The sequence below is a fragment of the Candidatus Thiodubiliella endoseptemdiera genome, assembly GCF_964212635.1.
Taxonomy (GTDB): Bacteria; Pseudomonadota; Gammaproteobacteria; order PS1; family Pseudothioglobaceae; genus Thiodubiliella; species Thiodubiliella endoseptemdiera.
The window spans coordinates 402,230-459,900 of sequence record NZ_OZ156463.1 but is presented as its reverse complement, the minus strand read 5'-3'; the positions used below and the strand labels follow the sequence as shown (position 1 = coordinate 459,900).

General features: G+C 38.8%; 58 protein-coding genes and 2 tRNA genes (2 of these 60 running past the window's edge). 34 read left to right on the top strand and 26 right to left on the bottom strand.

Going from position 1 to position 57,671, the window contains the following annotated elements:
- The 10 genes in view from purL to AB8525_RS02295 are tightly spaced (at most 58 nt apart) and all read right to left on the bottom strand, a layout consistent with a single transcriptional unit that may run on beyond the window.
- Window positions 1-3,635, bottom strand: partial view of a phosphoribosylformylglycinamidine synthase gene (gene purL / locus AB8525_RS02340; protein ID WP_369178352.1) — the 5' portion only. It extends 154 nt beyond the left edge of the window; the window shows 3,635 of its 3,789 coding nt (coding positions 1-3,635); it begins with the start codon at window positions 3,633-3,635; its stop codon lies off the left edge, out of view.
- A 29-nt stretch (window positions 3,636-3,664) separates the two neighbouring features.
- A complete protein-coding gene (locus AB8525_RS02335) occupies window positions 3,665-5,167 on the bottom strand; it encodes a pentapeptide repeat-containing protein (RefSeq protein ID WP_369178350.1) in 1,503 nt (500 codons plus the stop codon).
- A 58-nt stretch (window positions 5,168-5,225) separates the two neighbouring features.
- Window positions 5,226-5,966: a YebC/PmpR family DNA-binding transcriptional regulator gene (locus tag AB8525_RS02330; RefSeq protein ID WP_369152292.1), complete on the bottom strand. Its 741-nt coding sequence runs from the start codon at window positions 5,964-5,966 to the stop codon at window positions 5,226-5,228.
- 1 nt (window position 5,967) lies between these two features.
- Window positions 5,968-6,912: a quinolinate synthase NadA gene (nadA, locus tag AB8525_RS02325; RefSeq protein ID WP_369152290.1), complete on the bottom strand. Its 945-nt coding sequence runs from the start codon at window positions 6,910-6,912 to the stop codon at window positions 5,968-5,970.
- A 5-nt stretch (window positions 6,913-6,917) separates the two neighbouring features.
- Window positions 6,918-7,460 carry a hypothetical protein gene (locus tag AB8525_RS02320; protein WP_369178348.1) on the bottom strand — a complete coding sequence of 181 codons (543 nt, stop codon included), beginning with the start codon at window positions 7,458-7,460 and terminating at the stop codon, window positions 6,918-6,920.
- A complete protein-coding gene (locus tag AB8525_RS02315) occupies window positions 7,457-8,737 on the bottom strand; it encodes an AAA family ATPase (protein WP_369178346.1) in 1,281 nt (426 codons plus the stop codon). The genes AB8525_RS02320 and AB8525_RS02315 overlap by 4 nt, the downstream gene beginning before the upstream one ends.
- A gap of 41 nt (window positions 8,738-8,778) precedes the next feature.
- Window positions 8,779-10,533: an aspartate--tRNA ligase gene (gene aspS, locus AB8525_RS02310; RefSeq protein ID WP_369153043.1), complete on the bottom strand. Its 1,755-nt coding sequence runs from the start codon at window positions 10,531-10,533 to the stop codon at window positions 8,779-8,781.
- Window positions 10,534-10,558: 25 nt separating this feature from the next.
- Complete coding sequence (locus tag AB8525_RS02305; RefSeq protein WP_369152284.1) at window positions 10,559-11,152, bottom strand: DUF502 domain-containing protein; 594 nt, start codon at window positions 11,150-11,152, stop codon at window positions 10,559-10,561.
- A gap of 39 nt (window positions 11,153-11,191) precedes the next feature.
- A complete protein-coding gene (gene map, locus AB8525_RS02300; RefSeq protein ID WP_369152281.1) occupies window positions 11,192-11,971 on the bottom strand; it encodes a type I methionyl aminopeptidase in 780 nt (259 codons plus the stop codon).
- 13 nt (window positions 11,972-11,984) lie between these two features.
- On the bottom strand, window positions 11,985-12,179 hold the full coding sequence (locus AB8525_RS02295) for a hypothetical protein (protein WP_369178344.1): 195 nt from the start codon (window positions 12,177-12,179) through the stop codon (window positions 11,985-11,987).
- 4 nt (window positions 12,180-12,183) lie between these two features.
- On the opposite strand from AB8525_RS02295, the gene AB8525_RS02290 reads away from it, so the two are divergent.
- From AB8525_RS02290 to AB8525_RS02275, 4 genes are all read left to right on the top strand, one after another.
- Window positions 12,184-12,354 (top strand): hypothetical protein, encoded by a 171-nt coding sequence (locus AB8525_RS02290; RefSeq protein ID WP_369152278.1) that lies wholly within the window; start codon window positions 12,184-12,186, stop codon window positions 12,352-12,354.
- Between the two features lie 77 nt (window positions 12,355-12,431).
- Window positions 12,432-14,072, top strand: coding sequence for a CTP synthase (locus AB8525_RS02285; RefSeq protein ID WP_369178343.1), 1,641 nt, complete (start codon window positions 12,432-12,434; stop codon window positions 14,070-14,072).
- A 15-nt stretch (window positions 14,073-14,087) separates the two neighbouring features.
- A complete protein-coding gene (locus tag AB8525_RS02280; RefSeq protein ID WP_369152275.1) occupies window positions 14,088-14,255 on the top strand; it encodes a hypothetical protein in 168 nt (55 codons plus the stop codon).
- A complete protein-coding gene (locus AB8525_RS02275; protein WP_369178341.1) occupies window positions 14,252-14,632 on the top strand; it encodes a hypothetical protein in 381 nt (126 codons plus the stop codon). The genes AB8525_RS02280 and AB8525_RS02275 overlap by 4 nt, the downstream gene beginning before the upstream one ends.
- Here AB8525_RS02275 and der read toward each other — a convergent pair.
- From der to hisS, 3 genes are read right to left on the bottom strand one after another with little or no spacing between them, the layout of a single operon-like run.
- Window positions 14,616-16,019, bottom strand: a complete 1,404-nt coding sequence (gene der, locus AB8525_RS02270; protein ID WP_369178339.1) for a ribosome biogenesis GTPase Der — start codon at window positions 16,017-16,019, stop codon at window positions 14,616-14,618. The two genes, AB8525_RS02275 and der, sit on opposite strands and share 17 nt — an antisense overlap.
- A 10-nt stretch (window positions 16,020-16,029) precedes the next feature.
- The gene (locus tag AB8525_RS02265) at window positions 16,030-16,641 is read right to left on the bottom strand and encodes a YfgM family protein (protein WP_369152269.1); all 612 of its coding nucleotides are present in this window, start codon (window positions 16,639-16,641) and stop codon (window positions 16,030-16,032) included.
- A 4-nt stretch (window positions 16,642-16,645) separates the two neighbouring features.
- Entirely contained in the window at window positions 16,646-17,908 is a 1,263-nt protein-coding gene (hisS, locus tag AB8525_RS02260) for a histidine--tRNA ligase (RefSeq protein WP_369178337.1), read from the bottom strand.
- 86 nt (window positions 17,909-17,994) lie between these two features.
- Between hisS and AB8525_RS02255 the strand changes: the two genes are divergently transcribed.
- Together AB8525_RS02255 and AB8525_RS02250 are read left to right on the top strand one after the other, a co-directional pair.
- Window positions 17,995-18,144, top strand: coding sequence for a hypothetical protein (locus AB8525_RS02255; RefSeq protein ID WP_369150368.1), 150 nt, complete (start codon window positions 17,995-17,997; stop codon window positions 18,142-18,144).
- Window positions 18,126-18,305 (top strand): LytTR family DNA-binding domain-containing protein, encoded by a 180-nt coding sequence (locus AB8525_RS02250; RefSeq protein ID WP_369178336.1) that lies wholly within the window; start codon window positions 18,126-18,128, stop codon window positions 18,303-18,305. The genes AB8525_RS02255 and AB8525_RS02250 overlap by 19 nt, the downstream gene beginning before the upstream one ends.
- Window positions 18,306-18,307: 2 nt before the next feature.
- Here the strand turns inward: AB8525_RS02250 and AB8525_RS02245 are convergent, their stop codons facing one another.
- Genes AB8525_RS02245 through dnaB form a run of 5 tightly spaced genes read right to left on the bottom strand, consistent with a single transcriptional unit; the run spans window position 18,308 to window position 22,866 of the window.
- Window positions 18,308-19,210: a 5'-nucleotidase gene (locus tag AB8525_RS02245; RefSeq protein ID WP_369152264.1), complete on the bottom strand. Its 903-nt coding sequence runs from the start codon at window positions 19,208-19,210 to the stop codon at window positions 18,308-18,310.
- Window positions 19,189-19,644 carry a DUF1249 domain-containing protein gene (locus AB8525_RS02240; RefSeq protein WP_369178334.1) on the bottom strand — a complete coding sequence of 152 codons (456 nt, stop codon included), beginning with the start codon at window positions 19,642-19,644 and terminating at the stop codon, window positions 19,189-19,191. The genes AB8525_RS02245 and AB8525_RS02240 overlap by 22 nt, the downstream gene beginning before the upstream one ends.
- A complete protein-coding gene (locus AB8525_RS02235; RefSeq protein WP_369178332.1) occupies window positions 19,641-20,342 on the bottom strand; it encodes a metallophosphoesterase in 702 nt (233 codons plus the stop codon). Before AB8525_RS02235 ends, AB8525_RS02240 begins: the two co-directional genes overlap by 4 nt.
- A complete protein-coding gene (alr, locus tag AB8525_RS02230) occupies window positions 20,335-21,390 on the bottom strand; it encodes an alanine racemase (protein WP_369178330.1) in 1,056 nt (351 codons plus the stop codon). The genes AB8525_RS02235 and alr overlap by 8 nt, the downstream gene beginning before the upstream one ends.
- Before the next feature lie 3 nt (window positions 21,391-21,393).
- A complete protein-coding gene (gene dnaB, locus AB8525_RS02225) occupies window positions 21,394-22,866 on the bottom strand; it encodes a replicative DNA helicase (protein ID WP_369178329.1) in 1,473 nt (490 codons plus the stop codon).
- Window positions 22,867-22,908: 42 nt separating this feature from the next.
- Between dnaB and AB8525_RS02220 the strand changes: the two genes are divergently transcribed.
- The gene (locus AB8525_RS02220) at window positions 22,909-23,058 is read left to right on the top strand and encodes a hypothetical protein (RefSeq protein ID WP_369150313.1); all 150 of its coding nucleotides are present in this window, start codon (window positions 22,909-22,911) and stop codon (window positions 23,056-23,058) included.
- A gap of 55 nt (window positions 23,059-23,113) precedes the next feature.
- Here the strand turns inward: AB8525_RS02220 and rplI are convergent, their stop codons facing one another.
- The 4 genes from rplI to AB8525_RS02200 all read right to left on the bottom strand — a co-directional run bounded on the left by rplI (window position 23,114) and on the right by AB8525_RS02200 (window position 24,573).
- Window positions 23,114-23,569 carry a 50S ribosomal protein L9 gene (gene rplI / locus AB8525_RS02215; RefSeq protein ID WP_369178327.1) on the bottom strand — a complete coding sequence of 152 codons (456 nt, stop codon included), beginning with the start codon at window positions 23,567-23,569 and terminating at the stop codon, window positions 23,114-23,116.
- Window positions 23,570-23,578: 9 nt separating this feature from the next.
- Entirely contained in the window at window positions 23,579-23,833 is a 255-nt protein-coding gene (gene rpsR / locus AB8525_RS02210; RefSeq protein ID WP_071565110.1) for a 30S ribosomal protein S18, read from the bottom strand.
- A gap of 9 nt (window positions 23,834-23,842) precedes the next feature.
- Window positions 23,843-24,193, bottom strand: coding sequence for a 30S ribosomal protein S6 (gene rpsF, locus AB8525_RS02205; protein ID WP_369152255.1), 351 nt, complete (start codon window positions 24,191-24,193; stop codon window positions 23,843-23,845).
- A 224-nt stretch (window positions 24,194-24,417) separates the two neighbouring features.
- Entirely contained in the window at window positions 24,418-24,573 is a 156-nt protein-coding gene (locus tag AB8525_RS02200) for a hypothetical protein (protein ID WP_369178326.1), read from the bottom strand.
- Between the two features lie 117 nt (window positions 24,574-24,690).
- Between AB8525_RS02200 and radC the strand changes: the two genes are divergently transcribed.
- The 10 genes from radC (at window position 24,691) to AB8525_RS02150 (ending at window position 30,736) form a co-directional block, all read left to right on the top strand.
- A complete protein-coding gene (gene radC / locus AB8525_RS02195) occupies window positions 24,691-25,368 on the top strand; it encodes a DNA repair protein RadC (protein ID WP_369178324.1) in 678 nt (225 codons plus the stop codon).
- Complete coding sequence (locus AB8525_RS02190) at window positions 25,368-26,009, top strand: transglycosylase domain-containing protein (RefSeq protein WP_369178322.1); 642 nt, start codon at window positions 25,368-25,370, stop codon at window positions 26,007-26,009. The genes radC and AB8525_RS02190 overlap by 1 nt, the downstream gene beginning before the upstream one ends.
- 4 nt (window positions 26,010-26,013) lie before the next feature.
- Window positions 26,014-26,664, top strand: coding sequence for a tRNA (adenosine(37)-N6)-threonylcarbamoyltransferase complex dimerization subunit type 1 TsaB (gene tsaB / locus AB8525_RS02185; protein ID WP_369178320.1), 651 nt, complete (start codon window positions 26,014-26,016; stop codon window positions 26,662-26,664).
- 32 nt (window positions 26,665-26,696) lie between these two features.
- A complete protein-coding gene (locus AB8525_RS02180; RefSeq protein WP_369178318.1) occupies window positions 26,697-27,434 on the top strand; it encodes a heme ABC transporter permease in 738 nt (245 codons plus the stop codon).
- Window positions 27,434-27,592, top strand: a complete 159-nt coding sequence (ccmD, locus tag AB8525_RS02175; protein WP_369152223.1) for a heme exporter protein CcmD — start codon at window positions 27,434-27,436, stop codon at window positions 27,590-27,592. The genes AB8525_RS02180 and ccmD overlap by 1 nt, the downstream gene beginning before the upstream one ends.
- Window positions 27,589-28,011 (top strand): cytochrome c maturation protein CcmE, encoded by a 423-nt coding sequence (ccmE, locus tag AB8525_RS02170; protein WP_369178316.1) that lies wholly within the window; start codon window positions 27,589-27,591, stop codon window positions 28,009-28,011. Before ccmD ends, ccmE begins: the two co-directional genes overlap by 4 nt.
- Complete coding sequence (locus AB8525_RS02165) at window positions 28,004-28,525, top strand: DsbE family thiol:disulfide interchange protein (RefSeq protein ID WP_369178314.1); 522 nt, start codon at window positions 28,004-28,006, stop codon at window positions 28,523-28,525. The genes ccmE and AB8525_RS02165 overlap by 8 nt, the downstream gene beginning before the upstream one ends.
- Before the next feature lie 84 nt (window positions 28,526-28,609).
- Window positions 28,610-28,685, top strand: a tRNA-Val gene (locus AB8525_RS02160).
- 6 nt (window positions 28,686-28,691) lie between these two features.
- Window positions 28,692-28,768, top strand: a tRNA-Asp gene (locus tag AB8525_RS02155).
- A gap of 114 nt (window positions 28,769-28,882) precedes the next feature.
- Window positions 28,883-30,736 carry a SurA N-terminal domain-containing protein gene (locus AB8525_RS02150; protein WP_369178312.1) on the top strand — a complete coding sequence of 618 codons (1,854 nt, stop codon included), beginning with the start codon at window positions 28,883-28,885 and terminating at the stop codon, window positions 30,734-30,736.
- Window positions 30,737-30,790: 54 nt separating this feature from the next.
- Here the strand turns inward: AB8525_RS02150 and AB8525_RS02145 are convergent, their stop codons facing one another.
- A complete protein-coding gene (locus tag AB8525_RS02145) occupies window positions 30,791-31,573 on the bottom strand; it encodes an enoyl-ACP reductase (protein WP_369152217.1) in 783 nt (260 codons plus the stop codon).
- Between the two features lie 61 nt (window positions 31,574-31,634).
- On the opposite strand from AB8525_RS02145, the gene AB8525_RS02140 reads away from it, so the two are divergent.
- The 13 genes from AB8525_RS02140 (at window position 31,635) to AB8525_RS02080 (ending at window position 43,936) form a co-directional block, all read left to right on the top strand.
- Complete coding sequence (locus AB8525_RS02140) at window positions 31,635-33,095, top strand: hypothetical protein (protein WP_369178310.1); 1,461 nt, start codon at window positions 31,635-31,637, stop codon at window positions 33,093-33,095.
- Entirely contained in the window at window positions 33,092-33,553 is a 462-nt protein-coding gene (lspA, locus tag AB8525_RS02135) for a signal peptidase II (protein WP_369178309.1), read from the top strand. Before AB8525_RS02140 ends, lspA begins: the two co-directional genes overlap by 4 nt.
- Window positions 33,550-34,536 carry an NAD(P)/FAD-dependent oxidoreductase gene (locus tag AB8525_RS02130; protein WP_369178307.1) on the top strand — a complete coding sequence of 329 codons (987 nt, stop codon included), beginning with the start codon at window positions 33,550-33,552 and terminating at the stop codon, window positions 34,534-34,536. The genes lspA and AB8525_RS02130 overlap by 4 nt, the downstream gene beginning before the upstream one ends.
- The gene (gene recJ, locus AB8525_RS02125) at window positions 34,526-36,220 is read left to right on the top strand and encodes a single-stranded-DNA-specific exonuclease RecJ (RefSeq protein WP_369178305.1); all 1,695 of its coding nucleotides are present in this window, start codon (window positions 34,526-34,528) and stop codon (window positions 36,218-36,220) included. The genes AB8525_RS02130 and recJ overlap by 11 nt, the downstream gene beginning before the upstream one ends.
- Window positions 36,221-36,345: 125 nt before the next feature.
- Window positions 36,346-36,495: a hypothetical protein gene (locus tag AB8525_RS02120; protein WP_369150050.1), complete on the top strand. Its 150-nt coding sequence runs from the start codon at window positions 36,346-36,348 to the stop codon at window positions 36,493-36,495.
- 161 nt (window positions 36,496-36,656) lie between these two features.
- The gene (thrS, locus tag AB8525_RS02115) at window positions 36,657-38,549 is read left to right on the top strand and encodes a threonine--tRNA ligase (RefSeq protein WP_369178303.1); all 1,893 of its coding nucleotides are present in this window, start codon (window positions 36,657-36,659) and stop codon (window positions 38,547-38,549) included.
- Complete coding sequence (infC, locus tag AB8525_RS02110) at window positions 38,546-39,076, top strand: translation initiation factor IF-3 (RefSeq protein ID WP_369153041.1); 531 nt, start codon at window positions 38,546-38,548, stop codon at window positions 39,074-39,076. Before thrS ends, infC begins: the two co-directional genes overlap by 4 nt.
- A 76-nt stretch (window positions 39,077-39,152) precedes the next feature.
- Window positions 39,153-39,350: a 50S ribosomal protein L35 gene (gene rpmI, locus AB8525_RS02105; protein WP_071563888.1), complete on the top strand. Its 198-nt coding sequence runs from the start codon at window positions 39,153-39,155 to the stop codon at window positions 39,348-39,350.
- Window positions 39,351-39,406: 56 nt separating this feature from the next.
- Window positions 39,407-39,766: a 50S ribosomal protein L20 gene (gene rplT / locus AB8525_RS02100; protein ID WP_369152207.1), complete on the top strand. Its 360-nt coding sequence runs from the start codon at window positions 39,407-39,409 to the stop codon at window positions 39,764-39,766.
- Between the two features lie 26 nt (window positions 39,767-39,792).
- Entirely contained in the window at window positions 39,793-40,269 is a 477-nt protein-coding gene (locus AB8525_RS02095) for a hypothetical protein (RefSeq protein WP_369152204.1), read from the top strand.
- Window positions 40,270-40,279: 10 nt separating this feature from the next.
- On the top strand, window positions 40,280-41,293 hold the full coding sequence (pheS, locus tag AB8525_RS02090; RefSeq protein ID WP_369178992.1) for a phenylalanine--tRNA ligase subunit alpha: 1,014 nt from the start codon (window positions 40,280-40,282) through the stop codon (window positions 41,291-41,293).
- 1 nt (window position 41,294) lies between these two features.
- Window positions 41,295-43,658 (top strand): phenylalanine--tRNA ligase subunit beta, encoded by a 2,364-nt coding sequence (gene pheT, locus AB8525_RS02085; RefSeq protein ID WP_369178301.1) that lies wholly within the window; start codon window positions 41,295-41,297, stop codon window positions 43,656-43,658.
- A complete protein-coding gene (locus AB8525_RS02080) occupies window positions 43,658-43,936 on the top strand; it encodes an integration host factor subunit alpha (protein WP_369152199.1) in 279 nt (92 codons plus the stop codon). The genes pheT and AB8525_RS02080 overlap by 1 nt, the downstream gene beginning before the upstream one ends.
- A gap of 2 nt (window positions 43,937-43,938) precedes the next feature.
- On the opposite strand, the gene AB8525_RS02075 is transcribed toward AB8525_RS02080, so the two are convergent.
- The gene (locus tag AB8525_RS02075; protein ID WP_369152196.1) at window positions 43,939-44,409 is read right to left on the bottom strand and encodes a hypothetical protein; all 471 of its coding nucleotides are present in this window, start codon (window positions 44,407-44,409) and stop codon (window positions 43,939-43,941) included.
- 222 nt (window positions 44,410-44,631) lie between these two features.
- Window positions 44,632-44,784, bottom strand: a complete 153-nt coding sequence (locus AB8525_RS02070; RefSeq protein WP_369178299.1) for a hypothetical protein — start codon at window positions 44,782-44,784, stop codon at window positions 44,632-44,634.
- A gap of 87 nt (window positions 44,785-44,871) precedes the next feature.
- Between AB8525_RS02070 and AB8525_RS02065 the strand changes: the two genes are divergently transcribed.
- The 3 genes from AB8525_RS02065 to AB8525_RS02055 are packed head-to-tail and all read left to right on the top strand — an operon-like array spanning window position 44,872 to window position 53,071.
- Entirely contained in the window at window positions 44,872-45,609 is a 738-nt protein-coding gene (locus AB8525_RS02065) for a ThiF family adenylyltransferase (RefSeq protein ID WP_369152192.1), read from the top strand.
- Window positions 45,610-45,667: 58 nt separating this feature from the next.
- Window positions 45,668-46,429, top strand: a complete 762-nt coding sequence (locus AB8525_RS02060) for a hypothetical protein (protein ID WP_369152191.1) — start codon at window positions 45,668-45,670, stop codon at window positions 46,427-46,429.
- 18 nt (window positions 46,430-46,447) lie between these two features.
- Entirely contained in the window at window positions 46,448-53,071 is a 6,624-nt protein-coding gene (locus AB8525_RS02055) for a beta strand repeat-containing protein (RefSeq protein ID WP_369178297.1), read from the top strand.
- A gap of 159 nt (window positions 53,072-53,230) precedes the next feature.
- On the opposite strand, the gene AB8525_RS02050 is transcribed toward AB8525_RS02055, so the two are convergent.
- On the bottom strand, window positions 53,231-54,460 hold the full coding sequence (locus AB8525_RS02050) for an IS256 family transposase (protein WP_369178295.1): 1,230 nt from the start codon (window positions 54,458-54,460) through the stop codon (window positions 53,231-53,233).
- 133 nt (window positions 54,461-54,593) lie between these two features.
- Here AB8525_RS02050 and AB8525_RS02045 point away from each other — a divergent pair, with 133 nt between their 5' ends.
- Window positions 54,594-57,671, top strand: partial view of a tandem-95 repeat protein gene (locus AB8525_RS02045; RefSeq protein WP_369178293.1) — the 5' portion only. 1,587 nt of this gene lie beyond the right edge of the window; only the first 3,078 of its 4,665 coding nucleotides appear in the window; it begins with the start codon at window positions 54,594-54,596; the stop codon falls past the right edge of the window.

The following is a 57,671-nucleotide window of genomic DNA, read 5'->3' as shown; positions in this document are numbered from 1 at the left end:
GCTACTGCGTTATCAGAACCGTTTGGGTTGTGGGGGTAGGTTTGGGTTGGGTAGGCATTGTGATCGACATACTGTAAGGCGATATTATTGGTTTGATTGTTTGTAAAAAGGGCGCGACCTTCACCATGAGCAATGGCAATCGGCATTACCGAGCCTGCCATATCTTGTAGGAATAGGGAGTTAGATTTTCCGATTTTAACTGAAGAAAAACGCGCTTCAAATTGTTCGGAAATATTGCGATTGAAACTTGGCCAATTTTGTGAACCTGGGATAATGTCGGTTAGATTTGACATCATTTGGCAGCCGTTGCAAACGCCCAAAGAAAAACTGTCATTGCGATTAAAAAAGGTTTCAAATTCGTTTTTGGCACGAGGATTGTGAAGAATGGAACTTGCCCAGCCACGACCTGCGCCGAGAACATCGCCATAGGAAAAGCCGCCACAAGCGACTAAGCCTTTAAATTCGTTCAATGATAAGCGACCCGATAGAATATCACTCATATGAACATCAACCGCTTCAAAACCCGCTTTATCAAATGCCACTGCCATTTCAATTTGCCCGTTGACGCCTTGCTCTCGCAAAATAGCTACTTTAGGGCGATGGGTGAGAATATTTGGTGCTTGGTTAATATCAAAAGTGAGTTTGGTTTGTAGGCCTGCTGTATCTTCGGAAACTAAATCAAATTCTTGCTTAGCACATTCAGGGTTATCTCTGAGTTTGGCAATTTCGTAGGAAGTTTTACTCCATAGTTGTTGTAAAGTTGTGCGTTTTTCGCTGTAATCACCAATGTTGATAGTATCTGCGGTATTCAGTGTGGCAATCGTGCGTGTGTAGTCTGACAAACCCGCTTTAGATAAGGCGTTTGTTACTGCGTCTTTGTTGGTGTTGCTTACTTGAATAATGCAACCTAATTCTTCGTTAAAGAGTGTGTCGATATCCTCTTCAACAATGTCTAAACCACAATGAGAAGTAAATGCCATTTCTAATAAACTGGTGATTGCACCGCCATCACTGCGATCGTGATAGGCGGCGATTAAACCATCTTTATTGAGTTGATTTATGACAGTAAAAAAGGCTTTAAATATGGCTGAGTCATCCATATTGGGTGTGATAGCACCAATTTGGTTATAAACTTGTGCCAAGCACGATCCACCCATGCGATTTTGATTTTTTCCTAAGTCAATTAACAGCAATTCACTCTCAAAAGAGGTGTCTAATAATGGAGTGATTTGTGCCCTGACATCGGGAGTTTTAGAAAATGCGGTAATAATGAGAGAGAGAGGTGAGGTAACAGATTTATCTTTACCATTTTCCACCCAAGTACTCTTCATACTCATCGAATCTTTGCCGACTGGCACGGTTAAACCGAGTTCTGGACACAAATCCATTCCAACTGCTCGGACTGCTGCAAATAATTTGCTATCTTCACCTTTGTGCCCACTAGCACTCATCCAATTTGCACTCAAACTGATGTGGTGAATATCTTCCACATAACCGCCCAACATATTCGTCAAAGCCTCACCAATCGTCATTCTTGCTGCGGCATTTGCATCACATAACGCCAATGGTGCCCGTTCACCCAATGACATAATTTCGCCCTTATAACCTGTGTAATCTGAAATAGAAATCGCACAATCTGCCACTGGCACTTGCCATGGGCCTACGAATTGATCACGGGCGACCATACCCGTCACACTTCTATCACCGATGGTGATTAAAAAGTTTTTGCTAGCAACGCTTGGCAGCTGCAAAATCCTTGCAATCGCATCGTTAAGTTTAATCGACTTTGTGTCCAGGGGGTTGAGTTTGACAGGTTGGGTGATGGCATTAATTGATGTTTTTGGTGGGTTGCCAAGTAGCACAGCCATTGGCATTTCAATTGGGTTATTTTCAAATAATGAATCGCTAAGAATGAGCTCCTGTTCTTTGGTAGATTCACCTAACACGGCAAATGGTGTGCGTTCTCGCTGACAAATATCACTAAATAATTTAAGGCTTTCATCGGCAATTGCCAAAACATAACGCTCTTGTGATTCGTTGCACCATACTTCTAATGGCGACATTTTTTTGTCATCATTTGGGATATTTCGCAGTTTAAATTTACCTCCCTTACCCGAATCATTGACCAATTCAGGTAAGCCATTTGACAAACCACCCGCACCAATATCATGAATAGAAATAATCGGATTATCCTTTCCCATATTGGCACAACGGTCGATGACTTCTTGTGCACGGCGTTCCATTTCTGGATTAGCTCGTTGCACTGAGGCAAAATCCAAATCCTCACTCTGCTCGCCACTTTTAATGCTAGATGCCGCGCCACCACCCAAGCCAATAAGCATCGCAGGGCCACCAAGCACGATGATTTTGCTACCGACTGGAATGATGCCCTTTTCAATATGCTGCTCTTGAATATGCCCCAAGCCACCTGCCAACATAATTGGCTTATGATAGCCACGCACATCGCCATCAGGCATTGCTTGTTCGTAAGTTCGGAAATAACCCAAGATATTCGGACGACCAAATTCGTTATTAAAACTTGCCGCACCAATCGGACCTTCAATCATAATATTCAAAGCTGATTGAATTTGACTCGGTTTGCCATTGTCAATTTCCCAAGGCTGTGTTGCATCATTAATTTTCAAATTAGAAACACTAAACCCACACAAGCCCACTTTAGGTTTAGAGCCTTTGCCCGTTGCCCCTTCATCACGAATTTCACCACCAGAACCCGTCGCCGCTCCAGGATGTGGGGCAATTGCAGTCGGGTGATTATGGGTTTCAACTTTCATCAAAATTGCCCGATGTTCGATTGAATTCACATATTTGCCATTTTCATCTGCATAAAAACGACCACCTTTATAACCCGCCATTACCGCAGAATTATCCGAATAAACACTCAATAAACCCTCAGGATGCTGGTGGTAAGTATTACGAATCATCGCAAACAAACTTTTCGCTTGTGCTTCGCCATCAATCGTCCAATCAGCATTAAAAATCTTATGCCGGCAATGCTCAGAATTTGCCTGTGCAAACATCATCAGTTCCACATCGGTTGGATTGCGCTGTAATTTTGTAAAGTTATCAACCAAGTAATCCATCTCCCCACTAGAAAGTGCCAAGCCTAATGTGGTATTAGCACGCTCTAACGCAGACTTGCCATTGGCTAAAATATCAACACACTCAAAAGGCTGCGGCTCAAAATCGTCAAACATACTGTGCGCTTCCTCAATAGACAACAACTCAGATTCCGTCATCTTATCCATAATCACCGACAGAACTGCTTTTTTATCCGTTATCTGCTTATCAAAACGATAAATCACACCTCGCTCAATACGCTTCACTTTTTTCAAACCACAAAGATGCAAAATATCACTGGCTTTTGATGACCACGGTGAAATTGTGCCAAGGCGTGGAATGATAACAATCTGCTCACCACTTAATTCAACCGACGCCTCATAACTCAAAAGATTTTTTAGCGTTGTTGTTTCATCCTCTTTTAATTCACTTTCACAATCTGAAAAATGGATAAATTCTGTGCCTGTAATTTGCACGCCTAGGTGCGATAATTTTTTATTAAGTGCATCTTGTTTAAAGGCGCTTAATGCTTGGATATTTTTAAATAGTGTTATCATAATGAGTTAATAGTAATTCTGTTATTTTTTTAGTTGTTTGCAATTCTGCTAAATTTTTTAATCTCGGCAATAATTGCTTGAGTTTCTTCATTGTCTTCTAATACACCAGTTATGCAACCTCCTGGCACACCATACTTGATGTCTTTCCCTTTGTTTTCGTCAATAATTGCTTGCATATTTTTATACAAATCGTCATCCATATAAGGCTTATTATCTTCAATTGTTTTGATTGTATTTTGGGCTATCTCACCTTCTAACAACATAGTTTCTAACTCTGTTTGTTTACCAACTCTCTGCTTGAATGGGGTACTTACATCGTTACTTGCATGTTCAGCATAGGCACCTTGAAAAGCTGCATTCGAAAAATCTGCCCTTTGGCATTGTGTTCTATAAAAATTTACCCCTTGGCATTGTGTTTCCAAAAAAAATGCCTCTTGACATTGTGCTACCAAAAAATCTGCCCCTTGGCATTGTGTTTCCAAAAAAAATGCCTTTTGGCATTGTGCCCCCCGAAAATTTGCCCCTTGGCATTGTGCTTGCCTAAAAATTGCCCCTTGGCATTGTGCTTGCCTAAAAATTGCCCCTTGGCATCGTGCTTCTGTGAAATTTGCCCTTTGGCATTGTGTTCTATAAAAATTTACCCCTTGGCATTGTGCTTGCCTAAAAATTGCCCCTTGGCATTGTGCTTTTGTGAAATTTGCCCCAACCAAATAAGCAAAAGATAAATTAACCTTAGGAAAACCTTCTTCCTTTGCAAAATCTTGTGCATACAAGCCATCTTCTCTAAACAAAAGATCGATAGTGGTTTGTATTTCATTTGATGGGCGTTTCTTATGTTCGTTTTTATATTTATCTTCATTGGTTTTCGAGCGAATATGTGAGCATAGAATTTGTGCAATTTGTTTGCGGTATTTCCCCTCCTCTTTTGCCAATTCATACAGGGCATAGATCGCCCCTGTGCGTGCTGAGGTTTCGCTTGAACCGAGTAAACTCACGCCTGAATTAAAGCGTTCATCTATTCGCTGGTCAATTTGTAGCTTGATTTGTTGTTTTTGATTTTCAGTTTGTTTTGCTTGTTCTCTTAGTCTTCGAAAAAATAAAATCAAACCAATAATTGCAATGAAGCCTGCACCAATATCACTTGGTTTTATTTTTTTGTCTAAATCAAGTATCTTAAGCATCCAACAGTAGAAATCAGGAATGAAAAGATAAATACTATAGACAAGTAACAGCGCAATTATATAAAAAGGAATGTGGTAACTACGATAGTAGCGCTTGATGTGATTTTTGATTGCCTGTTTAAGGTTTTTTAGTTTGATTTCTAGGGCAATATCTTGTAGCCAACTTTCAAGTTTAGAAAATAATTTTTTCATTTGAACATTAACTTTGAGACCTTTGCATAAATAGGGATGATTAGCAAAATGACAGATTTTATTAAATTGGAAATTTTTTAAATCCACTCCTAGCAGGGCTAAGGGTGTTTTTAAAAAGTTTGTAATTTGATGAAAGATGGCGTTTTGATGATTATTCATATTTATGCAAAGGTCTCACTTTATATTTATGCAAAGGTCTCATATTACACAAACTGCTTTAGAGTTGTGCCATTACCTCGTCAGAAATATCAGCATTATGATAGACTTCTTGCGTATCGTCCAAATCCTCTAAACGGTCAATGAGTCGCATAAACTTTTCGGCATCACCGAGATTGAGTTCAATGCGGTTGGCAGGTTCCATCGTTACTTCAGAATGTGTTGCTTCGAGTCCTGCAGCACTGAGTGCATCTTTGACGGTGAAGAAATTTTCGGGCGTGGTAATGACATCAATTGAGCCGTCATCATTGCTAACCACATCTTCAGCACCAGCATCCAGTGCGGCTTCCATAATAGTGTCTTCGTCGCCAGATTCAAAACTGATAAAACCTTGTTTAGTAAATAGGTAAGAGACTGAGCCATCTGTACCGAGATTGCCCCCGTGCTTGGTAAAGGCGTGTCGCACATCAGCAACGGTGCGATTGCGATTGTCGGTTAGGGTATCCACCATCACCGCAGTGCCACCCAAGCCATAACCTTCATAACGCACTTCATCATAATTTTCGCCATCAAGGTCTCCAGAGCCTCGTTTGACCGCATTTTCAATGGTATCGCGTTTCATATTCGCTGCCAAAGCCTTGTCAATAACCATTCTAAGTGATGGATTATTTTCAATCACACCACCACCATGTTTGGCGGCAATTACGATTTCTTTAATGAGTTTGGTGAAAATTTTCCCCCGTTTGGCATCTTGTGCGCCTTTGCGATGTTGAATATTGTGCCATTTGCTATGTCCTGCCATTTTATTTCTCCGTGAAATCTAGTAATTTTTGTATTGAATATTGTGCTTGTTGGGTGATATTTTTGTCAATTTTAATCTCGTTTTCACCTGTTTGCAAAACACTTAATAATTTTTCTAAACTGTTCATTGCCATCCACTCGCAATGCGCACAAGATTCACAGTCTGCTCCTTCCCCCATGGTAGGTGCTTCAATCAGTGTTTTATTTGGTGCTACTTCGTGCATTTTATGAAAAATACCATTGTCCGTTGCCACAATAAAAGTTTGTTCGTCTCTGTTTTTAACGGCATTAATTAACGCAGTGGTTGAGCCAACTACATCAGCCAAATCCACCACCGCTTGCGGGGATTCTGGATGCACTAAGACGCAAGCCTCAGGGTGTTTGACTTTAAGTGCCGCCAAGCCGTCCGCCTTAAATGCTTCATGCACTACGCAAGCACCTTGCCAAAGTAGCATATCCGCATCGGTTTCATTTTGTACATAATGCCCCAAGTGTTTATCAGGTGCCCAAAGGATTTTTTCACCTTGTTCGTGTAAGTGTTTGACGACTTTGAGTGCACTGCCCGAAGTAACTACCCAATCAGCACGCGCTTTGACAGCAGCCGAAGTATTGGCGTAAACCACGATTTTTCTATCAGGATGCTGGTCGCAAAATTTGGAAAATTCCTCAATGGGACACTCTTCATCGAGTGAGCAAGTAGCATTATTATCAAGCACTAAAACAGTTTTTTCAGGGGAGAGGATTTTAGCAGTTTCGCCCATAAATTTAACCCCTGCAACGATAATTGTATCCGCATCGCAGTTTTGCCCAAATCGTGCCATCTCTAAACTGTCAGAAACCAATCCACCTGTTTCTTCTGCTAAGGTTTGCAACTCACCACTCACATAGTAGTGTGCTACTAGAACAGCATTTTTTTGTTTTAAGAGTTGTTTGATTTGTTTAATCATTTTGGTTAACAAGGTAGATTTTTATCTATTTTGTCTATAAATTGTTGTCTGAAAAAAGTAACAGGTTGAGTGTAAATATGCTGATAAAAATCATATTTATCGGCATCTTTTAAACCAAAATGAGAAACTTTGTTTTCTATATCGCTTGCGTAAGTATATTTATTTTTATTTTCTTTGTAAACGACGCAAAATATAAATTTAAGATTTTTAGGTTTTATTGACAAATCATCTAAAATTTTTAACAAGACTTCCGTGCCTTGCTGAAGTTTTTCTTGAAGGTTTTTTTTATATTTGTTGACTTTTATCTTGGTTAAATTTTTGAATTCAACGCAATACACTTTGTTGTTTTTTATAATCAGCGTATCAGGCGATGCCGGATGCTTGTCAGGGTATTCTTCTTTAACAATCTTATCAAAGTTATAAGATTTATAGTGAGTATCAGAACATAAAGGAAGTTTGTTTGGTTGGCTTGTGTCAATACTCATGGTTTTAAAATTTGATAAACAGCGTGAATATTTTGCATTGAATTTGGATTCTAATTCGTTCACAACTTATCGGCATCCATTTCACGAAAAACATCAAAAGGTTGCGAGAGTTTTGTAAAAATTTCTGACAAGGTTTTGTTGTTATTTTCTGATTTAATAACCCCCTCCTTGGCTAAATAAAAGTTTGCTTCTGTTTTATATTTTTCGCTATATCTTTCTAATGCTTCCACCATATACGGGCTATGTGTTGTAACGAGAATATTAGCACCATTTTTAACCAGTAAGGTAACCAGTTCTGAGAATTTTAATTGCCAGTTTGGATGTAAATGCACTTCAGGTTCGTCTAGGATAATTAACGACCTTTCATTGATAAACTCTCCTACTAACAACATTTGTAACATACCAAATGTTTTGATACCGCTCGCCACATTTATCATTCTGTGCTCTTGTCCATTGTCCTTAAAGTAAAAAAAGTCGTTGCTTTGAGGTCTGTATTTAATTGTTCCTTTAATGGTATTTTTGGCTTTTTGATATACATCGTTTGGCTTGTAAAAATAATCATTATTAGCCGAATCTCTGAGTTTCATCTCTAAATCTTTTATATGAAAGGCGATTTTCGCTCTACCAAGGTGTCGATTGTGTGTAGTTCTTGGCTCAAAGGCGGTTTTAGATTCTCTAATTGACTCATGAAAATTTAAAAGCATCGGCGTTTCAATGAGGGTGCTGTCGTTAAAATATAATTCATCTTGTTGATCAAAATGATACAGCGCACCTTCCTCAGATTCTTCGTATTTAACTTTGATAGCCAATATGGCTTCTTCGGATTCTGCAATGTTTACATAAACATCTTTTTTTATATTTTGGTTGGTAATTATTCCTGAAAATTCAGAATTGATTACTTTGGTAAACGCCTTTATTTTGGCTATATTTTCATTTTCATTTTCTGTGATTGTTTTTTCTAGAATTTGAAAAAGAGAATGAGTTCTATCGTTAGATATTTTGTGTTCCTCCAAAAACTCTACTCTACTAGTAATTGCCTTAACACCATGTTGATTAATTTCATTTGCAAAATGCCTAGGGTGAAAAAGTTCTTTAAATTCTGATACATCAAAAAAATGTTGTCTATTGTAAAAATAGATACGCTCAACAGTTTTTAAAATTTTATATTCTTTGCCTTCTTCTAGCTCGTCTTTGTATTTGCTAATTGCCTTAATAATAGAAAACATCAATTTACCAACAGTGCTTTTCCCACTGTCATTTTCACCTGCGATTACTGTTAAACCCGATAACTTAATATCCGCTTCTTTAATAATGCCGATGTTTTTTATTGTTAATTCCATTTTTTCTATTTTAAGCGTTTCACTCTTATATTGAAAATTATTTACCCTTCTTTTTCAGGCAAACTGACCTTGACACTCAACTCTCTTAATACTTTATTCGGCACGCTGGCAGGGGCGCCGGTTAATAAACACGCAGCAGTTTGGGTTTTGGGGAAGGCGATGACATCACGGATGGAATCGCTGCCTGTCATAATCATGACTAAGCGGTCTAAGCCGAATGCCATGCCACCGTGGGGTGGACAGCCGTATTCTAAGGCATCGAGCAGGAAGCCAAATTTATCTTGGGCTTCTTCGTCAGAAATTCCTAAGAGTTTTAACACGGTTTGCTGCATTTTTACTTGATGGATACGGATGGAGCCACCACCAACTTCACTGCCATTAATGACCAAATCGTAAGCACGAGATAGGGCAGTAGCTGCGGTGTTTTCTAAGGTTTCTGCATCAACGCTTGGTGCGGTGAAAGGGTGGTGGATAGCGCTTAAGGAACCATCATCGTTTTCGTCAAACATTGGAAAATCAACCACCCAAATTGGTGCCCATTTGCAGGTATATAAATCCAAATCTTTAGCGATTTTCTCACGCAAGTTACCTAATGCCTCGTTAACGATTTTGATTTTATCGGCACCAAAGAAAATGATATCACCTGTTTTTGCATCGACTTTATTAATGATGTTTTGCGTAACTTCTTCACCAAGAAATTTTAGGATAGGTGAGGTAGGACCTTCTTCATTCATCTTAATATATGCCAAGCCTTTAGCACCATAAATGCTTACGAATTTGGTGTAGTTGTCGATTTGTTTGCGTGAGATATTACTGCCGCCAGTAATTTTCATTGCTGCAACACGCGAGTTTGGGTTTTTGGCGGGTTCAGCAAAAACTTTAAATTCAATGTTTTCAAGCAATTCATCAATGCCGATAATCTCAAGTGGAATACGCATATCAGGGCGGTCAACGCCATATTTATCCATCGCATCGGCGTAAGTGATACTTGGAAATTTACCCCCCAAATCTACATCAATTACTGATTTGAATAATCCACGGGTCATTTCTTCCATCATTGCCATAATTTCGTCTTCATTCATAAATGAAGTTTCAACATCCAATTGAGTGAATTCTGGTTGACGGTCGGCACGCAAATCTTCATCTCTAAAACACCGAACAATTTGGTAATAGCGCTCAAAACCAGACATCATTAACAATTGTTTGAATAATTGTGGGGATTGTGGCAGGGCAAAAAACTCACCTGGATAAGTGCGTGACGGCACGAGATAATCTCTTGCACCTTCAGGCGTGGCTTTGGTTAAAAACGGGGTTTCAATGTCTAAAAAATCATGGCTATCCATAAATTCACGCATATAATGGGTTACTTTTGAACGCAAACGCATCCTTTGCTGCATAACATTAGTGCGTAAATCTAGGAAACGATACTTAAGACGCACTTCTTCTGAAGTATCTACTGCATCAATTTGAAAGGGCACTGGCTTGGAGGTGTTAAGAACCTCAATTTGTTTGGCAACAATCTCAATATCACCAGTGGCAAGTTTTGAATTGATTAAGTCATCGGCTCTGGCAATCACTTCACCAGTAATTTTTAAAACAAACTCATTGCGAATAGTCTCAGCCAAGGCAAAACTCTTGTTATCTGGATTAATAACCACTTGCACAATGCCTCGTTTATCGCGTACATCCAAAAAAATTACACCACCATGGTCACGGCGACGATTTGTCCAGCCACAAATTTCAACGGTTTGACCAATATTTTTTTTGTTTAACTCTCCACAATAATGCGTTCTCATCATTTTCTTTTTCCTTTTTTTTTGTTTAGTTCGGCGTTACTACGCCAGTAGAAATAATTAGTTTAAATGCGTCATCGACACTCATATTTAGTTCAACTGTGTCTTTTTTTGGTAGCATAATAAAAAAGCCAGAAGTTGGATTAGGCGTGGTGGGTACATAAATATTAACAATTTCTTGTCCAATTTTCTCTTCAACCTCACCATGATAATCACCTGTTTGAAAAGCGATAGTCCACATATCTTTGCGGGGATATTCAACCAATAATGCTTTTTTGAAACTCTTACCAGAAGGGCTAAATACCGTATCTGAAAGTTGCTTTAAGGCATTATAAACCCCTCTAAATCCTGGGATTTTGTTCAGTAATTTATCCCATACTTCCAATAACTTACGCCCAATAAAATTACTTACCAATACGCCAGTCACCATAATAATCAGCAACACCCAAACTACGCCAGAGCCTGGTATGCTTTGGCTAAACTCAAGTAGAATTTGTGGTAAATACTGCTCAGGAATGAGATTATCGACCAATTCTAAAAAGAATTTAATGACGACAATGCTTAGACCTAAAGGTATCCAAAATAGTAACCCAGAGATGAAATAATTTCGTAAGCGTTTCATGGAGTTAAGATGGTAATAATAAAGGTGTTATTTTAGCACTTATTTGACTTCTTCTTCATTGCGAATTGTCAGGATTTCGTAACCACTTTTCGTAACTAAAATTGTATGCTCCCATTGCGCAGAAAGTGAACGGTCTTTAGTGGTTACTGTCCAGCCATCAAGTTGCGAAGTTGTTACCTCCCATTTTCCCAAATTCACCATTGGCTCAATTGTAAACGACATTCCTGCCTCTAAAATAGGGCTGACATCCACATTCCCATCATCATAATGCACCACCTGTGGTTCAGTGTGAAACAAACGCCCAATACCATGCCCGCAATAATCACGCACAATAGAACAGTTGTTCTTAATTGCATGCGCACCAATCGCTTTACCAATCTCACCAAGATGAATACCTGGTTTGACTTTTTCAATGCCGATGTATAAGCATTCTTGGGCAATACGGCAAATGCGTTGTGCCTTGACGCTAGATTTACCAATGATAAACATTTTGGAAGTATCACCGTGATAACCATCTTTAATGACGGTGATATCAATATTCACGATATCGCCTTTTTTTAGTTTTTTCTCACTCGGAATACCGTGACAAACGACATTATTAATGCTGGTGCAAATGGATTTTGGAAAGCCGTGATAATTCAGCGGAGCAGGGACAGCGCCTTGCTCATTAACAATAAAATCGTGGCAAATTTTATTTAATTCTTCCGTGCTAACGCCAGATTTAACCAATGGCGTAATCATATCTAATACATTGGCTGCCAAACGCCCTGCAACACGCATTTTTTCTATCTCATCGGAGGATTTAATATCAATTGCCATATAATATATTTTTTTAAAAAAGTAACATATTATCGCTTAATTTAAGCGTATTTTTCAGATTTATTTCCACTTTTGTTTTCGTTAGCGGGTACTCAAAAGTCAAACTAATTGCCTGCAACTGCAAATTTTTCGGATGATTTTTTGGTGTATCGCCATACACTTTATTGATTTGGCAGTTGACGAATAATTTAGATAGAGACCTTTGCATAAATATGAATAATCATCAAAACGCCATCTTTCATCAAATTACAAACTTTTTAAAAACACCCTTAGCCCTGCTAGGAGTGGATTTAAAAAATTTCCAATTTAATAAAATCTGTCATTTTGCTAATCATCCCTATTTATGCAAAGGTCTCTTAGTGATAAAGTTTTTTAGCCCATAGTAGCAATTTTACCGATGAATTAGTTTAAAAAATACAAAATTAGGGTATCATTACTTTTTCAACTTTGTTACTTTTCAATGGCGACAAAATATATCTTTATTACTGGCGGTGTGGTTTCTTCTTTAGGGAAGGGCATCGCTTCAGCTTCTCTGGCAACCTTGCTCGAATCTCGTGGACTTAAGATTACAATGCTTAAGTTAGACCCTTATATTAATGTCGATCCAGGCACAATGAGTCCTTTTCAGCATGGGGAGGTTTTTGTGACTAATGATGGTGCGGAAACGGATTTAGATTTAGGGCATTATGAGCGATTTGTGCGTTTGCAGTTGGGTAAGAAAAATAACTTTACTGCAGGACGAGTGTATCAACGCGTAATTGAGCGGGAGCGTCGGGGTGATTATTTGGGTGCAACGGTGCAGATTGTGCCGCATATTACTAATGAAATTAAAGACTTGACACAGGCGGGTGCGGCGGGTGCTGATGTGGCGTTGGTTGAGATTGGTGGTACGGCAGGTGATATTGAATCGTTGCCATTTTTGGAGGCAATTAGACAGATGAGCCTTGAATTGGGGCGTGAGAATACTTTATTTATTCATTTGACTTTGTTGCCTTATCTTAAAGTGGCGGGCGAGTTAAAAACTAAACCTACGCAACATTCTGTGAAGGAATTGCGTGGGATTGGTATTCAGCCTGATATTTTGATTTGTCGTTCTGAGTATCCATTGCCTGATGAAGAACGAGCCAAAATTGCGTTATTTACTAATGTGGCATCGGATTCGGTGTTCACTTCGTTGGATGTGGATACTATTTATAAAGTGCCTAGAGCTTTGCACGAGCAGGGATTGGACGAGGTGGTGGTGAATAAATTAGCACTTGATTGTAGGCCGACTGATTTGAGTGAATGGGATAGCGTGGTGGATAAATTAAATGCACCGACTGCGGATATTAATATTGCAATGGTGGGTAAATATATGGATTTAACTGAGGCGTATAAATCGTTGTCAGAAGCCTTATTACACGCAGGTATCAATACGAAAATCAAGGTTAATATTCATTATTTTGACTCGGAAGAAATCGAAAAAACAGGCACAGGTTGCCTAAGTGAAATGAGTGCGATTTTAGTTCCTGGTGGTTTTGGTAATCGGGGGGTTGAAGGCAAAATTGCCACTGTGGCTTACGCACGAGAAAATAATATTCCTTATTTGGGCATTTGCTTAGGTATGCAAGTCGCAGTGATTGAATATGCGCGTAATGTGGCGAATATGGGCGGTGCGAATAGCACCGAATTTGATGCGACTACGCCGCATCCCGTGGTGGGTTTAATCACCGAATGGCAAGATGAATATGGCAGTACACAAACGCGTGATGCTGATTCTGATTTGGGCGGTACGATGCGTTTGGGCGGTCAAGAGTGTGTATTAACTAACAATTCTAAAGCCAAAGAAATTTACGGCAAAGAAGTAATTACCGAACGCCATCGCCATCGTTATGAAGTTAATAACACTTTGATTGAAAAATTAGAAGAATCAGGGTTAAAAATCTCTGGGCGTTCAATCGATGGTAGTTTGGTGGAAATGATTGAAATTACAGATCATCCTTGGTTTGTGGCGTGTCAGTTCCATCCAGAATTTACCTCTTCACCGCGTGATGGACATCCATTGTTTGAGGGTTTTGTTAAGGCAGCTACTAAGGCACACAACCTTATTCTGTCTGCGTGAGACCTTTGCATAAATATGAATAATCATCAAAACGCCATCTTTCATCAAATTACAAACTTTTTAAAAACACCCTTGGCCCTGCTAGGAGTGGATTTAAAAAATTTCCAATTTAATAAAATCTGTCATTTTGCTAATCATCCCTATTTATGCAAAGGTCTCTGCGTAAGTGATAACTTAGTGTGATTTATGAAACACATAAAACAGAAAATTTCCCACCCAAAAATTCGTCAAATAAGCCGCACTGGGTTAATGCGGCGTTCTCAGTGAGTAGTGCTGAGTCATTTAAACAGGCGTTCAAATTATTACCGATAAGCGATTTACCATTAAATGACTGCTGTCGGTATGGTGGTAATATTGATGAAAATTCTATTGAGATGATGATGCTTTCAAATGTGGAAACTGAGCAAAAAATCCAATTCAAAATTGGGGTATTTTTTCGTGAAGTATTGGCGGGATGTGCCTGTAGTGATGATTCGTCGCAAGCAATGATTTATGAAGATGGGTATTGTGAGTTGGTAGCTGAGTTTGATAAAGTTACAGCGTTCATTTCTTTTTCTTAATAAATTTCATTAAACGACGCTTTTTGGCAATCTGCCTTGCATTCAACTCATTCTTTTTGCCTTTAAATGGATTGTCGCCACTTTTATACTCAATTCTCATCGGCGTATTGGTTAAACCTAACGCACTGATAAAAAAGTTTTTCAAATAACGGTCATAAGCATTTGGTACACTTTGTAAGTGGTTACCATGGAAAGTCAGAGTTGGTGGAAAAGTATCGGTTTGATTGACATACTTAATTTTCAAGCGTCTGCCTTTAACAGGCGGTGGCTGATGTCCAGTATTGGCTTTTTCTAAAATAATATTTAATTCTGGCGTGCTAAGTCGTATGCCTGCATTATTATATGCTTTGATAATCGGTGCGAATAATTTACCCACACCTGAGCCGTGTAATGCAGAAATGTAATGCACAGAAGCGTAATTCACAAACGATAATTTCACTTCTAATTTGCGTTTAACTTCTTGTTTTTGATATTCATCCAAGCCATCCCATTTGTTGATCACAATTAATAAGGCTCTGCCTTTTTCACTAATCATACCGAGTAAAGTGGCGTCTTGCTCAGTTACGCCTTCACTCGCATCAAGCACTAAAACAACAACATGTGAACGGTCTAAGGCTTCTTTGGCTTTTATGATTGAGAAGATTTCAATTTTTTCGTGAGTGGAGCGTTTGCGACGAATACCAGCAGTGTCAATCAAGGTATATTCTTGCCCTTCGCGTTCAAAAGGGATGTAAATACTGTCCCGAGTTGTGCCGGGTAAATCGATTGCAAGGACGCGTTCTTCACCTAAAATACGGTTAATTAAAGTTGATTTACCTACATTTGGTCTGCCTAAAACTGCCACGGCAATACCATCAATTTCAACTTCGTCTTCTTCTTTGACTTCCATTTCTTTTGGAAATTTCGGCAAGGTGTAATCAATTAAATCACCGATACCCTGACTGTGCTCTGCCGAGATGAGTTGTGGCTCACCCATACCTAATTCGTAAAATTCTACTGCCAAAGAAGGGTCTAAGCCTTCGGCTTTATTGCAAACTAAGACAACTTCTTTTTTGAGTTTTCGCAGTTGAGTGGCGATTTCTCTGTCTAAACCAATAACACCATCACGCGCACTGACGATAAAATAGATAATATCGGATTCTTCTAAGGCATTTAATACTTGTGTTTGAATGCCATTATCAATCACATTATCTTGCTGAGTTAAGCCACCCGTATCAATAATAGTTGCCTGTGTTTGCGTGTCTTCGTCAAATATTATTTCGGCGTATTGACGGTCGCGTGTCAACCCCTCAAAATCAGACACTAACGCCTGACGCGAACTGCTTAAGCGATTGAAAATAGTAGATTTACCCACATTTGGGCGTCCAACGAGTGAAATGACAGGCATTAGAAAGTAATTAGTTTAAATCGTTGAGTTTCATTTGAATTAAGTTAAATAATTTTGACTCTCTTGGCAATTGTGCCAAAACTGCTTGGTAGTGTTTTCTAGCAGTGTCAAAATCGCCTTTAACAAAGTAGGCATCACCTTTGGCGTTGTCATACAAGGTACCAAAGGCTGTATTACTGTTGTCGTCTAATATGGCAAGTGCTTCATCGGGTTTTTTTATCTCTAAATAGACGGCAGCCATTCTGAGTTTTGCGTTGTGCATTAGGAATTCATTTTCACTTTTAGTGAGTGGCAATAAAAGGGCTAATGCCTTCTGATAATCACCTTTTATCACAGCTTGTTGTGCTAATACCAACTCGGCTTGTTGTGCGTAAGCACCACCATCTTGCTTTAGTGTAGTTAATACTTTGGCATTATTTGGGTTGGCAACTACTGATAGATAATTGATACGAGCTTGAATTGCTTTTTCATTCTGTGCTACTTGATAATAATCAAACCCCCAAATACCACCCAAACCTAAGGTGATGCCAATAATAATATGGGGTAAATTTTCTTTTAGCCACTTTTTGATTTGCTCTGCTTGCTCTTCCTCGGTTTTACCTACTTCAATAAAATTTTTCATTTTTTCATCCTTTAAAATAATGTATTGCTTCTTCAAGGTTCATATTTTTCTGTTCACCCTGACCTTTGAGTGGCTTAATTGCCACCTGATTGTTGTTAATTTCTTCCTCGCCTAAAATAATTGCAAAATCCGCATCGACTTTATTGGCTTTTTTAAACTGCGATTTAAAACTGCCCATGCCGATGTCATTATAAAGGATTACCTGCGGCAATGCTTGATGCAGTTGCTTGGCAATCTGCATCGATTTACGCTGTGCCTCGTAACCTAGTGCAACCATATATATAGATTTTTTCCTTTCACCAATAGACAAGCCTTGCGCTTGTATCAGCAAAGTCAATCTTTCCAAACCCAAAGCAAAACCAACTGCAGGGCAATTCTTACCTCCCATTTGCTCTACCAATCCATCATATCGACCACCTGCACAAATTGTACCTTGTGCGCCTAAATCTGTTGTTGTCCATTCAAAAACAGTGCGGTTGTAATAATCTAAGCCACGCACTAAACGGGTATTGATGATATATGGAATATCAAGGCAGTCTAAATAGGCTTTAAATTCGTCAAAATGCTGTGCAGATTCTGCATCAAGATGACTCATTAATTTAGGTGCGGATTCAATTAATGCCTGTAAACCTTCATTTTTAGAATCCAAAATCCTTAAGGGGTTGGTGCTCAAACGACGAATAGAATCCCCATCTAATTGATTTTTATGCTCAGTGAAATATTTTACCAGCACTTTACGATAATTAGCTCGTGCCTCGGCAGAGCCAAGCGTATTGATTTCTAACTGCACATTTTTCAGCCCAATTTTTTGCCAAAGCGAATGTGTAATAGCAATTAATTCTGCGTCTATTTTGGCATTATCTGCACCAAAAACTTCTGCACCAATTTGATGAAATTGACGATAACGACCTTTTTGCGGTCGTTCGTGGCGAAACATTGCCCCTTGATAAAAGACTTTTTGAATTCCTTCTCTAGGCAAATTGTGTTCAATCATACAACGCACCACACCTGCTGTATTCTCAGGACGAAGACTTAATAAATCGCCATTTGAGTCTGCCCAAGTGTACATTTCCTTTTCAACAATATCTGTTGCCTTGCCAATCGCACGATGAAAAGTATCAGTTTTTTCCACCACAGGGGTGCGGATATTTTTAAAACCATAAGAAGTAAACAAATCAAAGATTGTTCTTTCCAACGATAGCCATACAGCAGAATCGCTAGGAAGCAGGTCATTCATTCCGCGAATGGCGTTGATTTTGTTAATCATTGGAACAGGCTAATATAAAATTGTGTTTATTTTACCACTCATCGTTAAAAATAACCTTTCTATCTATTCGAGACCTTTGCATAAATATGAATAATCATCAAAACGCCATCTTTCATCAAATTACAAACTTTTTAAAAACACCCTTAGCCCTGCTAGGAGTGGATTTAAAAAATTTCCAATTTAATAAAATCTGTCATTTTGCTAATCATCCCTATTTATGCAAAGGTCTCAATTAGATGCAGATTATTTTTGGACAATTCACCGCAGCACGATTGTTAATCTGCAATTTATCAGTAAGGTATCTAAAAATGAAGAAGATAAACTAATGGTGTATTTGGATGACGACACCGCTTTATCGGTCAGTCGTAATCACGCTAGTTTATTTAAAAAGATGTGAGTTTATTCGTTAGTAATGCCATTCGGCACATGCCCAGTTGATACATATTGGGCGGCAGATTCGCAATGTTTGTGTTGGTCGTCAAAGAAAATATCAGCACCAAATTCTTTAAGAAATTTTCCTTTATCAAGCCCACCTAAAAAGAAAGACTCGTCAATACGAATATCCCAGGCACGCATGGTGTGAATGACGCGTTTGTGTGATGGAGCACCTCTAGCGGTAACGAGAGCGGTTCTGATTGGATTGTTTTTTTCGGGAAAAGAAGATTGAATATCGTGTAATGATTTTAAGAAAGGTTTGAATGGACCTGATTTGAGTTCAATATTGGCAAATTTTTCTTCATTTTCTGAGAAAGCTTCAATGCCACTTTCTTGATAAACTTTTTCAGCTTCATCAGAAAATAAAACTGCATCGCCATCAAAGGCAATTCTTAATTGAGTTTTGTGTGCATTTTTAGAACTAGTACCAATAATAGAAGCAGCAGCAAAGCCAGATTTTATGGCTTTTTGCACATCTTCATAATGGCTGGACAAAAATAAATCTGCCTCAAAAGCATCTAGCAAAGAATGTGTTGGTTCGCCACGAGTAAAAGCGGCACGCTCGATAGTTAAGCCATAATGTTCAATGGAATTAAAAATACGCAAGCCCGTATCCGCACTATTACGAGAAAGTAAAATCACATCAATCGGTGTTTTTGAACTATTGAGTGCAAGTAGTTTTTTTACCAAAGTAAATCCAACACCAGGGTTTAATATTACTGACTCATTTTCTTGCTGGTGTTTGGCATATGCTTGAACGCCTTTTTCTTTAAATATTTTATGCGATTTATCCAAATCAAATAATGCTCTTGATGAAATAGCAACAACTAATTTTTTCTTCGCATTCACATCTTCACTGTCTGCCATAGCATTCCCTTATATTTTCCCAAACAATAATTTAACCACTTTTCAATAAAAGTATTCAACTCCCATTGTATATTCATATCGTCGCATTGTGCAAGATATGGGTGCGAATTATTCAGCGTAGTTTCGTTACATACTGATAAAACTTCCAACAACTTTGCATCAAAAAATACCTTAAATTTAATGTTAGGACGATTCACTGTGCCCAAAATATGTGTCAGCGTGAAAGTACCTGTGTATGGCGTTCTTTCTTCAATTATTAGATACAAATCCTGCTCATTTTTATGGCGAATCACACTATTATGTATGGTTTCTTTGAGTGCAGGAATTAATTTTAAAATCGTCTGATAATTCAATTCAAACAACGCTGATACTTCTGAGTAAGTTTTAGTATCGCGTTGTGTGTATAGTGATTTTAAAAATTCATCCTCTATCATTGTGCCACCCATCGCGTTTCATATTCCAAACGACCATTGTCATTTAGAGTGTAATAATTAAAGCCAATGCGTTTTTCATCGGTAAATTGCACCGCCGTTGATGGACAGGCAATAATTTTTAAACCCCGCTTGTTAAATTCCGCAGATTCGTGTGCATGACCAAATAATACAGCCCGTATTTTAGTGTATTTGTCTAATACTGCAAATAAATCTTGCGGATTTTCTAACGACAGTGAATCGTCCCAAGTGCTATTCATTGGTACAATAGGGTGGTGTAATATCACGATAATAAAGTTGGCAGTTGATTGGTTTAGTTGGGTGTTTAATTCAGATAGTGCATTTTTACTGAGATAACCACTAGTTTTGTTAGCCTGTACAGAATTTATGCTAACAATATCCCACACCCCAAGCGATATTTTTTTAAACAAACATTTTGCAAATATAGTTGTAAGATTATCTGAATCATGATTACCTTTAATGACAAAAACATCACTTTGCACAGGAATCAAAAGTTCTTTTAATTTTGTATAAGAGTTAAGTGTGCCATTATGCGTCAAGTCGCCACTAATCAATAAAGCATCGCTTTTTACAGTGGTAATTTCATTGATAATGCATGCTAGGTTTTGGTGAGTATCAACCCCCATTGATTGTGGATTATCATCAATATGACAATCGCTGATTTGGATAAAATTATGCACCACGAATAAATTTAACCCGATGACTGACATTGGTTAATAATTCATAACTGAGGGTATCGCTATATTCTGCCACGGTTTCTACTCGCAATTTGTCATCACCCCATAAAATTGCAGTATCACCAACTGCCACTTTGGTAGTGTCAGAATCCGTGATATTCACAACAATCATATCCATAGAAACACGACCCACCAGTGGATACAGTGTGCCATTAATCAAAACAGGCGTGCCATTTTTTGCATGACGGGGGTAACCATCGCCATAGCCAATGCCAATGATGGCAATTAGGCTTGTTTTGTCGGCAGTCCAAGTTAATCCGTAGCCTACTGATTCACCTGCCCGGATAGTTTTAATCGATATTATTGGAGCTGAGAGTTGCATCACTGGTTGCAAGCCAAAATCATTGTTGGCGATAGGCGACGCACCATAGAGCATAATACCCGGACGCACAAAGTCAAAATGCGATTGTGGATTGGATAAAATGCCCGCAGAATTAGCCATAGAGCGGTTATTTTGCTTGTCAGTTAGTTGCTCAAATGCGTTAAGTTGCATTTGATTTATCGGGTTTTCAAGTTCATCGGCACAAGCAAAATGGCTCATTACGCATTCAATGCCAATCAATGAATTGGCTGTAAAATCAGTCAAACAGTGCTGATATTCATCGGCAGACAAACCCAATCGGTGCATACCTGTATCCACTTTTAGCCAGACACTCAGTGCCTTGCTGCTATGATTGATAATGGAGATTTGTGATGGGTGATGCACGACAATTTGACACTCTAACGCAATCGCCTGTTGCAAGGTTTCCTTAGAATAAACGCCTGAGAGTAAAAGAATAGGGCGTTTGGTCAATTGTCGCAATTTTTGTGCTTCCGACAATTCACTGACTGCCAAAATATCGGCATTGTCAATCAACGGCATCAGCAAATCCAGATGATGCCCATAGCCATTTGCTTTCACCATTGCCACGATTTTTGCTAACGATTGATTTTTAACAATCAGTAGATTATGTGCCAATGCAGATTGAGAAATAACTGCAACTGCATTCATCATTTAAAACGCTTCTGTTTCAAAATGTGGCGCACCATCGTCCTCAAAACTGGGGGCATTGTGCATATCAGTGGCTTCTACCTGCCAATCTTCAGGTGCGTATGCCGCCTGAGAATCATTTGCCAAATTTTCAAAGCGGGTATATTGCCCAATCCACGCCAATTTAATATTTCCTGTTTCTCCATTACGATGCTTGGAAATCATCAAATCCGCCTTACCCACTTCTTCTGGATTAGAATAGGTTTCATCGTGATATTGCTCATCACGATAGACGAATGCAATGATGTCCGCATCCTGCTCAATTGAACCCGATTCACGCAAATCAGACATTTGAGGCATACGCCCTTTGCCCGCCTTAGGGCGAGATTCAACACCACGATTTAATTGCGATAGGGCAATCACTGGCACATTAATTTCTTTGGCAAGCGCTTTTAGTGAGCGAGAGATTTCCGAAATTTCTTGCACACGGTTTTCACTTTTTCCATGCACTGTCATCAGCTGCAGATAATCCACCATAATCAGTGACAAATTAGGATATTGCCGTTTAATACGACGCGCCTTTGCACGAATTTCTGTCGGGGTAATGGAAGGGGTTTCATCAATCAAAATATTGTTTTTATCAATGGCAGTAATTGCATGACTAAAACTATTCCAATCAGTTTCCGTCATCTCACCTTTGCGAATTTTTTTGCTGTCAATGTGTCCAAAGGAAGAAATCATTCTTAATGTCAATGCCTCAGTCGGCATTTCTAGCGAAAATACCAATACTGGCTTACCTTGTTCAATTGCCACATTGCCCACAATATTCATCGCAAACGCTGTTTTTCCCATTGAAGGTCGACCTGCAACAATGATTAAATCCCCATTTTGCAAGCCCGAAGTTTTTTCATCCAAATCAACAAACCCAGTTTCTAAACCAGTTACCGAACCTTTGGTCTCTGCCCATTCTTGCACCCGATTAGCAACATCTTTGGTAATAGTTTTAAGGTTAACCACATCTTGTTTGCCACGGGTAATTTGCTCTGCAATTTCAAATATTTTTCGTTCAGACAAATCAATCAATTCTTGCATTTCAATGTCTTTCGGACGATAAGCGGCATCTGCAATTTCTTGACTGACCATAATTAACTGACGATAGACAGACAACTCACGCACATATTGAGCATAGGTTTTTACATTACTAATACTCGGTGTACTTTCAGCGATTTGTGCCAAATATTCAAAGCCACCCACTGTTTCTTCATCGCCTGTTTTTTTTAGTCGTTCTTTAACTGTTAAAATATCCGCCGGATCGCCATGCTCTAAAAGTATGTGTATTGCATCAAAAATAATACGATGTGCAGGCACATAAAAATCTTCTGCCGTCAATACATCAGCCACATCATCCCATGCTTCATTATGCATCAGCAAACCACCAAGTACAGATTGCTCTGACTCTATAGAATTTGGTGGTACTTTAATGTTATCGATATTCATAATGCCTTAATAAATAATATGTTTGGAGACCTTTGCATAAATATGAATAATCATCAAAACGCCATCTTTCATCAAATTACAAACTTTTTAAAAACACCCTTAGCCCTGCTAGGAGTGGATTTAAAAAATTTCCAATTTAATAAAATCTGTCATTTTGCTAATCATCCCTATTTATGCAAAGGTCTCGTTTGAAATAAAAAAACCCTCGTTTAGAGGGTTTTTATTTTAACTGAATTTGTTATCAGTTTTACTGCTCTTCTTCCGAAGCTTCAACGATGACTTTCACATCAACGCTAATGTTGGTGTGCAGCACAACGCTAACAGTATATTCACCAATATGATGAATTGCTTCAGACATATTGATATTGCGTTTTTCAACTTCGTGACCTGCTGCTGCTAAACTTATAACAATGTCTGCTGTACTAACAGAGCCGAACAATTTACCTTCTTCACTTGCATTTACTTTCAGTGTGCAAACCACGCCATTCATTGCCGCTGCTTGCGTTTCTGCTACTTTAATAGTTTCTGCTTCTTTCGCTTGTAAGTCAGCTTTGATTGCTTCAAATTCAGCCATATTAGCCGCAGTTGCTGGCTTGGCTTTACCTTGTGGAATTAGAAAGTTACGCGCATAGCCAGATTTAACATTTGCTGTGTCGCCTAAGCCACCTAATTTACCAATTGTTTCTAATAAAATTACTTGCATAATCAACTCCTATTTTTTGTGTTTGTCAGTGTAAGGAATCAATGCTAAAAATCTAGCGCGTTTGATTGCAGTGGTTAATTGACGCTGAAATTTAGCGCTTGTTCCTGTCATTCTTGACGGGGTAATTTTGCCACCTTCGTCAATATTCTTTAACAAGACATCTACTTCTTTATAGTCAATCTCTTTAACACCTGCTGCTGTAAAACGGCAAAAAGTGTTGATTTTAATCTGAGGTCTGCGTTTTCTTTTTTGTTGCTTAGCCATAATAATCTCCTATTTTCTCTCTTTTCTTTCTTTATCAGCGTCTTTAGTCGTCATCATAATTGAAGGTTCAGTGATGGCAATCTTTTTAGAAATGATTAAATTTCTAAGAATAGCGTCATTGAAACGGAAATTATAATTCAACTTGTCAAGTGTATCTTGATTACATTCGATATTTAACATCAAGTAATGTGCTTTATAGATTTTGTTGATTGGATAAGCGAGGTGTTTACGACCCCAGTCTTCTTCGCGATGAATATTACCGCCATCAGCAGTAATCATTTCTTTGTATTTGTCCATCATTGTTCCAACCTGTGCAGATTGGTCAGGATGCACAATTAGTGTAATCTCATAGTGTCTCATGAGTGTTTTCTCCTTATGGTTATTAAAAAAAATAGCTTGCCGAGTTACACCCAGTCAAGCAAGGGAAAGGACATTATACACATTTATTTAAACTAAATGGATTCAATTGTATGCGTCATGCGTCTATAACGCACTTTTTTCTATATTTTTTCATTCATTTTAGAGTCATTTAAGCATTTTTCAATGGTATCCAATGCTACTATCTTTTTTTGGGTGAAAAAAAATTAATACATGAGGAGACCTTTGCATAAATAGGGATGATTAGCAAAATGACAGATTTTATTAAATTGGAAATTTTTTAAATCCACTCCTAGCAGGGCTAAGGGTGTTTTTAAAAAGTTTGTAATTTGATGAAAGATGGCGTTTTGATGATTATTCATATTTATGCAAAGGTCTCATGAGGGTTATTTCTTAGAATACTAATTTAATGATCTCATAAAAATAAACACTCATCATTTCAATCATTCACAATGTGAAAAGACCTTTATAATAAAGCAATGGCAATAACTGACTGGCACGAAAACGATAGACCCAGAGAAAAACTACTTAAATTTGGTGAGGAAAGTTTAACTGATGCCGAGTTGTTGGCGATATTCTTACGCACGGGTATAAAGGGTAAGAGTGCAGTGGCGTTGGCACAAGATTTACTTGATCAATTTGGCTCTCTTTATAATTTGTTAAATGCAAGTGAAGATGAGTTTTGCCAAGGTAAGGGGCTAGGTCAAGCAAAATATACCAATCTTAAGGCTGTGCTGGAGATGGCAAAGCGACATTTTGAATCAGGTTTGAGCAAAGTCGATGTATTTACTAGCCCTAAAGCTTGTGCGAATTATTTACATTTACATATTGGCAACACCAGCCGAGAGATTTTTGCTGTGTTACTGTTAAATCAAAAACATCAGTTAATTGAGTTGGTAAATTTATTTACTGGCACGCTAAATCAAGCCAGTGTACATTCACGAGAGGTGGTGAAAGTTGTGTTGGATAAGGATGCGGCTGCTGTAATTTTGGCACACAATCATCCATCTGGCGACCCGACACCATCACAGGCAGATATTAATATTACGCACAAAATTAAGGGTGCGTTGGCGTTGATTGATGTGCGGGTATTGGATCATATTGTGATTGGCGATAAGGGGCGATTTGAGAGTTTAGCACAACGAGGGGACATATGATGAAGTGGTTTAAATGGGTGATTTTGCTTGGGGCTGTGGTTTTTGCCGTGTATTTAAATCAGTTGCATACGGTGGTGAAAGAAGAATTTTCAAAGCCTTTGGCTTCTATTGATTCTCATTTGGATTTAAAGGAGTATCCTGTTGAGTTAATTAACATGTTATTAATTGTGGAAGATCAATCATTTTTTAAACATTCGGGCGTAGACTTTGTGGAAATTGGCAGGGTAGCGCGTGATTATTGGCTTTATGATAAGCCGATACGCGGTGCGAGTACTATTACACAGCAGTTGATTAAAAGTTCGTTACTGACGCGTGAGAAAACTTTTGAGCGTAAGTTTAAAGAAGGTTTGATGGCATTTTTGTTGGAAGTTTCGTTTGATAAGCAGACGATTTTGACGCGTTATATGAACAGCGTGTATTTGGGGCAAAAAGGCAATTATGAGGTACGCGGATTTGAGCGTGCGGCACAATTTTATTTTAATCAAGATGTTAGGGCGTTGCCTTTAGAAAGGTTGTCAGCCTTGGTGGCATTGCTTAAAGGACCGAGTTATTACAATCCGATTAAACGACCACAGCGGTTATTGCAACGGCAAAAGTTGGTGTTACACTTGTATCATACGAATCAAAAGATTGTAAAATAGTCGAATGCAAACTATTCTCGCCATTGATACCTGTACTGAAGTGTGTTCTGTTAGTCTTTATTCGCGAGGTGAAATCATCTCGCGTTTTGTCCAAGATGTGGCAAAAAGTTCCAGTTTGGTATTGCCATTATGTGATGAGGTCTTTGCACAAGCAGGTTTGTCAGTGGCAGATTTGGATGTGATTGTTTATACCCAAGGCCCAGGTGCATTTACGGGGGTGCGGATGTGCGTCAGTGTGGTGCAGGGGATGTCGTTGGCGTATGATATTCCAACGCTAGGGTTCTCAACACTTGAAGTGATGGGTTTTGGTGCAGCACAAAAGTATAAAACCGATAAGGTAGCTGTAGCACTTGATGCACGGATGAGAGAGGTATATTGGGGGGTATATGAGGAAGGTATTTTGAGTGCTGAACGCATTGCAAAACCTGACGAAATAGATATTTTGAGTAGTGATTTTATTGGCGTTGGCACTGGCTGGGGTGCGTATGGGGAGGCACTTTCTCGACAGTCGGGAGTAGATAACTTTGTAAGCGATTTTTATCCCAAATCTGAGAATTTGATTGCCCTATATATTGGTAAGGAGTCAAAAGAAAGTGATGAATTGCCATTGCCGACTTATTTACGCAACAATGTGGCAAAAAAGTCGTTAAAATAATCTAGATTTAATCAATAAATTAATGAATAATTATGTGGAAATGGATACAAGCATTTGCCTCACCGCAAAATTTTTATCAAAGTAGTGCGAAAATCATTCCTTGGATGATGATTCCATTTGTTACTTTGTCATTGGCAGGGTTATATTGGGCTTTGGTGGTTTCCCCAGCCGATTATCAGCAAGGCGAGAGTGTGCGTATTATGTATGTGCATGTGCCTGCTGCCTGGATGAGTTTATTTATTTATGTAGTAATGGCAACGGCAGGAGCAATTGGTTTAATTTGGCAAATAAAACTCGCCTTTGTGGTGGCAAAAGTATCTGCACCGATTGGCGCGGCTTTTACGCTGTTGGCGTTAATCACAGGCAGTATTTGGGGGAAACCGATGTGGGGCACTTGGTGGGTCTGGGATGCACGACTCACTTCGGAACTTATCTTGTTGTTTTTATATTTGGCCTATATGTCGCTGAATAATGCTTTTGACAATCCTAAAACTGCCAATAAAGCCTCTGCCATTTTGGCGATTGTGGGATTGGTGAATATTCCCATTATTTATTATTCAGTTGAATGGTGGAACAGTCTGCATCAGGGCTCATCAGTGAGCGTGACCAAGGTGTCTATGCAAATTGATATGTTTATTGCATTAATGTTGATTAGTTTTGCTTTTAAGTTTTTATACGGTGCATTGGTGCTAATGCGTGCCCGTAATGAGGTGTTAGTGAGAGAGCAAAATTCTGGCTGGGTAAAAACCCTTATTAAGGATAAATTATAATGGGATTTTTATTATTTGATAAGTACATGATATATATATGGGTATCTTATTTGCTCACTTTTGCCATAGTGGGGTTTTTATTTATCAGCACTAAGGTAAATCACAAACGGGTGGTTACGCAATTACGCATTAAATACGCAAGAGGTGAAAAAAAATGACAAAAAGACAAAATAGAATGGTGTTAGTGGCAGTGTTGGTTGCCGGTGCAATATTGGCAGTAACGCTTTTATTACAAGCCTTGGGCAGCAATACCAATTATTTTTATTCACCAACAGAAGTGGCAGAAGGTAAAGCACCAGTTGGCAAAAGTTTCCGTTTGGGTGGTTTGGTGGCTGTGGGCAGTTTCAAACGAGAAGATTTAAAATCTACTTTCAAAGTAACGGACAACAAAAAATCTTTCACCATTCAATATACAGGTATCTTGCCTGACTTATTCAGAGAGGGGCAAGGTATTATTACTACAGGCTCTTTAAAAGGGGATATTTTTGTAGCAACGGAAGTTCTAGCAAAACACGATGAAAACTATATGCCACCCGAAGTGGCTGACGCGTTAAAAAAGGCAAAAAATAATGGGTAAGTTTTTACCTTTGGTTATTTTTGTGGTTTTGGCGTGGTTTTTGTATAATGGTTTGGGGCGTGATACTAAAAAATTACCCTCACCTTTAATCGGCAAAGCTTTCCCAAATCTTGAAGTAGAAGATTTTCAAACAAGGGAAAAATATCAACTACAAAGTCGATTAAAAAATAAGGTTTCATTAGTTAATGTGTGGGCGTCTTGGTGTGTGACTTGCAGAGCAGAGCACCAAATGTTGAAAAAAATCGCCAAAGTCAGTAGTGTGCAAATGGTAGGTGTTAACTATAAAGACACCAAAAAAGAAGGTAAGCGTTTTTTAGAAATATTAGGCAACCCATTTGATTTTATTGTCTTTGATGACAAGGGGAAACTCGGTTTAGAGCTTGGTGTATATGCTACGCCTGAGACTTTTATTGTTGACAAAGATGGGGTAATTCAATTCAAGCGTATTGGTGAGATTACTCCACAGATTTGGCAAAAGCAAATGTTGCCATTGATTGATAAACTACAAAAATAATTTCTTTCTAAAATTGGTTGATAGTTTATTTTTTTATTAAGTATAATATGCCGGTGCTTGATTAAGCACTGATGTACATTTTTTGGGCGCTTAGCTCAGTTGGTAGAGCATCGCCCTTACAAGGCGAGGGTCACAAGTTCAAGTCTTGTAGCGCCCACCAAAAAATGGAGCGGTAGCTCAGCTGGTTAGAGTGCCTGCCTGTCACGCAGGACGTCGCGGGTTCGAATCCCGTCCGCTCCGCCATTTTTGAACCCACCTCACGGTGGGTTTTTTTTTGCCTAATAAAAAATCTGACTATAATGCAGGTAAGGTTTTCGTTTATAATTTAGCACTTTAAAATTTCATGAAATGTAAACTATGCTAAGTTCTATCAAAGAAAAAATCAAAGGTTGGGTTGCTTATGTCATCATTGCACTTATTGTTGTTCCGTTCGCTTTGTTTGGTGTTAGTGAATACTTTACAGGCACATCAAATGTTGTGGTTGCTACAATTGGCAGTGATGATATTTCCAAAGAAACCTTTTTGTCAGAATTTGAACTGCAAAAAAGACGCTTACAACAGGAATTAGGAAAGAGTTATACTGCCGAAGTTAACCAAGCAGTAAAAATGCAAACCATCAATTCGATGATTAATAGGCATTTGTTAGAGCAATTGGCAGAGCAATTAGGTTATGCAACGACACAACACGAGTTGCAGGTGTTCATTCAAAGCAACGATGTGTTTAAAGTTGATGGTAAATTTTCTGTTGATAGATATAGGCAATTGCTGAGGTTGAGTGGTTTTTCCGATGTGGAGTATGAAGCGTTGCAAACTAATGAATTGACGCAAAATCAAATTAAATATAACTTTTTGGATTCTGCATTTATTACTCCATCAGCTTTGAAGCGTGTGCAATTGTTGAACGACCAAAAGCGTCAGTTTAGCTATATTTTGTTGAGTGTTAAAGAGCATTCTAAGAATGTCAAGGTAAATTCTAAAAGTGTTAAAGAATTTTATGAATCACAAAAAAAAGCATTTTTTGAGCCGCAAAAAGTAAAAGTAGATTTCGTGGAATTGTCATTTAAGCAAGTGGCTAAAAATATTGAAGTAAGTGAAGACGAATTGTTTAATTTTTATGAAGACGAATCTGTGCGTTTTACCACGGAGGAAGAACGCAAAGCACAGCATATTTTGGTTGAGAGCAAAATATTAGCAGATAGCATTGTTGCAGAAATTAAAGCAGGAGGTGATTTTACTGAATTAGCAATAAAGCATTCAATAGATACAGGTTCAAAAGACAATGGAGGTGATTTGGGTTTCTTTGGTCTGGGTGTGATGGTGCCTGAATTTGAGAGCAAGGTGTTCAGTATGAAAGTAGGTGAAGTGAGTGTGCCAGTGAAGACAGATTTTGGTTATCATATTATTAAATTGACCGAGATTAAAGCAAGTGCAGTTAAGCCATTTGAGGAAGTGCGTGATGAATTAACCAAGCTTTATACGGAGCGTGCTGCACAAAAATTGGTATATAAATTAACCGACAATTTTAGCAATTTGGCTTATGAAGCGAGTTTAGAAGAAGTGGCAGCACAAATGGATTTAAAACTTAAAACTTCTGTATTTTTCCCACAAAACAGCAAAAATTATGATGCCAAGTTTATAGCAGCAGCTTATAGCGATGCTGTGCTAAATAAAGGTGAAAACTCTGAGCCAATTGAATTAGGTAAAGACAAGTTAGTGGTATTGAGAATTAACAACAAAATTGCCCAAAGACAAAAAGACTTTAAGGAGGTAAAAGCTGAAATTACTCAACATTTAACAGGTTTATTAGCGAAAAAATTTATTAATGATATTGCCAATAAAATTGCAATTGCATTAGATGAAGGTGATACCAAAGCGGCAGAAAAGTTAATTGAAAAATACAATCTTAAATGGAAAAAAATGGGTTGGGTTGGTAGAGATGTTAAGAAAGTCAAAGTCAATATCAATATTGTCAACAGCGTGTTTACTTTGCCAAAGCCAAGTGCGAGCAAAAGTGTAACCTACGCTGCAAGAAGCATAGCCCCGCAAGAAGTTGTTGTATTGAAGTTATCAGCAGTCAAAGCACCTGATAACCCCCCTAATGCTACCTTGATGAATGTGTTACTCAGTTTTGAAGTTGATGAAGTATTCAGAAGTATTTTGGCTACATTGCGTAAAGGCACAGATATAGAAATCTTTGCAAATAATTTATAGGCAATAAAAAACCCTGCAAATGCAGGGTTTTTTAGTTTTGGCATTCTGTGTTTATTACTCAGGACCTTTGTCATAAAAATTGTAGCCTGAGTCAATGTAAGTAATTTCCCCTGTGATACCAGAGGCTAAATCAGAGCATAAGAATGCAGCAGCGTTACCCACTTCTTCGGTGGTAACATTGCGTTTAAGGGCGGATGAATCTGCTGCATAGTCCAATAACTTGCCGAAGTCTTTAATGCCTGATGCTGCCAATGTCTTGATTGGCCCTGCGGATACGGCATTAACACGAATGCCCTTTAAAGGTCCCATTGCTGCTGCCATATAACGCACATTAGCTTCAAGTGACGCTTTTGCGACACCCATCACATTGTAGTTAGGAATAGCACGAATTGCCCCTAAATAACTAACGGTTAATAATGCACTATTTTCATTTAACATAGGACTTGCAGCCTTGGCTAATGCAGTGAAACTGTAAGAGCTAATATCGTGAGCAGTGGCAAAGTTTTCACGCGTAGTGGCTTCAATATAATTGCCGTCTAACGCTTCTCGTGGGGCAAAGGCAACAGAATGAACAACAATATCAAAATTATCCCAGTGTTTTTTAAGTTCTCTGAACGATTCTTCAATGCCAGCGTCAGTGCCTACATCACAAGGAATAACAATATCAGAATTACAAACTACGGCACACTTGTCCACGCGTTTTTTGAGTTTTTCATTTTGATAAGTGAGTGCAATTTCACACCCTTGTTTTGCCATTGCCTCGGCAATTCCCCACGCAATTGAGCGGTTAGAGGCAACGCCTACGATTAATGCCTTTTTTCCTGTTAAAAATCCCATAATATTATTACCTTAGTAAAATAAACAAATTATAATAGAGAATTTTATCAACAAATACCTTATGTTGGATATTTTACTCATACCGATTAAAGCCATGCGTTTACGCTATGTGCCATTGTTATTGGTATATTTTGCTTACGGAAGTAGTGTTTTTACTGCTATTGCTGCAAACTTTTGGGTGAAAGATTCGCTGGATATGAGTGCGGCGGATTTGGCGGAGTTGGGAATATGGCTGATGGTGCCGTGGACGGTGAAAATGATTTTTGGTTCACTGGTTGACAGTGTGCTGATTTTTGGCTCTAATCGAAAATCTTATGTTTATATTGGTGCGTTGCTGATTACCATCAGTTCGCTAATGATGATTGCCGTGGTGGGGGATTATCCAATTGTGGCAGAATTTTCTAAAAAAAGTGTGTATATTTTTGCCAGTGTGATTGCCGTGGTTGGTTTTGTTATGCAAGATGTGGTAGCCGATACGATGAGCACTGAGGTGGTGGATAAGAGTCAATCTAAAGAGGAAATTCATCAAGAATTAGCCAGTATTCAAGTATTGGCTCGTTTATCATTAGGGTTGGCGATTTTTGTTACGGGTTGGATTGGCGGCGAGTTGGCGGATGTTTTTAAAGATGAACGAGAAACGGTATTTATTATTGCCTTATTTATACCGTTATTGTCAATTCTTGGGGTCGGTTTGGTGCGTCTTAACCCTGTGCCAGTGTCTGAAATTAATAAACAAGTTTTATTCGGTGGTTTAATTTTTGCGGTATTTGTGGTGATTATGGGGTATGCGCAAGTGCCTTATTCACAAGAAATTGTGTTTGTGGTTTCGCTCGGTATTGTGTTGTATTTACTCAATGATTTGATTAGTGATTTGAATGAGGATGTCATTCGTCATATTAAAATGGCAATGATTGTTATTTTTATTTATCGGGCAATGCCTTCAGTTGGCGCAGGTTTACAATGGTGGCAGATTGATGTGCTGGGCTTTGATGAGTCATTTTTTGCCAAATTGTCAGCGATTGGTGGCGGTATTGCCTTGGCAGGAATGTGGTTGAGTACTAAATTTATTGTCAAACGCAATATTGGCGAGGTATTGATATTCTTAACTATTATTGGCACTTTATTGTCTTTGCCGATTGTAGCGATGTATTATGATGTGCATACGCTGCTTGGCGTTGAAGCCAGAACAGTGGCATTGGTAGATACAGCATTGGCTTCGCCGTTTGATTATATTGCCCAAGTGTTAATGCTAACTTTGGTGGCAATTTATGCCCCTGAAGGCAAAAAAGGCACTTGGTTTGCGTTAATGGCAAGTTTGATGAATATTGCCTTATCAGCAGGCGGTTTATTGACCAAATATTTGAACAAAATCTTTGTTGTTAGTCGTGAGGTTGTTACTGATGGCGTGGTTACTGTTACACAAGATTACTCACAGTTGGGTGATTTGTTGTGGGTGGTAGTGGTTTCAAGTTTCGTCATTCCAATCATTGTTATTGTTAAATACAATCCAAATAAAGTATGACTTTGAATAAATATTATAGCCTTACAATTGCTTTGATTTTTCTTGATCAATTGAGCAAAATTTTGGTTGTAAACACAATGGAATTTCAAAGCACTATTGTGGTTACTGAGTATTTTAGTTGGCACTATGTGCGAAACTACGGTGCTGCTTTCAGTTTTTTAGCAGACCAAGGTGGCTGGCAGCAATATTTCTTTATTTCCCTGTCTTTTGTGGCGAGTATTGCCCTGATTATTTGGATGAAAAAAACAGCATTGACTCAAAGATTTGAACTGCTTGGATTAAGTTTTGTTTTGTCAGGGGCTGTAGGTAATTTGATTGACAGAACGGCTTATGGTTTCGTCATTGATTTTATTGATTTACATTACCAAGATTTTTATTGGCCGGTGTTTAATGTAGCAGATATTGCGATTAGTCTCGGTGTGGCAGTGCTATTGTTCTCAGAGTTTAAAAAATCGTGAGTGATTGTTTAATCATTGGTGGTGGCGTTATCGGCATGATGAGTGCCCGTGCATTGGCGATATCAGGTGCAACAGTAACTTTGATTGAGCAACGCGCTTGTGGCAAAGAATCATCATGGGCAGGGGGCGGTATTATCAGCCCATTGTATCCGTGGATGTATAGCGATGTGGTGAATGAGTTGAGTATGGCATCTCAGGCGGTCTATGAAGAATTATGTGCTACTTTATTTGCAGATACGGGGATTGATACTGAATATATCCGTTCGGGGTTATTGATGATGGACGAATATGACAGGTATGAAGCCATTGATTGGATGGCAGTACATAAAGTCAATGCTGAGAAACATCCGCAAGGGGCATTGTTTACAGCGGTGGCACAAGTGCGGAATCCGAGATTATTGAAAGCACTTAAAAGCGATATTTTAAAACGCGGGGTTGAAATCGTTGAATTTAGCAAAGTTGAGGAATTAATTGTCGAAAAGGACAAGGTGCTTGGGGTTAAAACTGAGCATAAAAATTATTATGGCGACAATAGCATTATTTGCGGCGGTGCTTGGAGTTCTGCTTTGCTGGATATTAAAAACGAAGTGTATCCAGTCAAGGGGCAGATGATTGTGATTAAATCCAAGCCTGGGGTACTTGAGCATATTGTTTTGGATAAGGGCAGATACCTTATTCCTAGGAAAGATGGGCGTATTTTGATTGGCTCTACTACAGAAAATGTGGGCTTTGATAGAAGTCTAAATAAGCAAGTAGGCGTTGAATTGCTCGAATTTGCCAGTAGCCGATTTACAGCATTACGAGGTGCAAGCATTGAACATCACTGGTCAGGTTTTAGACCAGCGAGCAAATCGGGGGTGATGATTAAAAAATATGAGAAACTAGAAGGTTTATATCTTAATACTGGGCATCTTCGCAATGGATTAAATATGGCACCTGAGAGTGCTGAAAGATTATTGGCGTTAATTAACCATGCTAACTAGAGCGATAGACACAACATTATTGGCATCTTATTCAGATGACATCCCTCTGTTTTTAAAGAAAATTTATGCTGCGCGTGGCGTAACAGAAACCCAACTATCGCTGGGGTTGACTGAGCTTTTAAAACCTAAATTTGCACAACTAGATGCTGCTATCAAGCTGCTTGAACAAGCATTGCTTGAACAAAAACGCATTTTAGTCGTTGGCGATTTTGACTGCGATGGAGCGACAGCATCAGTTGTTGCAGTTAAATCACTGCGATTAATGGGAGCTAAATATGTGGATTTCTTAGTGCCAAATCGCTTTGAACACGGCTATGGATTAAGCCCTGAAATCGTTAAATTGTCCATTCAAGCAAAACAACCCGACTTAATTATCACAGTAGATAACGGCATCTCAAGTTTTGACGGCGCGAAATTGGCACAACAATCAGGCATCGAAGTCATTATTACCGATCATCATCTACCCAGCGATTCACTGCCTGAGGCAAATGCCATTATCAATCCCAATCTTAAAAACTGTGAATTTTTAAGTAAAAATCTTGCCGGTGTAGGCGTGATTTTTTACCTCTGTTCTGCGTTAAAAACACACTTACAAACCAATGGTTATTTTGCCAACCACCACATCCCCATCCCCGATTTACGCACCGTGCTAGACTTGGTCGCACTCGGCACAGTAGCCGATGTGGTAAAACTTGACCAAAATAATCGCATCCTCGTCGCCGAAGGCATCAAACGCATTCGCAACAAACAATGCGCCCCAGGTATCCTAGCACTACTAGAAGTTGCTAATCGTAAAGCAGAAACCCTGCAAGCATCAGACCTCGGCTTTGCCGTCGGCCCGCGTTTAAATGCAGCAGGGCGTTTAAGCGACATTTCCCGTGGCATCAAATGCCTATTAACAGACGATATGAACGATGCTAGACGCTATGCCAATGAATTAGAAGCCTTCAACCAAAAACGCAGGGCAACGCAAGAACAAATGCAAGAAGAAGCACAAGCGGTGATTGATGCACAAGACAATCAAGCAGGAAAATTTGCCATTTGCCTATTTGATAAATCTTGGCACGAAGGCATTGTCGGAATCGTCGCAGGCAAACTCAAAGAAGATTATCACTGCCCAGTCGTCGTATTTGCACAATCAGGCGACAACTTAAAAGGCTCCATTCGCTCCATTCCCAGCGTCCACATTAAAGATTTATTAGACTTAGTCGATAGAAAATACCCCGATTTAATCCTGAAATTCGGCGGCCACGCCATGGCGGCAGGACTCAGCATCAAACCAGAAAATTTCGCCCAATTCCAACAAGAATTTGCAAACGCCATCCAAGCACATCTTAATAATCAAATCCCTAAAATGGAATTATCCACCGATGGCATTCTTGAATCCGCCGACATCTCCCTCAACAATGCTCAACTAATTGCCCACTCTGGTCCCTGGGGTCAAGGTTTCGAAGAACCCATTTTCCACGGCGATTTTGACATCGTTGAGCAAAGAGTAGTCGGCGAAAAACACCTAAAATGTCGCCTAAAACTCACAAATACCAGCACGCTTTATGATGCCATCGCTTTTTTTCAAGCCCCCATCAGCACTAAACAAGTAACAATCGCCTACAAACTTTCTATCAATGAATGGCGTGGCAGTGTTTCTTTGCAATTGATGGTTGAGCAGGTTAGTCCTATTTAGCAGTATAATCAATATGTAGTAAAAGATAAAAGGAGACCCTGCACAATATTTTAAGGGCTGACTTACATTCAAATGCAAAAACCCAAACAGAATACACAAACACTATTAGAGACCTTTGCATAAATATGAATAATCATCAAAACGCCATCTTTCATCAAATTACAAACTTTTTAAAAACACCCTTAGCCCTGCTAGGAGTGGATTTAAAAAATTTCCAATTTAATAAAATCTGTCATTTTGCTAATCATCCCTATTTATGCAAAGGTCTCTATTAGCATATTTTTTTTTAGAAAAATTTCCAATTTAAAAGTCTATTCACTTATTAGTTTGAAAATAAATTTTTGGATAGAAACCCAATTTAGTGTTGTGGTGAGCTGATAAACTTAGACGCAAAAATAAGGTAAAATACACCCTTTTATTTTTTCAAAATTACTCCATGCCGATTATTACCTTACCAGACGGAACTGAAAAATCCTTTGACCAAGCGGTTAGCATTTTTGAAGTTGCCAAATCAATTGGCTCTGGTTTAGCCAAAGCAACGCTTGCGGGCAAGGTGAATGACGAGTTAGTGGACGCGTCGTATATCATTGAGGCGGACAGCACTTTGTCGATTGTCACCGATAAAGATGAAGAAGGATTGGAAATCATTCGTCATTCAACGGCACACCTTTTGGCACAAGCCACACAAATGTTGTATCCAAGTGCTCAAGTGACTATTGGACCGGTGATTGATAATGGTTTCTTTTATGATTTTGCGTATAAAAATGGTTTTTCAGAAGGTGATTTAGCCAAGATTGAAAAAAATATGAATAAACTGGTTAAACAGAACCTTAAAATTGAACGCAGTGAGATGTCGCGTGATGAAGCAGTGGCATTTTTCAAAGATAAAGGTGAGCATTATAAAGCAGAGATTATTGAGTCTATTCCCGCTGATCAAACTTTATCACTTTATACGCAGGGCGATTTTACCGATTTATGTCGGGGTCCACATGTGCCATCAACGGCAAAACTTAAGGCTTTTAAATTAATGAAATTGGCAGGTGCTTATTGGCGTGGTGATTCTAACAATGAGATGTTACAACGCGTATATGGTACGGCTTGGGCGAATAAAGAAGATTTAGCAACGCACTTACATAGATTAGAAGAAGCTTTAAGGCGTGATCATCGTAAAATCGGCAAAACGCAAAATTTATTTCATATGCAAGAAGAAGCGCCAGGCATGGTTTTTTGGCATGAAAAAGGCTGGACTTTGTATCAAATTGTTGAGCAATATATGCGTAGTGTTTTTAGAGATAATGACTACAAAGAAGTGCACACACCTCAGTTAATTGATAGGTCGTTGTGGGAAAAATCAGGACATTGGGATAAATTTGGTGATGCAATGTTCACTACCAGTAGCGAAAATCGTGATTATGCGGTAAAGCCAATGAATTGCCCAGCACATATTCAGATTTTTAACCAGGGTTTGAAGTCATATCGTGATTTGCCATTGCGTTTGGCAGAGTTTGGCTCTTGTCATCGTAATGAGCCTTCAGGGACTTTACATGGTATTATGCGAGTGCGTAATTTTGTGCAGGATGACGGACATATTTTTTGTAGTAGTGAGCAAATTCAAGCAGAAGTATCAGAATTTATTGATTTAACTTTTAAGGTTTACGAGCATTTTGGCTTTGATAATGTTGAACTTAAATTATCTACCCGTCCTGAAAAGCGAGTGGGGTCTGATGAAGTTTGGGACAAGGCAGAAGCAGCACTCGCTGAAGCGTTAGATGTTAAAGGGATTAAATGGGAGTTGCAAGAGGGCGAAGGTGCATTTTATGGGCCTAAAATTGAATTTATATTGAAAGATTGCTTAGATAGAGAATGGCAGTGTGGCACTTTGCAGGTTGATTTTTCTATGCCAGAACGATTGGATGCATCGTTTATTGCAGAAGACGGTTCAAAGCAAACACCCGTAATGTTACACCGTGCTATTGTTGGTTCATTAGAGCGATTTGTTGGTGTTTTGATTGAGCATTATGAAGGTGCGTTCCCTTCTTGGCTTGCACCGATTCAGGCAGTTATTCTGAATATTTCTGAAAAACAAGCTAATTTTGTTGCTGAAATAGAGAAAAAATTAAAAAAACAAGGACTTAGAGTGATTTCGGACTTGCGGAATGAGAAGATAGGCTTTAAAATACGCGAGCATTCTATGCAAAGATTTCCATATTTATTGGTTGTCGGCGATAAAGAAGTAGAGAATAACGAGATTTCTGTTCGCAAACGCGGCGGTGATGACCTTGGGTCAATGTCAATTGAAGATTTTGTTAAATTAGTAAACGAGGAATAATTATTAAAAAACCAAATAGAATACGCATTAATAACTACATTAAAGTTTCAGAAGTGAGGGTTATTGATAGTAAGGGCGGGCAAGCTGGTGTGTTAAAAACATCAGAAGCAATAGAAATGGCAGTAAGTGCTGGACTTGATTTAGTAGAAGTGTCACCAAATGCTGAACCCCCTGTTTGTAAGGTAATGGATTTTGGAAAATATCGCTATGAGCAAAAGAAGCAGCTGAGCGACCAAAAGAAAAAACAAAAGAAAAATACTGTTAAAACCATTAAATATCGCCCTGGAACAGAAGAGGGTGATTACCAAATTAAATTTAGGAATTTGGTTAAGTTTTTAGATAATGGCGATAAGGTCAAAGTTAGTATTTGGTTCCGTGGACGCGAAATGCAACACAAAGAATTGGGCATGCAAATGTTAGATAGAATTGAAGAAGATACAAAAGAATTTGCTAATGTAGAACAAAAGGCAAAGATGGAGGGTCGCCAGCTAGGCATGATGCTGGCCCCCAAATCAAAGAAAAAATAAGCAAAGCTTATTTTAGTTGTTTAACCGTTACTCATTAAGAAGTAACTTATATGTCCAAGAGGACAAGGAGAAAATTATGCCGAAGTTAAAAACCAATAGAGGCGCTGCAAAGCGTTTCAAAAAGACTGCCAGTGGCGGTTATAAATGTAAACATTCTCACCTGCGTCATATTTTGACCAAAAAGAGTACTTCTAGAAAACGCAGTTTACGCGCACCAGACACAGTCGAAAAGGCAGATGTCCCAATGGTTCGTAAAATGTTACCATATAGTTAAATCTACTTTAATATAAGGTAATTTAATTCAAAGTTAATTAATAGGAGTATAAGAAAATGGCAAGAGTATCAAGAGGTGTGCAAGCACACGCAAAACACAAGAAAATTTTAAAGAAAGCCAAAGGCTATTACGGTGCGAGATCAAAAGTCTATCGTGTTGCTAAGCAAGCGGTTATTAAAGCAGGTCAATATGCGTATCGTGACCGTCGCCAAAAGCGTCGTTTGTTCCGCAGACTTTGGATTGTTCGTATCAACGCTGAAGCGCGTAATAATGGTTTGAGTTATTCAAGAATGATTGATGGAATGAATAAAGCAGGTATTGAAATCGATCGTAAGGTATTATCTGATATAGCGATTTTTGATAAAGCCGCATTTGCACAGATTGCAGAGCAGGCAAAAGTTGCATTAAGCAAGTAGTTTTTTAATAAAATAGAGGGTTGAGCATGAAAAGTAAAATCATTTTATTAGTATTATCAGTGATGTTTTTAGCATCTTGTCAGTCATCAATGAACCGTTTCACCGAAGATACACGAGGTGCAAACACTTATGCTGCAGTTGAAATCGGTAAACTTTCCAGTGTTCTAGAAGGGGTGATTATTTCGATTAAACCAGTAAGATTATCAGGCTCTAAAGGGCTTGGGTCAGGTACTGGCGCATTGTTAGGCGCTGCAATTGCGTCAAATACAGTAGGAGGTGAAAGAGACAAAGCACCCGCTGCACTTATAGGTGGTTTATTGGGTGCGATGGCAGGCAGAGCTGCTGAAGAAAGTATGACAGAGGCAACTGGGTTTGAGTTTTTAGTTAAGTTGAGCACTGGGAAAATTAAAGCCTTTGTACAAACAGATAAGCAAGGACTTAGAAAAGGTGATCAAGTTTTTGTTATTTATGGCAGTGGCACAGTTCGTTTGACACGCAAGTAATTGGTTGCCGGTGGTTGATAAAATTCTCGATGGGGCAAAAAGTGCTATTGAAAAAGCACAAAGCTTAGCGGAACTTGAAAATTTAAGGGTTTCAATCTTAGGTAAGAGCGGTGAGTTAACTGTCTTACTTAAAGGACTTGGAAAGTTGAGCGCAGAAGAACGGCCTAAGATGGGTGGTATTATCAATCAGGCTAAGGTTAGTGTGCAAGATTTGCTGACTGAGCGTAAAAATATCTTAGAAACAATTGCGTTAGAAAAACGCTTATTGGAGGAGAAAATTGATGTTTCTCTTCCAGGTCGAAATGTTGAAATGGGTGGATTACACCCTGTTACTATTACACTGAAACGCATTCAATCTCTATTTGCAAAGAACGGTTTTAAGGTAGAAACAGGTCCTGAAATTGAGGATGATTTCCACAATTTTACGGCACTTAATATTCCTAAGCATCATCCAGCGCGGGCGATGCACGATACCTTCTATTTTGACGAAGGCTCTGTGCTAAGAACGCATACTTCGCCCGTGCAAATCCGCACCATGGAAAATAAAAAACCACCCTTGCGTATTATTGCCCCTGGTCGGGTTTATCGTTGTGATTCAGATATTACCCATACACCAATGTTTCATCAGGTGGAGGGATTGATTGTTGATAAAGATGCGAACTTTGCACAGCTTAAAGGTTTGTTAATTGATTTTCTGCGTGCTTATTTTGAAAAAGAAGACTTGAAAGTGCGTTTTCGCCCCTCATATTTTCCATTCACTGAACCCTCTGCGGAAGCAGATATTGAATGTGTGATTTGTGGTGGCGAGGGTTGCCGTGTTTGCAAAAAAACAGGTTGGTTGGAGGTGTTGGGTTGCGGTGTTGTGCATCCAAATGTTCTAAACTCGGTCAAAATTGACAGTGAAGAATACACGGGATTGGCATTTGGTATGGGTGTTGAACGCTTGGCAATGTTGCGTTATGGTGTGAATGATTTGCGTCTTTTCTTTGAAAATGACATTCGCTTTCTAAAGCAATTTAAGTGATATGAATATTTCAACAACATGGTTGCGTGAATGGATTAGCCCAAAGGTGAGCGATGAAGTGCTAGCTGAGCAATTAACAATGGCAGGTTTGGAAGTGGAAGGTATCACCTCTGTTGCCCCGTATTTTGAAAAAGTGGTAGTTGGGCATGTGCTGTCTTGCGAAAAACATCCTGATGCAGACAAGTTAAGCCTTTGCCAGATTGATGTTGGCGAGAGTGAAATGCTGCAAATCATTTGCGGTGCTAAGAATATTCGCACTGATTTAAAAGTGATTGTTGCTATTGTTGGTGCTGTATTGCCAAACGGTTTGAAAATTAAAAAAGCCAAATTGAGAGGTGTTGCGTCATTTGGTATGATTTGTTCTGAATCCGAACTTGGGATGGCAGATAATTCAGAGGGTATCAGCGAGTTAGATGCTGCCGCACCGATTGGTCAAAATATTAGGGAATATTTAAATTTAGACGACAATATTATTGAATTAGACATCACCCCAAATCGTGGTGATTGTTTCTCAGTTTTAGGCGTGGCACGCGAAGTAAGTGCCAACTACTTAATTGATTTTGAGTTGCCGAATTTTGCAGTAATATCGCAAGGCATCTCCAGTATTGCCACCAGCGTTAGCAACACAATAGCCTGCCCAAAGTATCTTACTAGAAGTATTTTAGGTATTGATAATAGCGTTCAAACCCCACAATGGATGGCAGATAAATTGATGCGTTCAGGGCAATCTTTGCATTCGCCTGTTGTGGATATTACTAACTTTGTATTGATGGAATTAGGTCAGCCGATGCACGCTTTTGATGCGGACAAAGTTCAAGGCGCTATCGAAGTTAGAAACGCCAAATCAGGGGAAAAAGTTGAGTTACTCAATGAATCCACAGTTGAGTTAAAAGATGATACTTTGGTGATTGCTGATGACAATTCAGTGTTGGCAATTGCAGGAGTGATGGGCGGGTTGGCTTCCGCTACACTAAATAATACAAACAATATCCTGTTAGAAAGTGCATTTTTTGAGCCAGTATCAATTGCAGGAAAGGCGAGGAATTATGGCTTGCACACTGAATCATCATTGCGTTTTGAACGCGGTGTGGATTTTGGCATTACTGAGATAGCAATGGACCGAGCCACGCAGTTAATTATTGAGATTTGTGGTGGGAAAGCAAGCGATGTTAAGGCGTGTATTGATAAATCTGCTTTACCAAAATTGCCTGCTATTAATATTACCCAAGAGAAAATTCAGAAAGTATTGGGTTTTGAATTAGACAGTGATTGGATTACAGAAAAATTTCAAAGTTTGGGTTTTGAGATTAATCAACAAAGCAACAACTCGTGGCGTATTACTCCACCCAGTTTTAGATTTGATATTCGCATTCCAGCAGACTTGATTGAGGAATTGGCGAGATTGTATGGCTATGATAAATTGCCCGTGCAAAAGTTATCGCTTGATGCCAATATCAATGTGATTGCCGAGGCACAAATTGATAAATATGAGGTGATGCAATCCTTGGTAGCGCGGGGCTATCAAGAGGTGATTACTTACAGTTTTATCTCAGAAAAATACCATGATTTAATCAGTCCAGAGGCTAAAAAAATTGTATTAAGCAACCCAATTTCAGCAGAACTTTCTACCATGCGTTCATCGCTGTGGGCAGGGTTATTGCAAACGCTTGAATCCAACCAAAGGCGTGGACATAGCGATGCCAGATTTTTTGAAATTGGTCTGTGTTTTGCAGGTGTTGAAGCCAGTAAACAATCCAATAAATTAGCGGGTATTATTACGGGAAACCGTTTTGACGCACAATGGTCAGGTGAGCCAACCCCAGTAGATTTCTTTGATGTTAAGGCAGATTTAGAATCAATTTTGGCGTTAACAGGTGCTAAATTTATCTTTGTAGCAGGCGAACATTCAGCCCTGCAAAAAGGGCAAACGGCTCAGATTATATTAGACGGCAAGCAGGTCGGTTGGATGGGTGCATTATCGCCAGTTGTGGCAAAAGAATTGTCATTACCCAAGTGTTATTTGTTTGAAATTGATTTAGATACTGTCTTAACTGGCAAGATTGCCCAATATACTGCATTTTCTCAGTATCAACAAGCACAACGCGATATTGCCCTGATATTGGATGAGTCAATCCCTGTTTCTGAGTTAATGGACAGCATTGAAGCACTGCAACAATCCAATTTTGTCGGCGTTAGTTTATTTGACCTTTACGCAGGTGAAAACATCGAATTGGGCAAGAAAAGTGTTGCTTTTAGTCTGAGCTACCAATCACTTGAAGGTACTTTGAGTGACGATGAAGTAAATGGCAAAGTTGACGAAGTATTGGCTTTGATGAATGATAAATTTTCAGCAGTGCAAAGATAATGTCAATTACAAAAAAAGACATCGCCAATTTATTGGTGAAAAAAGTCAACATCAGCCACGCTCAAGCGCTATTGGTTACCAATAGTTTTTTTGACACTATCAAAGATACACTTGCCAAAGGTGAAGATGTTAAGTTATCTGGTTTTGGTAATTTTGTAATTAGAAGTAAAGCCGCACGCCCTGGTAGAAATCCAAAAACAGGCGAAGCAGCGATAATTTCAGCCAGAACGGTAGTTACTTTTAAAGCAGGCGTTAAACTGAAAAAAGCAACTGTCTAAATTTACTCAGAAATGGCTGACATAAAGCCTTTTAAAACAGGCATTACTTTATCAATCATTTCCTGATCTTGCTCAATATTCCTAACTTGGTCTTCCAGTCTTTTGTCTGTATCTTTTAGCGTGACTTGATACACATCATCAAATTCAAAGGCGATAAAGTAAAAACCCTTCCCTTTGCTTCTGGTTGAATGAATTGCCATGAAATCTGTTTCCCATGAGAGTTCTGCCTGATAAATAACTGATGAATCGGTAATATCTTTTTGCACTAGAATAGCAGTTTCACCAAAACTAAAAATAAATCGTTCTGCGCTACAACTTGATGCAGATTTGGTTTTTAACTCACCGCTATTCAATGCATCCGCAATTTGTTTGAGTTGTGTACCTGTTAATTGAATGTACTTAGCATCTAAATAATCATCGATATTACTGTCGGGATAGTTATTTTTTAAGAATTTAACAAGTTTTGCAATCATGATTGTAATTTTTGTATCGTTTTTGTAAAAAGAGTTATTATCCCATCTATGCTATGATTTATCTAATGAATTTGTGTATTTAATCTTATATATATTCCAATTTAATCATAGTATGTACACCGAGTTGATGGGAATGGGGCTGAGTCCATGACCTTTATGTAGTACTCAGTTTGCCACTTTCATATAGTGTCTCAACTTTATGTTTCGCAATAGTTTCCACTTCTATTTATTGAGACCTTTGCATAAATAGGGATGATTAGCAAAATGACAGATTTTATTAAATTGGAAATTTTTTAAATCCACTCCTAGCAGGGCTAAGGGTGTTTTTAAAAAGTTTGTAATTTGATGAAAGATGGCGTTTTGATGATTATTCATATTTATGCAAAGGTTTCTTATTGACACATAAAAACTAATTTGATACATAAGACCGCCTCTTTAGATAATAGATTATAATTTTAATCTATGAATGACAAAGACTTACTCAGGTATTCCCGACAAATTATCCTGCCAGAAGTAGGCATAGAAGGGCAGCAATCGCTATTAGACTCAACTCTACTTTTAATCGGTGTGGGTGGTTTAGGTTCACCTAGTGCGATGTATCTTGCTTCCGCTGGTGTTGGACATTTGATTTTGGCAGATTTTGATCAAGTAGAATTATCCAATCTACAACGACAAGTTATTCACAGCACAGACGATATCGGTAAGGATAAAGTGATTTCCGCTAAAGAAACATTATCGTCGATTAATCCCAATATTAAAATCACTACACTCACTAACTTAAGTGCAGATAATATTGATGAATGGGTACAAAAAGCCGACATTGTTCTCGATGGCACTGATAATTTTGATACCCGATTTAAAATCAACCAATCTTGCGTCAGCAATAAAACCCCTTTAGTTTCCGCAGCTACCATCCGTTTTGAAGGGCAACTATCGGTATTCAAAGGCTATGAAAAAAATCAACCTTGCTACCAATGTTTGTATCCTGTTATTGGTGATAATAATGAAAACTGTGTTGACAATGGTATTCTTGCACCTGTTGCCGGCATACTTGGCACCTTACAAGCATTACAAGCTATTAAAGTGATTTTAAATCTTGGCGAACAACTTGTTGGTCAGCTAATGATAGTTGATGCATTAGATTTAAAATTTAGAAAAATTAAACTTAAAAAAGACAAGCATTGCTCAATTTGCCATTAAAAAAAATAGTAAAATAAAAACTTTATATCTGATTAAGCACTCTGTATAATACTAAACTATGAAAGTTAATTTTTTACAAAATTTATCCAAAATATTATCGCCTATTATTAGTATGGCAATTAAATTAGGAGTGAATTACAAAGAGTTTAATGCACTATCAAAGAAAGTGTTTGTCAATGAAGCGGGCGCTATTATTAGTGCTAATGGAGACAAGTTAACAGATGCGGCTATCAGTGCCTCAACCAATATTGCTAGAAGTTATATTGCTCAAAATAAAAAACAAAGCATACACAAAAAACAAACGAAACAATGGATTAGTTTGCCCGCACAAATTATAGCTGCATGGATAACACAAGATTTAAAGAAAGTCATTCCTTACGCAAAACAGGACGACGCCAATTTTGTTGATTTGGTAAAAAACATTACCACAGAAAAATCACCTAAAACTATTTTAAATGAATTGGTGCGTTTAGGACATGCTAGGAAAGTCGGTAATGAAATTCACTTAACTGTATTTGAAGCGGATAATAACCCTACTGATAAAGCAGTTTTGTTTCAAGATTTTTCTGACAATCTTGCCACTCATGCATGGACAGGAAATAGTATTTTAACGCAAGGGGATAAAACTTTATTTGAACAGGCTGTTAAAATTGATGGTGTGTTTGACGATAGTGCAAAAATGCTATGCGAATCAGCAAAAGAGCAATGGCAAGTAGCATCAAAGAAAGTGATTAAAAAAGCGACACCAATTTCAGAAAAAGAAGAAAAACAGGGCGGTAAACACAGAGTGGTTTTTGGTGTTTATTGTTATTATAGATAATAAAAGAGGGCGAAGATTATGGCATCATATAATATTACACAAGGAAAGCAATTAGCGGTTAAAGATGTGCAGCAATTGCAAGTTAATGCAACTTATCGAGCGGGGCAGTTATCCTCTAAAAATATTGTTGTTGATAATTTAGCTCAAAATAAAAATTACCAAGTAATTGAGCAAGACGATATACTTGGCATTGTTAAGGATAAACAGCCTCAACATGTTAAGGTTGAAGCGGGTTATCACTATACATTAAGCGTCCAAAAAAATGCCATATTAACGGATGATTTTGATTTAATTGCTAAAAAGGTTGGCGATGATTTAGAAGTGCTTTTGGCAGATGGCGATGTTGTTATTTTTGACAATTATTTTGAGTTATGCGCAGTTGATTTATCTTGTTTGGTTTCTTTACCTGCCGAGAATGGTAATTATTATGTAACCGAAGGTGCATTTTTTGCCTTAGATGATGGCTCAGTAATTGTGCATTTTTATGGCGAAGAGTCTGTGCTTCAGGCAATCGCAAACTCGCAATCTAATGTTTTTGCATCTAGTTTTGCGACAGATTTTGGCGTAGCAGCGAAAGAATCTGAATCTGGCGGATTCTCCATTTTGAGTAGCTTGGCAGCAATTGGATTGGCGGGTGCAGGTAGCGGTGGTATTGTCAATACTGTTATTAACGGGTTTATTGCATTAGGACCAGTAATAGAAAACAATGGACTATATGTTCAGGCCTACGAAGTAGATGGTAGCAAAATTGGCAATGAAGTCAAAGTTGCTAATGACGGCACCTTTGAACTGAATTTAGGCACTTATACAGGTGTTGCAATTTTTAAAGTTATTGACAAAACTACAGGAGTGGATTATCACGATGAAGCCGTTAATGCACAAAAAGATTTAGCAGATGATTTATCTGCTATCGCTAATATTCAAATGGGTAAGCAAGATGTAACTATCACTGCATTAACAGAACTAGCGGCTCGTAAAGCGGGTGTAGCACCAGATGCTGACGCCGTAGATAAAGCCAATAACGATGTTGCTAAAGCGTTTGATGTTGATAATATTGTTAATGCCAAACCAAATCTTGTTATAAATAGCAAGGGTGAAAATACTTATGCTACTAGTGATGACTATGGTAAGGTGCTTGCTGCAATGTCTGGTATTGATAAAACCTCGGGCAGTGTTGATCAAACGATTGCAGATTTAGCGGCGCAATTTAAAGCATCAGGTGACGAACTAACGGATGCTGGTAAGGCGATGCTAGACATGGGCGCTGCACAAGCTGACGTTAGTAATGATGAAATTAACAACTTAGTAAATGACATAGCAATTATTGATATTACAGGAAAGAAAAATGATGACCTTACCCTTGGCTTTGAAGATACGGGTGATTCATATACCGATGGTATCGTTGCAGAAACCACTTTATCTAACGGCAATAAAGGTATTCAAATCAATGTTGCTAACCAAGGCACTAATTGGGTTTATTCCATTGATGATGGCGTAAATTGGCAAACAGGATCGGGCGATTATTTTGAATTACTAACAGGTACTTATAACCAAACTCACATTATGGTGCGTAGTGGCACTAACACCACGGCGGGTAAAACAGGTGCGGAGATTAAATTAGACAGCACAGCAACTACATTAGTAATTGAAGCTAAGGTAACGACTAACAATAGTGCACTGGATTTAGACCCAACAACAATCGGCATACAAACAAGTGGCATCGGTATTGTTAATATTACCAATTTGGCAACCACATTGACAACAGGCATTGCCTTTGATGCCGATATTGTTGCACTTAATATAATCGATATTAAAACCATTAAGATGGCGTTTACAGGATTAGACACAACAAATGATTTACTGAGCTTAAGTGCTAGTATTGATGTTGCCACAGGTGGCGATTCAGGTGCCACAGGCACCATCGGTGGAGTAGCAGGCATGAGTTATAGTTATGTCCTTGGTACCAACACTTTGACCCTTGTTAAAACCGATGGTAGTACTCTAAGCGCTGCTGAAGTTAAAGCCATTACTGAGGCAGTTGCACTTAAAAATACAGCAATTTCTCCAGCACAAGGCAATAGAACTGCAACTATTAGCTATATAGACGGTAATAATAATGAAGGTGCTTCAGCCGCCGCTACGATTATGGTTGATACTATTGCCCCAGATGCTGTAGATTTAGATTCTGCTGCTAATGTTCAAAACACCAGTGCAACCACCACCAACCGTGAACAATTAGCACAAGGCATCGCCTTTGATGCTAGTATTGTTGCTCCAACTGCAACTGATATTAAACAAATTAAAGTTGTTTTAGGCGGTGCTAATTTAGACACGACCAATGACAAATTAGCCTTAAATGTTGATATCACTCTCACTCTCACTGCTGATACAACGGGTAGTAATATTACAATAAATGGCGTTACAGGTATTAACTACACTTATACAGCAGTCAGCAAAACACTAGTACTCTCTCAAAATGGCGGGGGTAATCTAGCAGTTGCTGAAGTTAAAGCCATTACTGAGGCAGTTGCACTTAAAAATACAGCAATTTCTCCAGCACAAGGCAATAGAACTGCAACTATTAGCTATATAGACGGTAATAATAATGAAGGTGCTTCAGCCGCCGCTACGATTATGGTTGATACTATTGCCCCAGATGCTGTAGATTTAGATTCTGCTGCTAATGTTCAAGACACCAGTGCAACCACCACTAACCGTGAACAATTAGCACAAGGCATCGCCTTTGATGCTAGTATTGTTGCTCCAACTGCAACTGATATTAAACAAATTAAAGTTGTTTTAGGCGGTGCTAATTTAGACACGACCAATGACAAATTAGCCTTAAATGTTGATATCACTCTCACTCTCACTCTCACTCTCACTGCTGATACAACGGGTAGTAATATTACAATAAATGGCGTTACAGGTATTAACTACACTTATACAGCAGTCAGCAAAACACTAGTACTCTCTCAAAATGGCGGGGGTAATCTAGCAGTTGCTGAAGTTAAAGCCATTACTGAGGCAGTTGCACTTAAAAATACAGCAATTTCTCCAGCACAAGGCAATAGAACTGCAACTATTAGCTATATAGACGGTAATAATAATGAAGGTGCTTCAGCCGCCGCTACGATTATGGTTGATACTATTGCCCCAGATGCTGTAGATTTAGATTCTGCTGCTAATGTTCAAAACACCAGTGCAACCACCACCAACCGTGAACAATTAGCACAAGGCATCGCCTTTGATGCTAGTATTGTTGCTCCAACTGCAACTGATATTAAACAAATTAAAGTTGTTTTAGGCGGTGCTAATTTAGACACGACCAATGACAAATTAGCCTTAAATGTTGATATCACTCTCACTCTCACTCTCACTGCTGATACAACGGGTAGTAATATTACAATAAATGGCGTTACAGGTATTAACTACACTTATACAGCAGTCAGCAAAACACTAGTACTCTCTCAAAATGGCGGGGGTAATCTAGCAGTTGCTGAAGTTAAAGCCATTACTGAGGCAGTTGCACTTAAAAATACAGCAATTTCTCCAGCACAAGGCAATAGAACTGCAACTATTAGCTATGTAGACGGTAATAATAATGAAGGTGCTTCAGCCGTCGCTACGATTATGGTTGATACTATTGCCCCAGATGCTGTAGATTTAGATTCTGCTGCTAATGTTCAAAACACCAGTGCAACCACCATCAACCGTGAACAATTAGCACAAGGCATCGCCTTTGATGCTAGTATTGTTGCTCCAATTGCAACTGATATTAAACAAATTAAGGTACTCATAGGCGGTACTGATTTAGACACAGCTAACGATATGTTGCTGTTAGGGCTTAATCAAGACATTGCCCTAAACAAAGACGCAGCAGGCAACAATATCAATGTAGTTGGCTTAACAGGGCTTAACTACACTTACGACTTGACCTCAAAAGTTCTAACCCTATCTAAGAGCGATGACACTAACTTTAGTGCTACTGAAGCACAACAACTGATGCATGCGGTTAAACTTAAAAACACCAGTGCCAGTGCCACAGAAGGTGAACGCTCTGCAACCTTTAGTTATGTTGATGAGGCTGGTAACGAGAGTGGGTCTGCAGTGGCAACCACAACTGTATCCTTTTCTCCAACCCTCGTTATCACCGACAGTTCACTTGATACAATCTCTAATGATGCAATCACTACCTTTACCTTTGCTTTTAGTGACGATGTTTTGAACTTCACCAAAGATGATATCATCATCACAGACATAGGCGCCAATTCTGCTATCCCTCTAAACACCACCGGCAGCAGTGACGGCACCATCAACATCCTAGGTGCCACAGTTACTGGCAACTCAATAAAAGCAGGTACAGGCATAACTTGGGGCACTTCTGGTGTCTATTCCAAAGACGGCTTTACGGGTAACGGTTCTATGAGTTTTACTGTTGTTGCGAATAACAAAGCGCTTATGGCTGGACTTTCTACTGATAATAGTAATAATAATCGTGATACTCTTGACTATGCAATTTATGCTCGAGATTATGGTCAAGTTCGCATTTATGAAAATAATGCTGATATTGGGGATTATGGCGCTTACGATGCAGGCGATGTCTTTACCGTTAAGCGTATCGGCACAGAAATCACCTATTATAAAAATGGTGTTTTAATCTACAAATCACTAACTGCCTCTACCGCAACCAATGAACTGCATTTTGATTCTGCGTTTGCTAACGACAACACCGAGATTAAAGATATCACCATTAAAACTGAAGCTACCCTTGGTGATTTCACTCAAGTGAGTGATAGCGAGTACACTTTAGAAGTTACCCCAGTTGCAAACTCTGAAGGTGAATTGAGTGTCGATGTTGCTGCCGATGTTGCTAAAAATGGAGTAGATCAAGGCAATATAAAAGCCGATACCCACGAACAAAAATATGACCTTAAAGCCCCAACAGTAGAAAGCGTAAGCGTCAAAGGCACTGAAGGTGATGGCACTACCGATAAAACAGTCGGGTTAGGCATTGGTGATAAAATTGTAGTTACCCTTGATATGAGCGAAGTCATAGTATTAACAGAGGCAACCTCAGGAACAACAGCCTACACCATTAATTTTGATGGCACAAACAAACAAGCCACCTACGATACCGCTCTAAACACTGCAAATAGCAATAAGATGGTATTTTCTTATACTATTGTTGCAGGTGATACGAATGTTGCAGGAGGTGTGCAATTGAATGCAGGTACAATAGCCTTAACTGGCGGGGATACACTTACGGATATAGCTGGCAATGCTGCTGTACTAAATACACCTATTGTCAAGGGCAGTAGTCGCTATGTTTTAATTAAACAAGATGGCACTAGTCAACAAATGTTTATCGGTGAAGTTGAAGTCATGGTTGACGGTGTTAATGTCGCACTAGGTAAAACCGTTACTTCTGATGCAGCACTGATACATTACGCTAACTGGACACCCGCTAAAATTGTTGATGGTAAAAATGGCACTTCAGAAGGGATGGCAACTTCATCAGCCCAAACCGATGGCTGGGTGCAAATTGATTTGGGTCAAGACTACAAGATTGATAATATTGTGGTTAAAGCCGTTGGAGGTGGCACATCTGCATACGACCGAAGTAGAGTTGGTAATTTCTCAATATTTACCTCCTCTCTTGATTACAGTGGGTCAACACTTTCTGAACTAACGGCTAATAGAGCCGTTTATAAAGTTGGCACAACGGCAGCTAGTGCAGTGCAAACTTTGGGCGTTAATGTCCCAAATAATGATATAGTAATTGACACCACTCCACTGACCATTGACCTCAATCATGACGGCGTTGTTGAATACACATCATTAAGTGAGAGTGTTGCATACTACGATGTGGATGGCGATGGCAAAAAAGAACACACCGCTTGGGTTGCTTCGCAAGACGGCTTAATCGGTTTTGATGCCAACAGCGATGGCAAAATCTCAGGCAGAGAAGAGTTGGTATTAAGCGATTATGTCAAAGGCGCTAAAACCGACCTAGAAGGAATGGCATATTTTGACAGTAATCAAGATGGTAACTTCACCCAAGACGACAAATACTGGGCGAACTTTAAAGTTTGGCAAGATAAAGATGGAGACGGTATCAGTGATGCAGGTGAATTACGCACGCTAGACGAAGTAGGCATTAGCAAAATCGAACTCACCAGTGACAACAACAAACAAACCCTTGCTAATGGTGATGTTACCGAATACGGACAATTCAAAATCCACTACACCGATGACACACAAGGTATCGGCGGCGATAGTGCTTTTGCTTACCAAAATGCTGATAAAGATACCGTTTTAGTTACCACCAGTGAGAACAGCGTATTGCAGGGTAATGACAATGCAGATACTTTTGTATTTAACTATGAAGGTGTAGCTAAAGTGCTTGATTTTAATGTTTTACAAGGCGATAAACTTGATTTTAGTAATTTGTTTGATGTTGGGGATGAATACAATCTAGCCGACTTCTTTAGTATTAATGATGACGGTAAAGATGTGTATCTTGTTGTTGATATTCACGGCACGGGTAATTTTGACCGTCCTGAACTTGATGTTATTCTGAGCGGTATCGGCACAGGAAGTGTTGAGCTTGAAGCGCTGCAGGATAGTTTGATTGTGTTGTAAAACGATTACCTTGGTTGTGATTTAATATATAGAAATCTTTGCATAAATAAGGATGATTGGCAGAATTCCTATTTGTGTAAAGTTTTATACTTATTTAAAGAAATAATTTAAATTCGAGAGCGTAAATTAAACTGTGTAAATCCGCCTTTTCACTCTTAACTATTTCTCGTATTTTTCCATAATATCATCAAAAAAGATACATAATTGAGGGTAAATCTCACCCCAGTTTCTAACTCTAGTTCTTTGCCATTTTTCCTGTATTTGTTGTGTTGCCAAGTATACCATTTTAAGCGCTGATCCTTGTGTTGGGAATGAGCCCTTAGATTTAGTTTTCTTCTTGATAATAGCATTTAATGATTCTATTGGGTTAGTTGTGTATATCAATGTTCTAACGCTTTGCGGATACTTAAAGAATGTTGATAGCTCACTCCAATGGTTATGCCATGATTTGGCAATATTAGGGTATTTTTTATCCCAAATATGTTTAAATTCATCTAGTGATAATAATGCCTGCTCTTCGTTTAAAGCCGTGTAAACAGCTTTTAAATCTTTAGCAACTGCCTTTGTGTCTTTCCAAGACACAAATCTTAGCGATGAGCGGATTTGCTGAACAATGCAGCGCTGAACCTCAGCTTTTGGGTAAACAGCCTCTATTGCTTTATTAAAGCCATTTAATCCATCAATAGCAAAGATTAAAACATCGTTAATACCACGCTTTTTAATATCGTTTAACACTGTGAGCCAGTACTTAGATGTTTCGTTTTCACCTATCCAAAATCCAATAATCTCTTTTTTACCTTCAAGACTTACACCCAGCATAATATACACAGCAATGTTTTTAACCACAGAATCAATCTTGATTTTAAGTACGGTAGCATCCATAAATATGATGGGATAAATCGCCTCTAAAGGACGATGCTGCCACTCATCTACCTTAACCATAATCTTCTCGGTAATGTTGGATATGGTGGTGGTAGATAGCTCATAACCATACAAATCATCAAGATGATTTTGAATGTCTCTAACGCTCATGCCTTTGGTATAAAGAGACAAGATTAAATCCTCACTGCCGTCTAAAATGACTTCACGCTTTTTGACTAGTTGTGGCTCAAAACTGGCTTGCCTATCTCTGGGGATGGCGACATCTATATTGCCATACTTGGATTTTAAAGTCTTTTTGTTATGCCCATTGCGATAATTACGACCGTCGTTATCTTTTAGTGATAACTGATTTTTTTGATAGCCAAGATGGCTTGATAGTTCTTCTTCGCTAGCAGTTTGAATAACCTCTCGCATTATGTTTTTAAATTCATCTGCGATGTTATCAAGGGAGGTAAATTCCCCTGTTTGGATTTGTCTTTTTAGTTCGTTGTGGTTGATTAAACTCATTTGTGTTTCTCCTTGTATTTTTAATGCTTTTGATTTTATAGGATCAAAAGCTTTTTAAGGATTTACACAGTTTAATTTACGCTCTCATTCTTTACCAATTGCTCAAGGTACATTTACTCAGTCTCAGCAAGAATTGTTAGATAATTTTCAAAACAAACTCACCCAAGCCGAACAAACGCTAACTCAGACCGACACAGACACCACTTTAAAACAAGCCATTGCCGAGATAAACCTTGCAACACAGGAATATGACGAGAATGGCTTTGATGTGCAAGGCTTTGATGAATACGGTGTTAATGCCCAAGGTTTTGACGAGTTTGGTAATTATTATGCTGATAGTGAAGGTAATTACTATGGGCTGGATGAGACTTATGATGAAGAGGGTTATAACGCTTGGGGTTATGATGAGAGTGGCGTTGATGCTTTTGGTTATGACCAGTGGGGTAATTTTTATGGTGAACCTGATGACGAGTGGAGTGATGATGACGATGATGACCAAGCTCCTGCACCTGGGGATGATGGCTATGATGAAGAATTTGATAATCCTGATAATTGGGATGGCACTGATGATGACTGGGATGATGACCAAACCCCTCAGCCTGGTGATGATGGTTATGACGATGAATTTGATAACCCTGATAACTGGGATGGTACTGATGACGATTGGTGGGATGATGACGACGATTGGGGCAGCGATGATGATGATTGGTGGGATGATGACGACGATTGGGGCAATGATGACAGTTCATCAGGTGGTGGCAAAGGCAAACCAGTTGTGCTTGATATGGAAGATGATGGTATTGAAATCACCGAGTTAGATAAAAATGAATCAATTACCTATTTTGATTTTGATGATGATGGTTATGTAGAGAAAACCGCTTGGACAACAGATGCAATTTTGGTTTTTGATGAAAATAACGATGGTCAGATTACCAGCTCTAGTGAAATCGCCTTTGCTAAATTAACAGAGGCTGATGACACGGATCTTCAAGCACTTAAAGCTAAATTTGACTCCAATGATGACAATATACTAAGTTCAAGTGATGCCAAGTTTAATCAATTTAAACTGTGGCAAGATAAAAACCAAAACGGTGCAGTGGATGCAGGCGAGCTTAAAACACTCACTCAAGCAGGTGTTCAATCTATCAATTTGGTTTCTGACGAGGAAAAACAAGAACTAGATGATGGCTCTGTCATCTTTGGCAAAACCACTTTTACTAAAAATGATGGCACTACTGGTGAAGTGGCTGATGTTGCTTTTAAATATAAAACTAGCGGTTATAAAATGGTTGAAACTGACAGCGGCTATGAGATGCGATTAGAACCTGATTCTAATGAGAAAGGCAGTTATTTCCACACTTCAACGGATGCACTCAATATTAACCTTAAGGATAACAATTACGATATTGTCACAGGCAATATTGGCGATGATACGCTAGACGCGTCTACCACTGATTATGCTGTACTAATATCAGGTGGCGCTGGCGATGACATATTACTAGGTGGTAGTGGAAACGACATACTCATTGGTGGTGCAGGACTTGATACCTTTAAGGCGGGTGCTGGTAATGATATGATTACGGTCAATAATGACGACACCTTAACTAGCACCTATATTGATGGTGGTAGCGGATATGACAAGTTAGTAATTAAAGGTGATAGCACTGTTAATATCAATTTAGATGAGCTGAATATAGAATCAGTTACCTTGGGCGATGGCAATGATATTGTTAATACTGAAGCTGGTGATGATGTTATCTATGGTGGTGCTGGTAATGATACGATAAATGCGGGTAGTGGCAAGGACACCATTTACCTAGAAGGTGATTTGGATATTATCTCAGGTGGTAGCGATGCCGATACCTTTAAGCTCTCTTATCAAGACCAACAAGCAAAGTCAGGGCTGACTAACTTAATCAAGGATTTTGAGCTAGGTGTTGACACCCTTGATTTAAGCAATGTTAAAAGCCTTCGCTCAATAAATGATATTAGCATTAGTTCTGTTAATCAAAATGGCAAAACTTATGCCAAGATTGAGGTTGGACATAACAAGAACGCCATTTATTTAGAAGGCGTGAGTAGCAGTTCTTTAACTAAAGACAACTTTGAATTCTATAACCATAAGGCAATCAATCTTGCTGAGGTAACGCTCGCAACAAACGAAGACCAAAGTCTCACTATTACCTCAACACAACTCTTAGCGAACGCCATTGACTTTGATGGTGATGACTTAAGTGCGGTGAATTTATCTATTACTGGTAACAATGCCACACTAACAAATAACAATAACGGCACTTGGACACTTACTCCTAAGACTAACTTTAGTGGCAAAATTGAGTTTAGTTACCAGATTAGTGATGGCTATGAACTAACTGATGCCAAAGCCAGCGTCAATATTGAAGCAGTGGCTGATAAGGTTGTGGTTGCAAATAACAGCAAGCAAGCACAGTCTTATGGACTCAATATTGAAAATGATTCTTGGGACAAAATTGGTTATCACAAATTAGTTAGTAGTTATGAGAGTTACACTATGCAAGAAGGTAGTTCTGCCTATCTATTGCAAACCACAACCAAAGCAGGTATTAGTGGAGCTAAAACTTATAGTAGCGATATTGACAGTTTCTTAACGCTTAGTGATAGCAGTGTAAAAGATGTGAGTTCTCAAGCAACTAATGGTTCCGCACTAAAGAGTAACTTTATTGTTAGTAAAGGCGATACAGTGAGTTTTCACTATATGTTTGATACCGATGATTATCAACCCTATGTAGACTTTGCTACCTATTCTATTGGCAATGAAATTTATCACTTGTCAAGCGTGGCAGATGTTGGTAATATGGGCAACTCAGGTTGGAAGGAAGTCTCTTTTGTGGCGCAAAGCTCAGGCAATCTCGGCTTTGCCGTGCTTAATCTCAAAGATGGTGCAGTTAATAGTAGCCTTTTGATTGACAATGTTGTTGTTAACGCAGAGAGTAACCAAGTACAAGTGGGTGATGTTTACAAACTACCCCTTGATTTTAATTTAGCAGATAAAGACGGCTCAGAAAGTTTAATCATCGTCATTAAAGGCTTACCGAATAGTGCAACGCTTTCTCACGGCTCACTCCTCACTAATGGTTATTGGCAACTGACCAAAGCACAATATGACAATTTAGAAATCACCTTTAGTGAAAAAAATAAAATTTACAACTTAATCGTTGATGCTATCTCAACA

Bases quoted from the DNA above. Each gene is read 5' to 3' on its own strand.
- AB8525_RS02335 (WP_369178350.1), bottom strand. From the start codon at position 5,167: ATGAATAATCATCAAAACGCCATCTTTCATCAAATTACAAACTTTTTA.
- AB8525_RS02330 (WP_369152292.1), bottom strand. From the start codon at position 5,966: ATGGCAGGACATAGCAAATGGCACAATATTCAACATCGCAAAGGCGCA.
- nadA (WP_369152290.1), bottom strand. From the start codon at position 6,912: ATGATTAAACAAATCAAACAACTCTTAAAACAAAAAAATGCTGTTCTA.
- AB8525_RS02315 (WP_369178346.1), bottom strand. From the start codon at position 8,737: ATGGAATTAACAATAAAAAACATCGGCATTATTAAAGAAGCGGATATT.
- aspS (WP_369153043.1), bottom strand. From the start codon at position 10,533: ATGAGAACGCATTATTGTGGAGAGTTAAACAAAAAAAATATTGGTCAA.
- AB8525_RS02305 (WP_369152284.1), bottom strand. From the start codon at position 11,152: ATGAAACGCTTACGAAATTATTTCATCTCTGGGTTACTATTTTGGATA.
- map (WP_369152281.1), bottom strand. From the start codon at position 11,971: ATGGCAATTGATATTAAATCCTCCGATGAGATAGAAAAAATGCGTGTT.
- AB8525_RS02295 (WP_369178344.1), bottom strand. From the start codon at position 12,179: ATGCAAAGGTCTCTATCTAAATTATTCGTCAACTGCCAAATCAATAAA.
- AB8525_RS02290 (WP_369152278.1), top strand. From the start codon at position 12,184: ATGAATAATCATCAAAACGCCATCTTTCATCAAATTACAAACTTTTTA.
- AB8525_RS02285 (WP_369178343.1), top strand. From the start codon at position 12,432: ATGGCGACAAAATATATCTTTATTACTGGCGGTGTGGTTTCTTCTTTA.
- AB8525_RS02280 (WP_369152275.1), top strand. From the start codon at position 14,088: ATGAATAATCATCAAAACGCCATCTTTCATCAAATTACAAACTTTTTA.
- der (WP_369178339.1), bottom strand. From the start codon at position 16,019: ATGCCTGTCATTTCACTCGTTGGACGCCCAAATGTGGGTAAATCTACT.
- AB8525_RS02265 (WP_369152269.1), bottom strand. From the start codon at position 16,641: ATGAAAAATTTTATTGAAGTAGGTAAAACCGAGGAAGAGCAAGCAGAG.
- hisS (WP_369178337.1), bottom strand. From the start codon at position 17,908: ATGATTAACAAAATCAACGCCATTCGCGGAATGAATGACCTGCTTCCT.
- AB8525_RS02255 (WP_369150368.1), top strand. From the start codon at position 17,995: ATGAATAATCATCAAAACGCCATCTTTCATCAAATTACAAACTTTTTA.
- AB8525_RS02250 (WP_369178336.1), top strand. From the start codon at position 18,126: ATGCAAAGGTCTCAATTAGATGCAGATTATTTTTGGACAATTCACCGC.
- AB8525_RS02245 (WP_369152264.1), bottom strand. From the start codon at position 19,210: ATGGCAGACAGTGAAGATGTGAATGCGAAGAAAAAATTAGTTGTTGCT.
- AB8525_RS02240 (WP_369178334.1), bottom strand. From the start codon at position 19,644: ATGATAGAGGATGAATTTTTAAAATCACTATACACACAACGCGATACT.
- alr (WP_369178330.1), bottom strand. From the start codon at position 21,390: ATGAATGCAGTTGCAGTTATTTCTCAATCTGCATTGGCACATAATCTA.
- dnaB (WP_369178329.1), bottom strand. From the start codon at position 22,866: ATGAATATCGATAACATTAAAGTACCACCAAATTCTATAGAGTCAGAG.
- AB8525_RS02220 (WP_369150313.1), top strand. From the start codon at position 22,909: ATGAATAATCATCAAAACGCCATCTTTCATCAAATTACAAACTTTTTA.
- rplI (WP_369178327.1), bottom strand. From the start codon at position 23,569: ATGCAAGTAATTTTATTAGAAACAATTGGTAAATTAGGTGGCTTAGGC.
- rpsR (WP_071565110.1), bottom strand. From the start codon at position 23,833: ATGGCTAAGCAACAAAAAAGAAAACGCAGACCTCAGATTAAAATCAAC.
- rpsF (WP_369152255.1), bottom strand. From the start codon at position 24,193: ATGAGACACTATGAGATTACACTAATTGTGCATCCTGACCAATCTGCA.
- AB8525_RS02200 (WP_369178326.1), bottom strand. From the start codon at position 24,573: ATGAATAATCATCAAAACGCCATCTTTCATCAAATTACAAACTTTTTA.
- radC (WP_369178324.1), top strand. From the start codon at position 24,691: ATGGCAATAACTGACTGGCACGAAAACGATAGACCCAGAGAAAAACTA.
- AB8525_RS02190 (WP_369178322.1), top strand. From the start codon at position 25,368: ATGAAGTGGTTTAAATGGGTGATTTTGCTTGGGGCTGTGGTTTTTGCC.
- tsaB (WP_369178320.1), top strand. From the start codon at position 26,014: ATGCAAACTATTCTCGCCATTGATACCTGTACTGAAGTGTGTTCTGTT.
- AB8525_RS02180 (WP_369178318.1), top strand. From the start codon at position 26,697: ATGTGGAAATGGATACAAGCATTTGCCTCACCGCAAAATTTTTATCAA.
- ccmD (WP_369152223.1), top strand. From the start codon at position 27,434: ATGGGATTTTTATTATTTGATAAGTACATGATATATATATGGGTATCT.
- ccmE (WP_369178316.1), top strand. From the start codon at position 27,589: ATGACAAAAAGACAAAATAGAATGGTGTTAGTGGCAGTGTTGGTTGCC.
- AB8525_RS02165 (WP_369178314.1), top strand. From the start codon at position 28,004: ATGGGTAAGTTTTTACCTTTGGTTATTTTTGTGGTTTTGGCGTGGTTT.
- AB8525_RS02150 (WP_369178312.1), top strand. From the start codon at position 28,883: ATGCTAAGTTCTATCAAAGAAAAAATCAAAGGTTGGGTTGCTTATGTC.
- AB8525_RS02145 (WP_369152217.1), bottom strand. From the start codon at position 31,573: ATGGGATTTTTAACAGGAAAAAAGGCATTAATCGTAGGCGTTGCCTCT.
- AB8525_RS02140 (WP_369178310.1), top strand. From the start codon at position 31,635: ATGTTGGATATTTTACTCATACCGATTAAAGCCATGCGTTTACGCTAT.
- lspA (WP_369178309.1), top strand. From the start codon at position 33,092: ATGACTTTGAATAAATATTATAGCCTTACAATTGCTTTGATTTTTCTT.
- recJ (WP_369178305.1), top strand. From the start codon at position 34,526: ATGCTAACTAGAGCGATAGACACAACATTATTGGCATCTTATTCAGAT.
- AB8525_RS02120 (WP_369150050.1), top strand. From the start codon at position 36,346: ATGAATAATCATCAAAACGCCATCTTTCATCAAATTACAAACTTTTTA.
- thrS (WP_369178303.1), top strand. From the start codon at position 36,657: ATGCCGATTATTACCTTACCAGACGGAACTGAAAAATCCTTTGACCAA.
- rpmI (WP_071563888.1), top strand. From the start codon at position 39,153: ATGCCGAAGTTAAAAACCAATAGAGGCGCTGCAAAGCGTTTCAAAAAG.
- rplT (WP_369152207.1), top strand. From the start codon at position 39,407: ATGGCAAGAGTATCAAGAGGTGTGCAAGCACACGCAAAACACAAGAAA.
- AB8525_RS02095 (WP_369152204.1), top strand. From the start codon at position 39,793: ATGAAAAGTAAAATCATTTTATTAGTATTATCAGTGATGTTTTTAGCA.
- pheT (WP_369178301.1), top strand. From the start codon at position 41,295: ATGAATATTTCAACAACATGGTTGCGTGAATGGATTAGCCCAAAGGTG.
- AB8525_RS02080 (WP_369152199.1), top strand. From the start codon at position 43,658: ATGTCAATTACAAAAAAAGACATCGCCAATTTATTGGTGAAAAAAGTC.
- AB8525_RS02075 (WP_369152196.1), bottom strand. From the start codon at position 44,409: ATGATTGCAAAACTTGTTAAATTCTTAAAAAATAACTATCCCGACAGT.
- AB8525_RS02070 (WP_369178299.1), bottom strand. From the start codon at position 44,784: ATGAATAATCATCAAAACGCCATCTTTCATCAAATTACAAACTTTTTA.
- AB8525_RS02065 (WP_369152192.1), top strand. From the start codon at position 44,872: ATGAATGACAAAGACTTACTCAGGTATTCCCGACAAATTATCCTGCCA.
- AB8525_RS02060 (WP_369152191.1), top strand. From the start codon at position 45,668: ATGAAAGTTAATTTTTTACAAAATTTATCCAAAATATTATCGCCTATT.
- AB8525_RS02055 (WP_369178297.1), top strand. From the start codon at position 46,448: ATGGCATCATATAATATTACACAAGGAAAGCAATTAGCGGTTAAAGAT.
- AB8525_RS02050 (WP_369178295.1), bottom strand. From the start codon at position 54,460: ATGAGTTTAATCAACCACAACGAACTAAAAAGACAAATCCAAACAGGG.